Origin of the sequence: Peribacillus sp. FSL E2-0218, assembly GCF_037992945.1 — a bacterium.
Classification (GTDB): Bacteria; Bacillota; Bacilli; order Bacillales; family DSM-1321; genus Peribacillus; species Peribacillus simplex_B.
The window spans coordinates 3,432,798-3,490,468 of the sequence record NZ_CP150304.1 but is presented as its reverse complement, the minus strand read 5'-3'; the positions used below and the strand labels follow the sequence as shown (position 1 = coordinate 3,490,468).

At 37.9% G+C, this 57,671-nt stretch carries 43 protein-coding genes, 1 other RNA gene, 1 pseudogene, 1 riboswitch and 1 other annotated feature; of the genes and pseudogenes, 41 read left to right on the top strand and 4 right to left on the bottom strand.

Annotated elements, in window-relative coordinates:
• Positions 1-89 precede the first annotated feature (89 nt).
• Both MHI53_RS16785 and dtd read left to right on the top strand, forming a co-directional pair.
• Positions 90-2,288 carry a bifunctional (p)ppGpp synthetase/guanosine-3',5'-bis(diphosphate) 3'-pyrophosphohydrolase gene (locus tag MHI53_RS16785; protein ID WP_061143711.1) on the top strand — a complete coding sequence of 733 codons (2,199 nt, stop codon included), beginning with the start codon at positions 90-92 and terminating at the stop codon, positions 2,286-2,288.
• Positions 2,289-2,302: 14 nt separating this feature from the next.
• Positions 2,303-2,746, top strand: coding sequence for a D-aminoacyl-tRNA deacylase (dtd, locus tag MHI53_RS16780; protein WP_061143710.1), 444 nt, complete (start codon positions 2,303-2,305; stop codon positions 2,744-2,746).
• Between the two features lie 49 nt (positions 2,747-2,795).
• Here dtd and MHI53_RS16775 read toward each other — a convergent pair whose 3' ends face one another.
• Positions 2,796-4,559, bottom strand: a complete 1,764-nt coding sequence (locus tag MHI53_RS16775; RefSeq protein ID WP_340371783.1) for an SH3 domain-containing protein — start codon at positions 4,557-4,559, stop codon at positions 2,796-2,798.
• Positions 4,560-4,687: 128 nt separating this feature from the next.
• Between MHI53_RS16775 and MHI53_RS16770 the strand changes: the two genes are divergently transcribed.
• The 13 genes from MHI53_RS16770 to MHI53_RS16710 all read left to right on the top strand — a co-directional run bounded on the left by MHI53_RS16770 (position 4,688) and on the right by MHI53_RS16710 (position 21,433).
• Positions 4,688-4,861 (top strand): hypothetical protein, encoded by a 174-nt coding sequence (locus MHI53_RS16770; RefSeq protein WP_053535815.1) that lies wholly within the window; start codon positions 4,688-4,690, stop codon positions 4,859-4,861.
• Between the two features lie 79 nt (positions 4,862-4,940).
• Positions 4,941-5,180 (top strand) — a binding site (T-box leader).
• A gap of 97 nt (positions 5,181-5,277) precedes the next feature.
• Positions 5,278-6,549, top strand: coding sequence for a histidine--tRNA ligase (gene hisS, locus MHI53_RS16765; RefSeq protein ID WP_061143708.1), 1,272 nt, complete (start codon positions 5,278-5,280; stop codon positions 6,547-6,549).
• A 12-nt stretch (positions 6,550-6,561) separates the two neighbouring features.
• Complete coding sequence (aspS, locus tag MHI53_RS16760) at positions 6,562-8,331, top strand: aspartate--tRNA ligase (RefSeq protein WP_061143707.1); 1,770 nt, start codon at positions 6,562-6,564, stop codon at positions 8,329-8,331.
• Between the two features lie 85 nt (positions 8,332-8,416).
• Positions 8,417-8,603: non-coding RNA, 6S RNA (ssrS, locus tag MHI53_RS16755), on the top strand.
• A gap of 332 nt (positions 8,604-8,935) precedes the next feature.
• Positions 8,936-10,084 carry a M20 family metallopeptidase gene (locus tag MHI53_RS16750; RefSeq protein WP_340371782.1) on the top strand — a complete coding sequence of 383 codons (1,149 nt, stop codon included), beginning with the start codon at positions 8,936-8,938 and terminating at the stop codon, positions 10,082-10,084.
• A 111-nt stretch (positions 10,085-10,195) separates the two neighbouring features.
• The gene (locus tag MHI53_RS16745) at positions 10,196-10,957 is read left to right on the top strand and encodes a tRNA threonylcarbamoyladenosine dehydratase (protein ID WP_061143705.1); all 762 of its coding nucleotides are present in this window, start codon (positions 10,196-10,198) and stop codon (positions 10,955-10,957) included.
• Positions 10,958-11,148: 191 nt separating this feature from the next.
• Entirely contained in the window at positions 11,149-12,333 is a 1,185-nt protein-coding gene (locus tag MHI53_RS16740) for an ABC transporter substrate-binding protein (RefSeq protein WP_340371781.1), read from the top strand.
• A 636-nt stretch (positions 12,334-12,969) separates the two neighbouring features.
• Positions 12,970-14,148 carry an ABC transporter substrate-binding protein gene (locus tag MHI53_RS16735; RefSeq protein WP_061143703.1) on the top strand — a complete coding sequence of 393 codons (1,179 nt, stop codon included), beginning with the start codon at positions 12,970-12,972 and terminating at the stop codon, positions 14,146-14,148.
• Between the two features lie 159 nt (positions 14,149-14,307).
• Positions 14,308-15,186, top strand: coding sequence for a branched-chain amino acid ABC transporter permease (locus MHI53_RS16730; RefSeq protein ID WP_061143702.1), 879 nt, complete (start codon positions 14,308-14,310; stop codon positions 15,184-15,186).
• A gap of 13 nt (positions 15,187-15,199) precedes the next feature.
• The gene (locus tag MHI53_RS16725) at positions 15,200-16,162 is read left to right on the top strand and encodes a branched-chain amino acid ABC transporter permease (protein WP_061143701.1); all 963 of its coding nucleotides are present in this window, start codon (positions 15,200-15,202) and stop codon (positions 16,160-16,162) included.
• Positions 16,137-16,916 carry an ABC transporter ATP-binding protein gene (locus tag MHI53_RS16720; protein WP_061143700.1) on the top strand — a complete coding sequence of 260 codons (780 nt, stop codon included), beginning with the start codon at positions 16,137-16,139 and terminating at the stop codon, positions 16,914-16,916. Before MHI53_RS16725 ends, MHI53_RS16720 begins: the two co-directional genes overlap by 26 nt.
• Positions 16,916-17,623, top strand: a complete 708-nt coding sequence (locus MHI53_RS16715) for an ABC transporter ATP-binding protein (protein WP_061143699.1) — start codon at positions 16,916-16,918, stop codon at positions 17,621-17,623. The genes MHI53_RS16720 and MHI53_RS16715 overlap by 1 nt, the downstream gene beginning before the upstream one ends.
• Positions 17,624-19,549: 1,926 nt before the next feature.
• A complete protein-coding gene (locus MHI53_RS16710; protein ID WP_340371780.1) occupies positions 19,550-21,433 on the top strand; it encodes a S8 family serine peptidase in 1,884 nt (627 codons plus the stop codon).
• A gap of 52 nt (positions 21,434-21,485) precedes the next feature.
• Here MHI53_RS16710 and MHI53_RS16705 read toward each other — a convergent pair whose 3' ends face one another.
• Complete coding sequence (locus tag MHI53_RS16705; protein ID WP_340371779.1) at positions 21,486-21,959, bottom strand: VOC family protein; 474 nt, start codon at positions 21,957-21,959, stop codon at positions 21,486-21,488.
• Between the two features lie 125 nt (positions 21,960-22,084).
• Positions 22,085-22,276, bottom strand: coding sequence for a hypothetical protein (locus tag MHI53_RS16700; RefSeq protein WP_061143697.1), 192 nt, complete (start codon positions 22,274-22,276; stop codon positions 22,085-22,087).
• Between the two features lie 273 nt (positions 22,277-22,549).
• On the opposite strand from MHI53_RS16700, the gene MHI53_RS16695 reads away from it, so the two are divergent.
• The gene (locus tag MHI53_RS16695; protein ID WP_340371778.1) at positions 22,550-23,398 is read left to right on the top strand and encodes an SGNH/GDSL hydrolase family protein; all 849 of its coding nucleotides are present in this window, start codon (positions 22,550-22,552) and stop codon (positions 23,396-23,398) included.
• Between the two features lie 87 nt (positions 23,399-23,485).
• Here MHI53_RS16695 and MHI53_RS16690 read toward each other — a convergent pair whose 3' ends face one another.
• Positions 23,486-23,785, bottom strand: coding sequence for a helix-turn-helix domain-containing protein (locus MHI53_RS16690; protein WP_340373698.1), 300 nt, complete (start codon positions 23,783-23,785; stop codon positions 23,486-23,488).
• Positions 23,786-24,231: 446 nt separating this feature from the next.
• Here MHI53_RS16690 and MHI53_RS16685 point away from each other — a divergent pair, with 446 nt between their 5' ends.
• From MHI53_RS16685 to galE, 25 genes and pseudogenes are all read left to right on the top strand, one after another.
• A complete protein-coding gene (locus tag MHI53_RS16685; RefSeq protein ID WP_340371777.1) occupies positions 24,232-24,921 on the top strand; it encodes a Wzz/FepE/Etk N-terminal domain-containing protein in 690 nt (229 codons plus the stop codon).
• 24 nt (positions 24,922-24,945) lie between these two features.
• The gene (locus tag MHI53_RS16680; RefSeq protein ID WP_340371776.1) at positions 24,946-25,623 is read left to right on the top strand and encodes a CpsD/CapB family tyrosine-protein kinase; all 678 of its coding nucleotides are present in this window, start codon (positions 24,946-24,948) and stop codon (positions 25,621-25,623) included.
• Between the two features lie 129 nt (positions 25,624-25,752).
• On the top strand, positions 25,753-26,523 hold the full coding sequence (locus tag MHI53_RS16675; protein WP_340371775.1) for a CpsB/CapC family capsule biosynthesis tyrosine phosphatase: 771 nt from the start codon (positions 25,753-25,755) through the stop codon (positions 26,521-26,523).
• Between the two features lie 107 nt (positions 26,524-26,630).
• A pseudogene (locus MHI53_RS16670) lies at positions 26,631-26,844 on the top strand (sugar phosphate nucleotidyltransferase); the annotation flags it as partial.
• Positions 26,845-26,967: 123 nt separating this feature from the next.
• Entirely contained in the window at positions 26,968-27,618 is a 651-nt protein-coding gene (locus tag MHI53_RS16665; RefSeq protein ID WP_340371774.1) for a sugar transferase, read from the top strand.
• Positions 27,619-27,762: 144 nt separating this feature from the next.
• Positions 27,763-28,704 carry a glycosyltransferase family 2 protein gene (locus MHI53_RS16660; RefSeq protein ID WP_340371773.1) on the top strand — a complete coding sequence of 314 codons (942 nt, stop codon included), beginning with the start codon at positions 27,763-27,765 and terminating at the stop codon, positions 28,702-28,704.
• A 55-nt stretch (positions 28,705-28,759) separates the two neighbouring features.
• On the top strand, positions 28,760-29,965 hold the full coding sequence (locus MHI53_RS16655; RefSeq protein WP_340371772.1) for a glycosyltransferase family 4 protein: 1,206 nt from the start codon (positions 28,760-28,762) through the stop codon (positions 29,963-29,965).
• A gap of 54 nt (positions 29,966-30,019) precedes the next feature.
• Positions 30,020-31,126: a glycosyltransferase gene (locus MHI53_RS16650; RefSeq protein ID WP_340371771.1), complete on the top strand. Its 1,107-nt coding sequence runs from the start codon at positions 30,020-30,022 to the stop codon at positions 31,124-31,126.
• Complete coding sequence (locus tag MHI53_RS16645) at positions 31,119-32,060, top strand: D-glucuronyl C5-epimerase family protein (RefSeq protein WP_340371770.1); 942 nt, start codon at positions 31,119-31,121, stop codon at positions 32,058-32,060. The genes MHI53_RS16650 and MHI53_RS16645 overlap by 8 nt, the downstream gene beginning before the upstream one ends.
• Positions 32,061-32,230: 170 nt before the next feature.
• Positions 32,231-33,211, top strand: a complete 981-nt coding sequence (locus MHI53_RS16640; protein ID WP_340371769.1) for a glycosyltransferase family 2 protein — start codon at positions 32,231-32,233, stop codon at positions 33,209-33,211.
• A gap of 4 nt (positions 33,212-33,215) precedes the next feature.
• Positions 33,216-34,337, top strand: coding sequence for an EpsG family protein (locus MHI53_RS16635; RefSeq protein ID WP_340371768.1), 1,122 nt, complete (start codon positions 33,216-33,218; stop codon positions 34,335-34,337).
• Positions 34,338-34,401: 64 nt separating this feature from the next.
• Complete coding sequence (locus tag MHI53_RS16630) at positions 34,402-35,535, top strand: glycosyltransferase (RefSeq protein WP_340371767.1); 1,134 nt, start codon at positions 34,402-34,404, stop codon at positions 35,533-35,535.
• An 18-nt stretch (positions 35,536-35,553) separates the two neighbouring features.
• Positions 35,554-36,987, top strand: a complete 1,434-nt coding sequence (locus MHI53_RS16625) for a flippase (RefSeq protein ID WP_340371766.1) — start codon at positions 35,554-35,556, stop codon at positions 36,985-36,987.
• A 370-nt stretch (positions 36,988-37,357) separates the two neighbouring features.
• Positions 37,358-38,680 carry a UDP-glucose/GDP-mannose dehydrogenase family protein gene (locus MHI53_RS16620; RefSeq protein ID WP_340371765.1) on the top strand — a complete coding sequence of 441 codons (1,323 nt, stop codon included), beginning with the start codon at positions 37,358-37,360 and terminating at the stop codon, positions 38,678-38,680.
• 210 nt (positions 38,681-38,890) lie between these two features.
• A complete protein-coding gene (locus tag MHI53_RS16615; protein ID WP_340371764.1) occupies positions 38,891-40,525 on the top strand; it encodes a hypothetical protein in 1,635 nt (544 codons plus the stop codon).
• 1,692 nt (positions 40,526-42,217) lie between these two features.
• Positions 42,218-43,471: a nucleotidyltransferase family protein gene (locus MHI53_RS16610; RefSeq protein WP_340371763.1), complete on the top strand. Its 1,254-nt coding sequence runs from the start codon at positions 42,218-42,220 to the stop codon at positions 43,469-43,471.
• Positions 43,472-46,253: 2,782 nt separating this feature from the next.
• Positions 46,254-47,687 carry a hypothetical protein gene (locus tag MHI53_RS16605; RefSeq protein ID WP_340371762.1) on the top strand — a complete coding sequence of 478 codons (1,434 nt, stop codon included), beginning with the start codon at positions 46,254-46,256 and terminating at the stop codon, positions 47,685-47,687.
• 469 nt (positions 47,688-48,156) lie between these two features.
• Positions 48,157-48,306, top strand: coding sequence for a hypothetical protein (locus MHI53_RS16600; RefSeq protein ID WP_340371761.1), 150 nt, complete (start codon positions 48,157-48,159; stop codon positions 48,304-48,306).
• Between the two features lie 1,385 nt (positions 48,307-49,691).
• The gene (locus MHI53_RS16595) at positions 49,692-51,632 is read left to right on the top strand and encodes a lasso peptide isopeptide bond-forming cyclase (protein ID WP_340371760.1); all 1,941 of its coding nucleotides are present in this window, start codon (positions 49,692-49,694) and stop codon (positions 51,630-51,632) included.
• 15 nt (positions 51,633-51,647) lie between these two features.
• The gene (locus MHI53_RS16590; RefSeq protein ID WP_340371759.1) at positions 51,648-51,779 is read left to right on the top strand and encodes a paeninodin family lasso peptide; all 132 of its coding nucleotides are present in this window, start codon (positions 51,648-51,650) and stop codon (positions 51,777-51,779) included.
• Positions 51,780-51,904: 125 nt separating this feature from the next.
• Positions 51,905-52,840 carry an aldolase gene (locus tag MHI53_RS16585; RefSeq protein WP_340371758.1) on the top strand — a complete coding sequence of 312 codons (936 nt, stop codon included), beginning with the start codon at positions 51,905-51,907 and terminating at the stop codon, positions 52,838-52,840.
• Positions 52,837-53,127 carry a lasso peptide biosynthesis PqqD family chaperone gene (locus MHI53_RS16580; RefSeq protein WP_340371757.1) on the top strand — a complete coding sequence of 97 codons (291 nt, stop codon included), beginning with the start codon at positions 52,837-52,839 and terminating at the stop codon, positions 53,125-53,127. Before MHI53_RS16585 ends, MHI53_RS16580 begins: the two co-directional genes overlap by 4 nt.
• Before the next feature lie 34 nt (positions 53,128-53,161).
• Positions 53,162-53,644: a lasso peptide biosynthesis B2 protein gene (locus tag MHI53_RS16575; protein WP_340371756.1), complete on the top strand. Its 483-nt coding sequence runs from the start codon at positions 53,162-53,164 to the stop codon at positions 53,642-53,644.
• Positions 53,645-53,869: 225 nt separating this feature from the next.
• The gene (locus tag MHI53_RS16570; protein ID WP_340371755.1) at positions 53,870-55,669 is read left to right on the top strand and encodes an ABC transporter ATP-binding protein; all 1,800 of its coding nucleotides are present in this window, start codon (positions 53,870-53,872) and stop codon (positions 55,667-55,669) included.
• A 400-nt stretch (positions 55,670-56,069) separates the two neighbouring features.
• Positions 56,070-56,151, top strand: a riboswitch (cyclic di-GMP riboswitch).
• A gap of 308 nt (positions 56,152-56,459) precedes the next feature.
• The gene (galE, locus tag MHI53_RS16565; protein WP_340371754.1) at positions 56,460-57,470 is read left to right on the top strand and encodes a UDP-glucose 4-epimerase GalE; all 1,011 of its coding nucleotides are present in this window, start codon (positions 56,460-56,462) and stop codon (positions 57,468-57,470) included.
• Positions 57,471-57,671 lie beyond the last annotated feature (201 nt).

The window sequence follows — 57,671 nt, the reverse complement described above, 5'->3', positions numbered from 1 at the left end:
CACGTTTTGCAGAATAAAGGGAAGTGCTACCAATCATACTCAATCCGGATCATATCCGGTGGCAGTTAAAGTGGGGTTAAGGTGATTAAATGGCAAATGATCAAATATTGACTGCCGAGCAGGTTGTGGAACGGGCCAGCTTATATCTTCAGCCGGAAGAAGCTGAATTTATTCATAGAGCGTTTAAGTATGCAGAGTTTGCTCACCGAGAACAATTCCGTAAATCGGGAGAGCCGTATATCATTCATCCAATTCAAGTCGCGGGCATTCTCGCTGATCTTGAGATGGATCCGGCAACCATTGCGGCAGGTTTTTTACATGATGTTGTTGAAGACACGGAGGTCACCCTGAAGGATATCGAGGAAAATTTCAGTCCTGAAGTTGCCATGCTCGTGGATGGCGTGACCAAGTTAGGGAAAATCAAGTATAAATCACAGCAAGAGCAGCAGGCGGAGAACCATCGGAAAATGTTCGTGGCGATGGCCCAGGATATTCGCGTCATTTTGATCAAGCTTGCGGACAGGCTGCATAATATGCGGACATTGAAGCATCTGCCGCAGGAAAAGCAAAGACGGATCTCGAACGAGACGTTGGAAATCTTTGCGCCACTCGCGCATCGTCTTGGTATCAGTACGATTAAATGGGAACTGGAAGATACGGCCTTAAGATATTTGAACCCTCAGCAATATTACCGAATCGTCAACCTGATGAAGAAAAAGCGGGCAGAACGTGAAATGTACCTGGAAGAAGTCATTGATGAAGTGCGTAAAAACGTGGAGGAAGTCCATATCAAGGCTGACCTTTCCGGCAGGCCGAAACATATATACAGCATCTATCGCAAAATGGCCTTGCAAAACAAGCAGTTCAGCGAAATTTACGATTTGCTGGCTGTTCGGATCGTCGTCCACAGCATAAAGGATTGCTATGCCGTCCTAGGAATCATCCATACGTGCTGGAAGCCGATGCCTGGCCGGTTCAAGGACTATATCGCCATGCCTAAGCCGAATATGTACCAATCGCTTCACACGACCGTGATCGGACCGAAAGGCGATCCGTTGGAAGTCCAGATCCGCACATCGGATATGCATCGCATTGCCGAATTCGGGGTTGCAGCGCATTGGGCCTATAAAGAAGGCAAAGATGTGGGTGAACAGCCTTCACTAGAAGAGAAATTAACATGGTTCAGGGAAATACTCGAGTTCCAAGATGACGCGACCAATGCCGAGGAATTCATGGAATCCCTTAAGATTGACCTTTTTTCCGATATGGTATTCATTTTCACGCCAAAGGGCGATGTTATCGAACTGCCAGCCGGATCGAACCCGATCGACTTTGCATACCGGATCCACTCCGAAATCGGAAACAAAACGATTGGTGCCAAGGTGAACGGGAAAATGGTGCCGTTGGATTATAAACTCAAGACGGGCGACATCATTGAAATCTTAACGTCCAAGCATTCATATGGTCCAAGTCAGGACTGGCTAAAACTTACCCAAACATCTCAAGCGAAAAACAAGATCCGCCAGTTTTTCAAAAAACAGCGCCGCGAAGAAAATATCGAAAAAGGCAAAGAGCTTGTTGAAAAAGAGATCAAGGATATGGAGTTCGAACTTAAGGAAATCCTGACTCCCGAAAACATTAAGCGTGTTGCTGATAAATTCAACTTCCTGAATGAGGAAGATATGTATGCAGCAGTAGGGTATAACGGAATCACTGCCCTTCAAGTAGTCAACCGCCTCACCGAAAAGTGGCGGAAGCAGAAAATGGTCGAGCAGGAGGCGGATATTTCAGAGGCAGTGGCCGATCTGAAAACATTCTCCAATTCCTCTAAAAAACGCGACTCGGGTGTACAGGTACCGGGGATCGATAACCTGCTTATCCGCTTATCCCGCTGCTGCAATCCAGTTCCTGGTGATGAGATCGTCGGTTATATCACCAAAGGCCGGGGTGTCTCGGTCCATAGGCAGGACTGTCCGAACCTGGAAAGCGGGGATTCCGATCATCGCCTCGTCCCAGTTGAATGGGAAAGCACGATCAACGAGCGGAAGGAATATATCGTCGAAATTGAAATCAGCGGATATGACCGCCGCGGATTATTGAACGAAGTGCTGCAGGCGGTCAATGAAACGAAGACGAACATTTCAGCGGTTTCCGGTAAATCGGACAGAAATAAAGTGGCGACCATTCATATGTCGATTTACATCCATAACATTGCCCACCTGCAGAAGGTCGTCGACCGTATAAAACAAATCTCGGATGTCTATTCCGTTAGAAGGATCATGAACTAAGGAGTTTTCATGCCATGCGTGTAGTTTTACAACGTGCCAAAGCGGCGAAAGTCGTTGTGGCAGACCAAATAATCGGTCAAATTGACAGCGGGCTCGTCCTGTTGGTTGGCATCACCCATGATGATACCATCGAGGATGCCGCCTATTTGGCCGATAAGATTGTCCATCTTCGCATATTCGAAGACGAAAATGAAAAGATGAACCATTCCTTATTGGATGTGGGAGGTTCGATTTTATCCGTTTCTCAATTCACCTTGTATGGCGATTGCCGTAAAGGCCGCCGCCCGAACTTCATGGATGCCGCCCGTCCAGAAGCGGCGAATGAATTATATGAAGCATTTAACGGGATGCTCCGTAAAAAAGGCGTCCATACGGAAACCGGTCAATTTGGTGCCATGATGGATGTCCAGCTTACGAATGATGGACCCGTAACATTAATATTGGAAAGTAAAAAATAACCTGCCGCGGCAGGTTATTTTTGTTTGGGGCAGAAAACTGTCATGGAGCTCATTTGAAATACCGCGCCAATCCATTATAGATGGCGGAGGTGATTCCTTCTTGGTATTCATTCGAAGTTATTGTCAATTCTTCGACTGGATTGCTTAGGTAGCCTAATTCAATCAGCGTTGCCACTCGTTTGTTCTCACGGATGACATGATAATTTCCGTATCTTGATCCGCGATTGTTCACCTGCATGGTTGAACCGAATGAATGGGCCAGTGCAGAGGCCAAGCCCTGCTGATAGTCATGATAATAATATGTGGTGATGCCGCTTGTGATTTGGTCCATGGTGCTATCGTAATGGAGGCTGATGAAGGCATCCGCGTCATGGATATGTGAAGTGCCCACCCGGGAAGACAGTGGCACATAGGTATTCCCGCTTCTCGTCAGGATCACTTTAGCGCCAGCCGCCTGAAGTTTGTCCCGCAGCAGCTCGGCCGTCCGTATCGTCAGGTTTTTCTCAAGCGTGCCTCCGACCCCGATCGTACCGCTATCCCTTCCGCCATGACCTGGATCGATCACGATCGTTTTACCCTTTATATATGTTTCGACGCCCGGTCGTTGAATCTGTTCGGAATTACCCTCAAGCGTCACGATCCAGCCGGCAACATACGCTGTTTTCCCACCCTTTACTTTAATGGAGTACCAGTCGCCCTCCATGCCGATGACAGGGAATGTTTCCCCTGCATTGGCCTGTCTGACTATCCCTGCGTTCCCATTGGGAGAAGACCTCAATATGGTTCCATCATGGATGATGGTAATCTTGTTTCCCTCTATATGGAGCTTCTTTTTCTTTGGTTCTTCCACATGCTCTTTTTCTAAGTACCAGCTCACGACCCAGCCCTTTTGGCCATTGGAAAGCTGGATCTGTGTCATTTTTCCTTTGGTTTTCAATATGGAATAGGTTTCATCCTTGTTCACCGAGCCGATGATCTTAGCGCTGAGGGAGGCATCCTTCCTTACATGCAAACGGGAAGCGGTCACCCTGGCTGTGTCTGCAGCCGGAGCCATTGCCGTTTTCGCTTTATCCTCGCTCATCTGTAGGTAAGATAACGCCACCCAGCCCTGACCGCCTTGAAAATCGATTTCCGCCCAATCATTTTTGATCCGGTGAACGGTCACGGAGGTGTTTTTATTCAGCTTTCCAAGTGTTGAGCCGCTTTTCGAAGGCTCGGAACGGACATTAAGCCGGTCGACCAGGGTGACTCCGGTTTTAACGGATTCCTTGGCTGATTCCTGTTTATTGCTATCATCGTTCTTCACGGTACTTCCGGATGCAGCTTCGATCTTAAGGTAGTCAGAAGAAACCCAGCCATCAAAATCCGCGGTTTTGATCTTTATCCAATTTTGGTTCTTTTCGATAATGTCGACTGCGGTTCCCCTCGTTAAGGAACCGACCGTTTGAAACGTTGTGCCAGGTCCTGTACGGACACGGACGGAGCTGCCCGTTATCGTTCCTTGTCCGGAACCTTTTTTTGCAAAGGCGGTTCCCGATTTCCTTTCCACTAACCAATTGGCAACCCAACCCGTTTCATTCGAGTCGATCCGGATTTCAAACCAGTCACCTTCCTCTTTAATGATGGGGTATGATTCCCCTTTTGCCAGTTTTTTGACGATGGGGAAACTGAGACCAGCTCCTTCCCGGACATTGACCACTTTACTCGTCACGGTTATTTCCCCTTCTTCTTTTCCGAATGCGTGATTGACGGGTACTATCGCTGCCATGATCAACAAAAGGATCAGGCTGAATAAACCCGGTTTCTTCTTCATAAGTTGTCTCTCCCTTTTCATGTCCTTATGTATGTATTCTCGTCCAATAAAAATTTCCCTCTTTCCCAGTGCAAAAAACATTTTTTTTAGGAAAGAATAAACCCTATAGAGATATAGGAGGGAACCAAATGAAATTCAGCGAAAAAGATCAAACGAGTTTGAGCGGAGGCAATCAAGTGTTAGGTGTCGATTTCCACGATTTTATCCAGAAGGAACAAAGTGCGAACCTGGTTGAATTGGCATCCGAGTTTGGAGTCAATGTCCGGACGGTCAAAAACCTGAAAAAACGTTTGAATCAATAAAATGCGATGAAATCCTAAAGCCTGCCTTGACATTTGTAGTTAACGTCCGTATGATTATAAAATATCAGACTTATAACTGCAACAACCAATGATGGAGAAGAGTAATTAAGAAACACATGAAAAGAGAGGAAATGCCTTGGCTGAAAGCATTCCGCATGATGACTTAACGAAAGAACCCTCCGTAGGCTTCACTCCGAACGGATTTTCTTAATAGGAGCTGGACGTATAACAGGCGTTAACTGTTTTTAAGCGGAGGCACTGATTTTTTTAGTGCTTCAACTAGGGTGGCACCACGGGATATCCAACTCTCGTCCCTTGTAACGGAACAGTTACAAGGGGCGGGAGTTTTTTGTTTGGAAAAAATCGGTATAGCGCCAGATCAGGGAGGGCGTTTTGCTTTTAAGGAGGAAACATATATGTCTATTCAGATTCCTAGAGGTACACAGGATTTATTGCCAGGACAAACGGAAATTTGGCAGTATATCGAAAAGACAGCGCGTGAGATTTGTCACCGCTATCAATATAAAGAAATCCGCACACCGATTTTCGAGCACACAGAATTGTTTTTACGCGGTGTCGGCGATACGACCGATATCGTCCAAAAAGAGATGTATTCATTTCAAGACCGAGGCGAGAGGAATTTGACCCTTCGTCCCGAAGGCACTGCATCGGTTGTCCGTTCATACATCGAAAACAAGATGTTTGGATGGGCGAATCAACCGGTCAAGCTTTATTATATCGGGCCGATGTTCCGTTATGAACGTCCGCAGGCAGGTCGATTCCGCCAGTTCGTCCAATTCGGGATCGAAGCTTTAGGCAGTAAAGATCCAGGCATCGATGCAGAGGTGCTATCTCTTGCGATGAGCCTCTACAAGGAGCTTGGGTTGAAAAAGCTGAAACTTGTGATCAACAGCCTTGGAGATAAGGAAAGCCGGATTGCCCACCGAAATGCGTTAATCCAACATTTTCAACCTCGCATTGGCGAGTTTTGCGGTGACTGTCAAAGCCGTCTGGAAAAAAATCCATTAAGGATCCTGGATTGTAAAAAAGACCATGATCACGAATTGATGAAGACGGCGCCATCCATCATTGACTATTTGAATGATGAATCCCGTATTTATTTTGAAAAAGTGAAACAGCACTTGACGGATTTGGAAATCGACTTCGTCGAAGATCCGACACTGGTTCGCGGCTTGGATTATTATAACCATACCGCGTTTGAAATCATGAGTGATGCAGAAGGCTTTGGCGCCATTACAACACTTTGTGGAGGCGGCCGGTATAATGGGCTGTCTGAAGAACTTGGCGGGCCGGAAACTCCGGGAATCGGCTTTGCACTCAGCATCGAACGCCTGATTGCAGCCTTACAAGCAGAAAACATCGAACTGCCGATCAAAAAGGGAATTGATTGTTATCTTGTTTCATTGGGTGAATCAGCCAAAGATTATACCGTCAAGCTTGCCCATCAATTGCGCAGTGCCGGTTTCACTGTTGAAAAGGACTATCAAGACCGTAAAGTGAAAGCTCAATTTAAATCGGCCGACCGCCTGGAAGCGAGATATGTGGCGACACTCGGTGATGATGAATTGGCCAATAATAAAATCAATGTAAAGTTCATGGAAACGGGAGAACAAGTCCAGGTGGATCTTGCCACATTCGTTGAACAATTCAAAAAGCTACAGGCTTAAGGGGGAAATACCATGTTTGGCAGAACATACTTCAATGGAGAAGTAACAGAAGCAGCTATTGGTGAAAAAGTAACATTAAAGGGTTGGGTACAAAAACGACGCGATTTGGGCGGAGTCATCTTCATCGACCTTCGTGACAGAAGCGGTGTCGTGCAAGTCGTTTTCAATCCTGATATTTCGGCAGCAGCCTTGGCCACTGCGGAAAAAATCCGTAATGAATATGTCCTTGATATCCAAGGCACAGTCATCAAGCGTGATGAAGCCAACATCAACCCGAATGTAACAACCGGGACCGTCGAAGTTCAAGCCGAAAGCGTAACGATATTAAATGAAGCAAAAACCCCTCCTTTCATCATTGATGAGAGAACGGATGTTTCAGAAGATATCCGCTTGAAATACCGTTATTTGGACCTGCGTCGTCCGGCCATGTTCGAAACGTTGAAAATGCGTAACCAAACAACAAAGGCGATCCGCGATTATTTGGACGGCGAAGGCTTCCTTGATATCGAAACACCTATCTTAACGAAAAGCACACCGGAAGGGGCACGCGATTATTTAGTGCCTAGCCGTGTACACGAAGGCGAATTCTATGCACTTCCACAGTCACCGCAAATCTTCAAGCAGCTATTGATGGTATCCGGCTTCGAACGTTATTATCAAATTGCCCGCTGCTTCCGTGATGAAGATTTACGTGCTGACAGACAGCCCGAATTCACCCAAATCGATATCGAAACAAGCTTCATGAGCCAAGAAGATATCATTAACACGGCAGAAAACATGATGGCGAAAGTGATGAAGGATGTAAAAGGACTGGACGTGGCCCTGCCATTCCCTAGAATGACCTACAATGAAGCGATGGGCCGTTATGGTTCCGACAAACCGGATACACGTTTCGGGATGGAACTTAAAGACGTATCCGAAATCGTCAAAGACAGCGACTTTAAAGTATTCACTGGCGCCGTTGCAAGCGGCGGGCAAGTTAAAGCGATCGTCGTCAAGGACGGAAACGCCGACTATTCACGTAAAGATATCGATGCATTGGCTGAATTTGCCGCCATCTACGGCGCAAAAGGCTTGGCCTGGCTGAAAGTGGAAGCAGACGGCGTAAAAGGACCCATCGCCAAATTCTTCGCTGAAGACCAGCAGCAATTAGTTTCTGCATTGGAAGCGGAAGTGGGCGATTTAATCTTATTCGTCGCAGACAAGAAGGGAATCGTCGCCGATGCACTTGGAGCGCTTCGCAACAAGCTCGGCAAAGAAAGAGGCTTGATCGATCAAAGCAAATTCAACTTCCTTTGGGTAACCGATTGGCCACTATTCGAATATGACGAAGAAGAAGGACGCTACTATGCCGCACACCATCCATTCACGATGCCATTCCGCGAAGACATGGACAAACTGGAATCAGATCCGGCAAGCGTCCGTGCCCAAGCATATGACCTCGTCTTGAACGGCTATGAGCTTGGCGGTGGATCACTGCGTATCTTCGAACGTGACGTCCAGGAAAAAATGTTCAAAGTGCTTGGGTTCACAGAAGAAGAAGCGAACGCACAATTCGGCTTCCTGATGGATGCCTTCGAATACGGCACGCCTCCGCATGGCGGAATCGCCCTTGGACTGGACCGCATGGTCATGCTGCTTGCAGGCCGCACGAATCTGCGTGACACCATCGCGTTCCCGAAAACCGCAAGCGCAAGCGACCTGCTCGTTGACGCCCCGAGTGCCGTAAGCGACAAGCAACTGGCAGAACTAAGCCTAAGACTGGCCGCCTTAAAGAAATAAAAGGCTGGGAAAAATATGAAAAAATACCTAGATGCTTTCTCTTGAAACGGAACAAAGCATTATGATATGATGTTTTCAACAAGTAAGAGTCCTGATGTGTTCGTTCTTTAACCTATAAGTTTTGACCGAACACTTATAGTTACCGGGAGCACTAGTTTCCTGGCCGCGTACATGCCTCCCCTCGAGGAGGACTTACAAACGCGAGGAACCGAGCACCCACCTGCGGAGAGCGGGTTCAAAACAAAGGCGTAAACGGCACAATTGGGACTCTTATACATCACAAAGCAACTCATGTTCATAACATGGGTTTTTTTGTGCGCTCAAAAACGAACAAACAGCCGCAATTCACGAATAAATGGCATCAATTCGCGAGTAAATCCCGAAAATCACGAATAAAGTCGCCAAAGTCACGAATAAAATCCCGAAATTCTCAAGCAAAACCCACCAAACTCACGAGTAATTCGCCGTTTTCGTCCAAGAGCGTTGCAGCGGTCACCAAAAAGCTGGAATTATCGTTAAATATGCCCCATTTAAGTAACATTCCATCCTATAATTTCGTAAATTATAGTAAGGTTGAAAAATCATAAGCCATGGAAGGAAAGTTGTGAGGGCTTTGAGAGACTTATTGAATGCTAAGCGGAAAGAGATGCTGCAGCTAGTGGAGCAGCTGGTGAATATCGATAGCGGATCTTATACAAAAAAGGGCATAGATGAAATTGGCTTGATATTGAAGGCGAAGTTTGAAGGTTTGGATTTTATTGTGGATATCGTGAAGCAAAAGGATTATGGGAATCAGCTGGTCATTCAGCATCGTGAAGCGGTTCAGCCTCATATTTTGGTTGTCGCGCATATGGATACGGTTTTTCCTGAGGGGACGGCGCTGAAGCGTCCTTTCAAAGTAAAGGGAAATCGGGCTTTTGGGCCTGGTGTGGCTGATATGAAGGCGAGCTTGGTCGCGATCTTTTATGCGATCCTTTGCTTGAAGCAGACGGGGCAGACAGGCTATAAGCATGTTCAAATCATTTTGAACAGTGATGAGGAGATTGGTTCTCCGTCGTCATCTTCCCTCATAGCTGAAAAGGCGGCGAAAAAGAAGTATGCGTTGGTTCTCGAACCGGCAAGGGTGGATGGGTCTTTGGTCACGGCGAGACGAGGCTGCGGCCAATTCAAGTTAGATATAGCCGGAGTGGCGGCCCATTCGGGGATCGAGCCTGAAAAGGGAAGAAGTGCCATTGAGGAATTGGCGCATAAGATCATTGACTTACATCAATTGAATGATCGGAAGAAGGGGATCAGCGTCAATGTCGGCATGATCGAGGGGGGCTCTGCGGTGAATACCATCGCTTCTCATGCGGCCGGTTTTGTCGATGTACGGATCACGGAAAAAAGGCAGGAAGATGTCATTCTTAAGCAAATGAAAAAAATTTGTGCCAAGTCATACATTCCAGGAACGAAAACGACATTGACCGGGAAAATGGATCGGTCTCCGATGGAAAAGACCGAGAAAACGAATATGCTTTTGGAGACCATTCGCCAAGCGGGGAAGGAGATCGGCATCCATATCACCGATACGGCCACGGGCGGCGGTTCGGATGCTTCCTTTACGGCCGAGTTGGGTATCCCGACAGTGGATGGGCTGGGACCGATTGGCGGGAACGCTCACAGTGAAGAAGAATATCTGGAAATACCGAGCCTGGCAGAACGGACTTTGCTGCTGGCGACCGTCATTCAAAAATTATCAAAAATGAACTAGAAAACTAATTCCGATTGGACTGCTCATATTTCGCTTGTCATTAATGATGTTTATGATATATTGTTAATTGGGAAGCTAAATAAGAACAGAATTTATTGGAGTTGAATATATATGCTGCATCAGTTTTCACGTAATGAATTAGCAATTGGCAAGGAAGGCATTGATTTACTGAAAAACACGACCGTGGCTGTCCTAGGGGTAGGCGGTGTAGGGTCTTTTTCAGCTGAAGCATTGGCCCGTACCGGGATCGGCCGTATCATTCTAGTGGATAAGGACGATGTCGACATCACCAATGTAAACAGGCAGATTCATGCTCTTTTATCTACAGTCGGCCAACCGAAGGCGGAATTGATGAAAAATCGCATTCAAGACATCAATCCAGACTGCGAAGTGATCGCCCTGAAAATGTTTTATACAGAAGAAACGTTTGAAGAGTTTTTCAGTTATGGCCTCGATTATGTCATTGATGCCTCCGATACGGTGATATATAAGATGCATGTGATGAAGGAGTGCCTGAAGCGGAATATCAAGGTGATTTCAAGCATGGGGGCCGCTAACAAAATGGACCCGACACGTTTTCAAATTGCCGATATTTCCAAAACGCATACCGACCCGCTTGCGAAGGTCATCCGTACAAGATTGCGTAAAGAGGGCATCACAAAGGGAATTCCGGTTGTTTTCTCCGACGAAAGTCCGATCGTCATTCGTGAGGATGTTCGCAAAGAAGTCGGCAATGACGAAGCAAAAATCCGTAAAGCCCAAATGCCGCCGTCCTCGAATGCATTCGTGCCATCCGTAGCTGGATTGATTGCAGCCAGCTGGGTGATCAATGATCTACTAAAAGAAGTGGACGTCCGACGTGTAAACGATTGATGAGCTTCAAAACTGACTCTAGCAGAGTCAGTTTTTTTGTGCATGGAAATAGTAGATATTCCCTTTAAATAACTTTTTTATCCAGATCATATAGACGGGGTCGAAAGAATGAGATAAACTGTTTTCAGAATATTATTTTTATTCAGATATTCTAATGATCTGAAAGAACATACCAAACAAGGGGGTTTCAAATGAAGAAGAAGAAGCTAGCAGGAGTGTTTCTATCACTTTCATTGGTTGCTGGGGTGCTCGCAGGTTGCGGCGACTCGAAAACCAGCAGTTCAAGCGGAGGTTCATCCAATTCGGGTGACACGATTAAAATCGGAGCCAACCTTGAGCTGTCAGGAGGTACGGCATCATTCGGCCAATCGGCTGCAGATGGTTTGAAACTGGCCATCGCTGAAATTAATAAAGAGGGCATCAACGGAAAAAAACTGAAAATCGTCAAGGTTGATAATAAATCCGATGCGGCAGAAGCGACAAGCGGCTCGATTAAACTGGTCAGTCAGGACAAGGTAGTGGCTGTGGTCGGTTCGGCTACAAGCACGAACACATTGGCACAGGTTCAGGTCGCGCAGGATAATAAGGTTCCTTTAATCACACCGACGGCAACAAACCCCGACATCACCAATAAAGCTGGAAAAGTAAATGATTATGTGTTCAGGACGTGCTTCATCGATCCGTTTCAAGGAACGGTTGCAGCCAATTTCGCTTCTGACGAAGTAGGGGCGAAGACAGCTGCGATCTATGTGGATAGCGCAAGTGACTATTCCAAAGGGTTGGCCGCTGCCTTTAAAGAGGCGTTCACTGCCAAAGGTGGCAAAATCGTAGCGGAAGAGGCCTATGTCACAAAAGATACGGATTTCCGCTCGACATTGACACGTATTAAATCGGCCAAGCCAGAGTTCGTCTTCCTTCCTGGTTATTATGAAGAAGTCGGATTGATCTTGAAGCAGGCCCGGGAAAATGGCATAGACCTTCCTTTCATGGGCGGAGATGGCTGGGATTCACCGAAGGTCGTTGAAATTGCCGGCGCCGACGCTTTGAAAAATACGTATATCACCAATCACTATTCACCAGAAGATGAAGATGCAAAAATCCAGGATTTCGTTGCCGCCTTCAAAAAGGAGTACAATAAAACACCGGATGCCTTTGCCGCGCTTGGCTATGATACTGGATACTATCTGGCGGATGCCATCAAAAGGTCTGGCGATGCATCATCAGAAAAAATCAGGAAAGCATTGGAAGATGTCAAGGATCTTCAATTAGTTTCAGGTACACTGAACCTCGATAAAAATCATGATCCCATCAAATCGGCCACCATCCTGGAATACGTGGATGGCAAACAAACATTCAAGACAAAAATCAATCCATAATCTACTTGGATAGGGGGACAGGCTCCCCCTATTTTATATTCACTTAAACTACACTAACCAGTGAAGAGAGGACACTGAACCGCCAGAGGGCGGTTTTTTTGCGGGATTTTTTCTAGAATGTATATGCAAAATCTATAAGGCGGCTAAAAGAAGATTAGAAGTTTCATGCAGTATTTTATACATCCAAGATAGTATAATTCAATTTTGAAATAGGAATTAAGACAAAATTGGAAGGGATATACTGGGTTTAATTCCCTATCGACGTGCAATTATATTGGGAAAAATGTAAGTAAAAGGGAGAAAATGATAGGGGGATGAATAAAATATTTTGGGTAAAAAAGGCAGAAATTACGATATTAATATAACTTAATTATCTGTTTTTTCTGATAAATATAAGAATTTTCTTAATATTTTAAATATAGGGATATAAAATCGACACCTTATGGTCTATGAAAAATATCCTATTTAACGAAATTTTCTCACTATTATTGTATAGACGGAATGAAAATTATGCGGTAAACTATTTTTCGAAATATTAATTTAATTTTAAACATTTCATCTAATCAAAAATTTCTGAGGCGTCATGAATAATTATTCATGCATCAGAGCTCTGATTACAAAATGGGGGGATTATTTATGAAGAAGAAAAAACTAGCAGGTGCATTTCTTTCTCTAACACTTGCGGCAGGCATGCTAGCGGGTTGCGGCGGCTCTGGTTCATCAGATAAATCGAGCGGGGACGGTGATACGATCAAGATCGGTGTCAACCTTGAATTATCAGGCGGTGTAGCCTCTTATGGCCAATCGATTGCCGAAGGCCTTGAGCTGGCGACAGAGGAAATCAATAAAGAAGGCATTGACGGTAAAAAAATCAAACTTATCAAAGTCGATAATAAATCCGAAGCATCCGAAGCAACAAGCGGGGCAATCAAGCTTACCTCACAAGATAAGGTGGCGGCGATCGTAGGTGCGGCGACAAGCACGAACTCGATTGCACAGGTGCAAATTGCACAGGATAATAAAGTCCCGGTCATCTCGCCTTCAGGTACAAGCCCGGAAATCACTTTCAGCAAAGATAAATTGAACGACTACATCTTCAGGACAAGCTTCATCGATCCGTTCCAAGGAACGGTTGCTGCGAATTTCGCGTCCAAAGAAATCAAAGCGAAAAGTGCAGCCATCTATATCGACAGCGCAAGCGATTATTCAAAAGGATTAGCGGCAGCCTTTAAAGAGCAATTCGAAAAAAATGGCGGAAAGATCGTCGCAGAGGAAGCCTACATTGCAAAGGATACCGATTTCCGCTCCACATTGACTCGCCTGAAATCAGCGAAACCGGATTTCATCTTCCTTCCTGGTTACTATGAGGAAGCTGGCTTGATCGTGAAACAGGCACGGGAAACTGGACTGGATGTTCCGTTCATGGGCGGCGACGGCTGGGATTCCCCTAAGCTAGTGGAAATTGCCGGTGCAAAGGCGTTGAATAAAACGTACATCACGAACCACTATTCTTCAGGAGATCCTGATGAGAAAATTCAGAATTTTGTGTCTGCATTCAAGGCGAAATACAAAGATAAATCTCCGGATGCCTTTAACGCACTTGGCTATGACACAGGATATTTCCTAGCGGATGCAATCAAGCGTGCTGGTTCAGCGGAACCGACAAAGATCAAAGAAGCGCTGGAAAAAACGAAAAATCTTCAGCTTGTAACTGGTACCTTTACATTGGATGAAAAACATAATCCGATCAAATCAGCTACCATCCTTGAATTCAAAGACGGAAAACAAGTATTCAACACAAAGATCAATCCTTAATACCGAAAAAAAGTCCAACCCTTCGCCGGCCCTTCTTCCATAAGAAGGCGCTGGCGAATTCTCATTTTTCCAGAATACCAGGTTGCTGAAACTTCCATGAGTGGAATGAAAGAGTCTGGACGATCATTATAAAATTAGATTTTTCAAGGAGAGTCGAACATGGAATTGATACAGCAGTTAATAAACGGGGTTTCATTAGGAAGCATTTATGCCCTTATCGCTCTCGGTTATACGATGGTTTACGGGATTGTAAAATTGATTAACTTTGCACATGGTGATGTCTTCATGGTTGGTTCATTCGTAGGGTTTTATTCGATAACGGTTCTGGATCTGTCATTCGTGCCGGCTTTGTTAATTGCGATGACGGTCTGTGCACTCTTTGGAGTATTGATCGAGCGCATTGCCTACAAGCCATTGCGTAACGCAACACGGATCGCCGCACTCATCACGGCAATCGGGGTTTCCCTGTTGATCGAATATGGCTTCATCTATGTCCGCGGCGCACAACCGGAAGCCTATCCGAATGATGTATTGCCGACTGATAAGTTCGATATTTTTGGAGTATCGATCAATAGCCAATCGATATTGATCTTTGGAGTCGCTGTCGTTTTAATGATCATTCTTCAAATCATCGTCCATAAAACCAAAATCGGCAAGGCGATGCGTGCCGTTTCCTTCGATGCGGATGCTGCCAAGCTGATGGGGATAAATGTTAATAACACGATCTCTGCCACCTTTGCAATCGGTTCCGCATTAGCGGGGGCAGCTGGTGTCATTTTCGGGATTTATTATATTAAGATCGAGCCGCTTATGGGTGTGCTTCCTGGACTTAAGGCTTTTGTCGCCGCCGTACTTGGCGGGATCGGGATCATTCCGGGTGCGATGGTCGGGGGATTATTGCTTGGTGTCATCGAGGCCTTGGTCAGTGCCGCAGGTTACTCATTATGGCGTGATGCGGTAGCTTTCGTCGTACTGATTCTTATCTTGATTTTCATGCCACAAGGCTTATTCGGTAAAAACAAAAAAGAAAAAGTATAGGGGAGACAAAGCAATGACTACAATTAAGCGAGCAAAAGGTTTTTGGCTCTCGATTTCATTATCATTGATCTTTTTCGCCATCATACAGGTGTTGATCGGCGGCGGATCGCTCAATCCTTTTTATCAAAATACGCTCATGTTCATCGGGATCAATATCATTCTGGCAGCAAGCCTGCACTTGATCATCGGGATAACGGGGCAGTTTTCCATCGGGCATGCAGGATTCCTTGCAGTCGGGGCATACGCTTCAGCCGTCATGACGATGAAGTTGAACATGCCATTCACGCTAGCGTTGATAGTCGGCGGTTTGACAGCGGCGCTTGCCGGCCTGATCATCGGAATCCCAAGCTTGCGTCTAAAAGGTGACTACCTGGCGATAGCGACCCTCGGCTTTGGTGAAATCGTCCGGATCGTGCTTTTGAACATCGATTATGTTGGCGGTGCGAGCGGCATGCAGGTTTCCCATTTGACGACTTGGCCGTGGGTATTCGCTTCCGTCCTTGTGACGGTCATCGTCATCAGGAACTTCACGAGCTCGACACATGGAAGGGCTTGCATATCGATCCGTGAGGACGAGACGGCCGCCGACTCGATGGGGATCAATACGACCTATTACAAAGTTGTCGCGTTTGCGATCGGTGCATTTTTCGCCGGCATCGCCGGAGCGCTTTATGCCCATAACTTCTATATCATCCAGCCATCGAACTTCGGGTTCCTGAAGTCATTCGATATCTTGATCCTAGTCGTGCTTGGCGGACTTGGAAGCTTGTCAGGAGCAGTGTTGGCTGCCGTATTACTTACTGTGGTCACGACATTCCTCCAAGATTATCCGGAAACGCGGATGATCATTTACAGTCTTGTGCTTATCGTCATGATGATTTATCGTCCGCAAGGTTTAATGGGGACGAAAGAAATAACTTCCATGTTCAAACGTAAAGGAGGCAGCAGCCATGAAAACAAAAACACCGCTGCTTAAGGTCGATTCGGTCGGTATTCAATTCGGGGGGCTTAAGGCCGTTTCCGATGTAAACGTCGAGCTATACCCAGGTGAATTGGTTGGATTGATCGGACCGAATGGTGCTGGGAAAACCACTTTCTTCAACCTGTTGACAGGGGTTTACGTCCCGACCGAAGGAACGATTTCCTTGGAAGGGGAGGACTTGAAAAAACGGCCGCCCTATAAAATCACACAAAAGGGTATCAGCAGGACCTTTCAAAACATTCGCTTGTTCAGTGAGCTATCCGTCATCGATAATGTAAAGGTTGCCTATCATTCCCTTTCGAAGCATAGCATTTTAAGCTCGATTCTCCGCATGCCGATCCATTTTAAAGGGGAGAAGGAGATGGATGAGAAGGCGATTGAGTTCCTGAAAATCTTCAACCTTGATCAATATAAAGACGAGAAGGCGAAGAACCTGCCATATGGCAAACAAAGACGATTGGAAATCGCACGAGCGCTTGCCGCCAATCCGAAACTGCTTTTGCTCGATGAACCGGCAGCGGGCATGAACCCTCAAGAAACGCATGAGCTGATGAACTTGATCGCCCTCATCCGTGAGAAATTCGATTTGACCGTCTTATTGATCGAGCATGATATGCCGCTTGTCATGGGAGTTTGCGAACGCATATACGTACTGGATCATGGACAGCTGATCGCTCAAGGGCGGCCTGAGGAAATCCGCAACAACCCGAAAGTCATCGAGGCCTATCTGGGCGAGGAGGTTTCATAATGCTGAATATCGAGGACATTAACGTCTATTACGGAAACATTCAAGCCTTGAAGGGAGTCTCGCTTTCCATCAACGAAGGTGAAATCGTGACGTTGATCGGTGCGAACGGTGCCGGCAAGAGTACGATGCTGAAAACCGTTTCCGGATTATTAAAACCAAAGCAAGGCAAGATCTTATATGAAGGGCAGTCGATCGGCGGAAAGGCTGCGCAATCGATCGTGAAAATGGGCATCTCCCATGTTCCCGAAGGCCGCCGTGTCTTTGCTAACATGTCCGTTGAAGAAAATCTTCAGCTTGGCGCCTATTTACGCAAGGATAAGGCAGGCATCAAGCAGGATATGGAGAAGGTTTATGAATTATTCCCGCGTTTACTTGAACGCCTGAAGCAGCAATCCGGAACGCTTTCCGGAGGGGAACAGCAAATGCTCGCAATGGGCAGGGCGCTGATGGCCAAGCCCCGGCTGCTTCTATTGGACGAGCCATCGATGGGACTTGCTCCATTATTGGTGAAACAAATCTTTCATATAATAGAAGAAATCAATAAGACGGGAACGACGATCCTGCTTGTCGAGCAAAATGCCAACTTGGCCCTATCCATCGCTGACAGAGCCTATGTGGTCGAAACGGGGCGGATTGTCCTATCTGGTAAATCAGAGGAACTGACAGCAAGTGAAGAAATCAAGAATGCCTATTTAGGCGGACATTAAACCGCTCATGGCGGTCTCATACTGTAGGTAAACTCGATAGGTTATGGAGTTTACCTACAGTTTTTTTGATGTTTTGTTCTGTGAGCGTTGCATCACACTTTGTGTAAGAACAAAGATGGAGTTTCCATTGCCTATAGATTTGAAGATTTTTACCATGACCGTTGCATTACACTGCAGGCACTCATCTTTCCAGAGGCGGTCCGTGAGCCTCCTTGGCCTTCAGCCTGCGGTGTCTGACGTAGACACGCAATTCCCGCAGGAGTGTCGTTGCCTTCCGTTACATTTCACTTTGCGTGATAATGAAGATAGAATTCAATTTACATATAGTTTTAGGTATGTCCAACGAGCGTTGCATTCCTCTGCAGGCACTCCCTTTCCGCGGGCGGTCCGTGAGCCTCCTCGGCCTTCAGCCTGCGGTGTCTCACGTAGACGCGCAATTCCCGCAGGAGTGTCGTTGCCTTCCGTTGCATTCCACTCTGCGTGAAAATGAAGATAGAATTCAGATTACATATAGTTTTAAGTATGTTCATCAAACTTTGCATTCCACTTTGCGTGAAAAAAGATAGATCCTCATATCCTACAGTTTTGACTAACTGGACTTCCAGTGTTTCATTGCACTGCAGGCACTCCCTTTCCGCGGGCGGTCCGTGGGCCTCCTTGGCTTTCAGCCTGTGGTGTCTCACGTAGACGCGCAATTCCTAAGCGGTAGTGTCGTTGCCTTCCGTTGCATTCCACTCTGCGTGAAAATGAAAATAGAATTCAGATTACATATAGTTTTAAGTATGTACATCAAACTTTGCATTCCACTTTGCGTGAAAAAAGATAGATTCTCATATCCTACAGTTTTGACTAACTGGACTTCCAGTGTTGCATTCCTCTGCAGGCACTCCCTTTCCGCGGGCGGTCCGTGAGCCTCCTCGGCCTTCAGCCTGCGGTGTCTCACGTAGACGCGCAATTCCTAAGCGGTAGTGTCGTTGCCTTCCGTTTCATTCCACTCTGCGTGAAAATGAAAATAGAATTCAGATTACATATAGTTTTAAGTATGTACATCAAACTTTGCATTCCACTTTGCGTGAAAAAAGATAGATTCTCATATCCTACAGTTTTGACTAACTGGACTTCCAGTGTTTCATTCCACTGCAGGCACTCATCTTTCCGCGGGCGGTCCGTGAGCCTCCTCGGCCTTCAGCCTGCGGTGTCTCACGTAGACGCGAATTCCCGCAGGAGTGTCGTTGCCTTCCGTTTCATTCCACTTTGTGTGAAAATGAAGAATGAATTCCGTTTTCCATAGTATTGGAGAAGTTGTACGGCGACCGTTTCATTCCACTGCAGGCACTCCCTCTTTCCGCGGGCGGTCCGTGAGCCTCCTCGGCCTTCAGCCTGCGGTGTCTCACGTAGACGCGCAATTCCCGCAAACGTGTCGTTGCCTTCCGTTGCATTCCACTCTGCGTGAAAATGAAGATAGAATTCAGATTACATATAGTTTTAAGTATGTACATCAAACTTTGCATTCCACTTTGCTTGAAAAAAGATAGATCCTCATATCCTACAGTTTTGACTAACTGGACTTCCAGTGTTTCATTCCACTGCAGGCACTCATCTTTCCAGAGGAGGTCCGTGAGCCTCCTCTGCTTTCAGCCTGTGGTGTCTCACGTAGACGCGAATTCCCGCAGGAGTGTCGTTGCCTTCCATTGTCCTCTAAGACTGGTCAATAAGACGACCATTTTTATCTATTTATACATCTTCAGTTTTCGAGATTTCACAAGGGGAAATAAGGATGATTCCAAAACAAGTTGTTTACTGGATAAAAAGGTTAGTAAAACGATATCTTCCGGTATACAATCTAGTTAGGGATAATGGTAGAGTGAGATCTTGAGTGACCGACATCGATATTTATTCTTAATCATATTTTTTTGGAGTGATTTCATGTACAAATTTATTCAGGCGGTATTGCCAGTTGCCTTGCTGTTCATGTTCCTGCCACATTATCAGCAAGAGGCTGCAGCTGCAGAGGTGGCTCCGAAAGCGGATGGTGTCATTGTCAAATATAAAGAGACGGATGATGAGCCGATTAATGAGCTGATCGAGAAGGTCGAGGTTCCAAAAGGACAAACGACCGACAAGCTGATCGAAAAGCTTGAGAAACGGAAGAATGTCGAGTATGCCGAACCGAACTATCTGTTCAAGAAGATGGAAATACCGAACGATCCAGCTTACATAGACCAGTGGCATCACAAACATCTTGGAACGGAAGCGGCCTGGGTAAAATCGATGGGCTCGAAGGAGATGATCGTGGCGATCATCGACGATGGAATCGACCGCAAACATCCGGATTTGACAGGGAAAATCGTCAACGCCTATGATACGGTCCGTAACCGGAAGAATATCTTGCCGGAAGGGCAGCACGGGACACATATCGCCGGGATCATTGCTGGAAGTGCAAACAATAACATCGGCGGAGCGGGTGTTGCACCTAATGTAAAGCTGATGCCAATCAACGTTTTTGAAGGTGATTATGCCGATACGGCCGATATCATCAAGGCGATACATTATGCGATTGAGAAAAAAGCGAAGATTATCAATATGAGTCTTGGAGTCAACATGTATTCGGAGGCGTTGAATAAAGCCGTACAGGAAGCAGCGAAAAAAGGCATCTTGATTGCCGCGGCTGCCGGCAATGAAGGCGATATGGGGAAAAAGGTGCAGCGGGTATACCCAGCTGCATACAGTAACGTCATTTCCGTTGCGGCCACGGACGAAAAGGACAAGCGCCCCTATTATTCCAATTACGATTCAACCGTGGATATTGCAGCCCCTGGAGATGAGATCCTTTCAACCTTGCCACATGGAAAATATGGCTGGATGAGCGGAACATCGATGGCCACGCCCATGGTGGCGGGGGTAGCGGCCCTCATTTGGTCAAATGAGCCTAAGCTCAACAAAACGGAGGTTGAATATCGCCTCTATGATTCAGCGAAGGATCTTGGCACGAAAGGGAAGGACATCTACTATGGAAACGGGAGGGTCAATGCCAAAAAGGCTCTTGAGATGAAGACGCTGACCAGGCCGAGCGTCAAAAAGATTTCCGATAAGGACATCAAGATCACTGGGAGCATCCCAGCCGATTTCCATACGGGAACCGTCTCGATTTATACCGATAAGAAACAGCTGGCCACATTGAAAATCAATGGCGAGAAGGTATTCACGGCGCCGATTGCCAAACAAACAGCCGGGACCGTGATCTCTACGAGGGTCACCGATCCCTCGGGAAATAAAAGTGTGCCCGTTTCATTCAAAGTCGAAGATAAAACGGCACCAATTAAACCGTCAGTCAATACGGTAGGTGACAATACGGTAAAAGTAACAGGCAAAGCCGAAGCGGGCTCTTCCGTCACGGTCAAAAACCGGAGCACTGCCCTCGGCAAAGCAAATGCCAACAGCGGAGGCACCTTCACCGTAACGCTGTCAAAAAAACAAAAAGCCGGTACCGTCCTCACGATTGCTGCAACGGATAAAGCTGGCAATACAAGCCCGGTCAAAACCATGACCGTCGCAGACAAAACCGCACCTGGTAAACCGACGGTCGACAAGGTCACGACAAAAACGACGATCGTCACAGGCAAAGCCGAAGCCAATTCCACTGTATCCATCAAGGTATCAGGGAAAGTGATCGGCTCGGCAACCGCAACGAATAAAGGCACCTTCTCGGTGAGGATCCCGAAACAAAAAGCAGGGAAGAACCTCTATGTTTCCGCTAAAGACAAAGCGAGAAATGTAAGTGAAGCAAGAAAAGTCACGGTTAAAAAGTAAGGCAAATACAGAAAACAGCCTCCCAATCTACAATGTGGGGGCTGTTTTTGCATCAATCCTTATTGCCATACATCAATTCCGTGCTCCGGCTGTATAACTCAATGATATTGCCAAAAGGATCTTCACAATACATTAAATGGTACGGCTTGTTCTTCCAAGTATTCCACAGATCGCTTCGCCTTTTACCGCCGGATTGCGCAATCTCATCGGCGAGTCTTTCAATATCATCCGAAATTAAGCAAATATGAAAAAAGCCCTGATACTCATCACGTTTACTCGGCGGCATCCTCGGCTCCTGGAATTCAAAAAGCTCGATTCCCACCTGATTATCCGCCATCAAATGAGCATTGCGCATTTTTTTGACATGATTGCCAAGAAGATCGTTCGTCATATTCGGCTTGTCCTCGGCACTGGCATCAAACGAATACGGACCCGCCAATAACTTGAATCCCAACACCTGTTCATACCACGAAATCGCAGCATCCAAATCAGGCACAGCCAAACCGATGTGCGTAATTGCTGTCATATCCATCACCTCTGGTAATAAAATACCCTTTTAAGCCGGGAGACAAACGGTACTTTAGGCAACAAAAAAAGAAGCAATAGCCAATACTGCTTCTTTGATAACATATATCGACCTCACGAAATCGTTTAAATTTCACCCTCTTCAAGCCTCCTATTATACTCCACTTTACTGATTAACCCTTTTGCATTACAGGTAAGGCAATCCGTATAAATATCGTAGGCACCTGTACCTGCACAAACATGGCATTTCACATGAGTTTCCGGAATATCCTTATGCATGAATGAAAAAACCTTTTCAATATACTGCAGAATAATCATATCCAAAACTCCTTTTTTTTCTATCATACTACGAAAAAGCGAGAAGGAAGCCGGGTATACGATAACATTACGGAAACTTCATTTAGGCATTACATTGTTTACATAGTGTTAAAGAATGATTCCTATTCATGGGATTTGTCGAGGGATGTCAGAATTCATTGGAAAAACATTCTTTATAACGTATTATATGTAAGTTATAATGAACAAGAGAAAATAAGAGAAAAGTATGGGATCGTATCCCATGTCAATTCTAGTGCATAAACGGAGGTAAAGATGAGGAAGTATGGGTTAATCATTATCGCGATCATTTGCTTAGCCGTACTGGCTTTTGGTCAAATGCATTGGAAAAACAAAAGCCAGGCAGCAGGGGTGGAGGCTAGAGAAGCGGAAGCAAAACTTAAACAAAAGGAAAAAGAAGAAAGAGAAGCTTTGATACAGAGTTTAAAACCGGAAAATAATCAACAGCAGCCGTTATTGGATTATTTACGGTATCGGTCGCTTACGCAAGATAAGCTCATTGTCTCCTTAGTGGGCAGTAACGGGACTGCAGGAACTGGAGCAAGTATCTCTGCCAAAACCTGGACAGCGCGTCTGGAGAAGAGTCTGCGTGCCGATCTTGATGAGGCTAAAACATTGCGTTTTATGAATCATGGTCATGAAGGGTATTCAACAGAGGATTTGCTGGAAGGAAAGAAAATCGAAGAGGTCATAAAAGATGATCCTGATTTGGTTATTTTTGAAACCTCGCTGATTAACAATCATTATCAATCAATTAGCCTGCAACAGACGGAAAAAGATCTGGAAAACATCATGGCAAAATGGCAAAAAGAACTGCCAAATGCAAAGATTTTAATGCTTTCCCCGAACCCGGTCGCAAGTAGTGAAATGAAAAATAGCTTAGGGTTGAGTTATCTGGATTATATGAAGGCTTCCGAGAATGTCATCGAAAAGAATCGATGGACGTATTTGAATAGCAAGACAGGTATGGAAAAGAAGCTAGAGGAACAGAATCTGAGATTGGCTGATATGTTAACCAATGATAACATCCATCCGAATGACAGAGGGCATCAGATATGGTTCGAGGTGTTGCAGGACTATTTTAAGCAAAAACAGGACATGTAGTGTAAAAGGGGGGAAAGTGGCTTAAGCTACTTCCCCCCTTTTCACTGAGCTTACAAAAGAAAGTGATACCAAGAATGCATAAACCAATCATTTGCGATCCTGTATAAATTCGCGCATTTCCTCTTTCGATATTCCACAACCCATAATTTCCTGCATGATTTGCATCCACTCTTCATCCATATTTTTGTCTCCTTGTTCATACAGTAAAGCATCAACCTTAATGCCTAGAATTTTTGCTATTTTTTCCAAAACTAAAATAGTGGGGTTTGTTTGAAGGTTTCTTTCCAGAGAGCTTATATAGGATTTGGCAACGCCCGATTTTGTGGAGAGTTCACTAATTGACATTTTCCTTTCTTCCCTAAGCGACTTGACTCGGTAACCTATCATATTGACCACACCTAACCATTTCTATGAATATAAACTATTACTTTCAGTTTACACAGTTTGTCTCCATTAATAATGATAACTAGGCCCTAAAAACTTGACGCAATTTAGTCGATAAATGCTTTTTCTTCGTTTCATGGGCATTTAGTTTTAGGTGGATTCATCCAATGTCGGTGAAGAAGCACAGCAAGTATTGGGTAAATAGGTATAATTTATATAAATAGAAACCCTTTTACCATGCGGGTTTTACAGCTGTTATGGCTTTGTAAGGGCGTAATTAGAAAAAAATTCCTTTGAATTGAGGATATTTTTAGGTTAGAATCATCTAAGCGCTAGAAAAGTATTCATTCATTGTAAGATTCATGAAAATTTCCTTGATAATACATAAAAATAGGTAATATTATGTGTTATAATGCAATAGGTCATTTTTAACATATTAGGAGGATGAAATGGAAGAAACGATTAGTATTGCAGATATTTTCAAGACATTAAAGAAGCGTTGGAAGCTAATCATGCTGCTGACATTAATTGCGGCGTTAATTAGTGGAGCAATATCTTATTTCTTATTAACACCCGTCTACCAGTCTTCGACACAGATTCTCGTTAATCAGAAGCAATCCGAGAATCAATTGGACTCGAATCAAATACGATCCAATATCGACATGATCAATACATATAGTGTGATCATAAAAAGCCCTGCGATATTGGAGAAGGTCATTGATGACCTTGAGCTGGACCAAAGCGTAGAGCAACTTAGTGAAAAAATCACCATCAACAGCCAAGAAAATTCGCAAGTGTTTTCGTTAACGGTTCAGGATGGCAATCCATCGCAAGCAGTTGAGATTGCCAATACGGTTTCTGAAACTTTTCAAAAGGAAATTAAGGACATCATGAATGTTGACAATGTTAGCGTACTTGCGAAGGCTGAAATCAGCGATAATCCTTCGCCTGTCAAACCTAATCCTGTGTTGAATATTGCTATTGCCTTGGTGGTCGGCTTGATGGCTGGTGTTGGCTTGGCCTTCTTATTGGAGTATATGGACAATACGATCAAGGATGAAAAGGATATCGAGACACTCCTAGAATTGCCTCTACTTGGCTCGATTCAGAAGATTTCAAACGTACATAATAAAGGCTAAGCTGGATGAAAGGAAGCGGCATTTTTGAGAAGTAAAGATAAAAAACAGGTGAACTTGATTGCACAAAATAATCCGAAATCACCGATCACTGAGCAATATCGATTAATTCGAACGAATATTCAATTTGCCTCCGTGGATGAAGACATCCAAACCATTGTGGTAACCTCAGCTGAGCCTAATGATGGGAAATCCACGACATCCGCGAACCTCGCGATTGTGCTTGCTCAAGAGGAGAAAAAAGTCCTGCTTGTGGATGCCGACTTAAGAAAACCGTCCGTCCATTATGCGTTCAGTCTTAGTAACATACAGGGACTTACAAGTGTATTAACGAAGAAAATGAGCATCGAAAAAGCGGTCATGAAGACGGATGTGCCTAATCTAGAAATATTGACAAGCGGACCCATTCCCCCAAACCCTTCGGAATTATTGAATTCCAGAGCGATAGAATCAACCATTCATGAACTGAAAGAAATGTATGATTATATCATTTTTGATACACCGCCGGTTCTGGTCGTACCTGATTCGCAAATTGTCGCCAATAAATGTGATGGCGTCATCATGGTCGTCTCAAGCGGGAAGACGAACAAACAAAGTGCCGTGAAGGCGAAGGAGCTTTTAACGAAAGCTAATACAACCGTGCTTGGTGTCGTCTTGAATGGCGTGGAAACAGATAACAGCAATTATTATTACTATCAATCTTGATTAATTAAGCCAAAATTCGACAAATTAACACCCTGTTTAATAGCCGGTATCTATGCTACTATTAATCAGGGTAATAATTACTATTTTCACAAACTAGGTATATAGACCTGTTCGTTATAAAGGAAGTGTTTGCAGTTGATTGATATACATTGTCACATTCTCCCAGGCGTTGATGATGGATCCACAGACGTGGAGGCAAGCATGAGCATGGCAAAGATAGCGGTGGAATCAGGAATCACCGATTTGTATGCCACACCGCACCATTTAAATGAGAAATATGTGAATGTGAAGAGTGCCATCATCGCTAGAGTCGTGAAATTAAATGAGAGTTTACAACAGGCTAATATTCCCCTTTCGATTCATCTCGGACAGGAAGTAAGAATACACCGAGATCTGTTCAATTCATTTGAAAAGGAAGAAATCCTGACACTGGACGACAAGGGAAGGCATATGCTGCTGGAGCTTCCGTCGGGACGTGTTCCTACATACACACAAGATGTGATTTATGAGCTGCTGCTGAAAGGGATAACCCCGATCATCGTACACCCGGAACGAAATAAGGAATTGATTGAAAATCCTAAATTATTATTTGAATTGGTTCAAGAGGGCGCCTTAACGCAAATCACCTCTGGAAGCATGATCGGGAACTTCGGGAAGAGCATTCAATCGTTTTCTAAGAAAATCATTGAACATAATCTGGCTCATTTTATCGCAACCGATGCCCATAATATAGGCTCAAGGGGCTTCACATTACAAGAGGCATACGAAACCATCTCAAAAATGCATGGAACCGAACGGACCTTTTATTTTAAAGAAAACGCTCAACTGCTCATGAAGGGACTAAGTCCAGCTGTTGAAAAACCACTGACTTTCAAAAAGAAAATTTTAGGTATTTTTTAGAATGATAGTTATTTAGGGAGCGCTTTCATTATTATATTATAATTTAATTTTTGTTTATGTAAAACTAACTAAATATATATTTTTTCTGAATAAAAGAGTAGAAAGAGTTGTAACCAGTAGCAGGGTTAGGAACCAAGTTCTTACCGGCTACTAAAGCCACGCCAAAAGAAACGCTTCCAATAGTCGACGATTCAATACATTATTGAAGAGGTTGTATCATCTGGAATCGAAGACATTAATATTGTTACAGGAAAAGGCAAGTGGACTATTGAGTATCATTTAAATTTGTCATCAGTGTACAGACAGTTCCTAAAGAAGAAACGCACCGTTACGGAATTGTCGATCCAAGTAATCAAAATGACCTAGGACTATCTATAAAATATCTGGTGGAAATAGTCAATATAACAAAAATAAGAAATACTTAGATAAAAGGAGTAGGTTTTTATGGAGGTAAAAGAAGAAAAACAGTATTATTCAGATGTTGTCATTAGGAGTGAATTTACCTCTTCAAAACGTCGTTTATATTTTACACTAAAAAAAATCATTGATTTTGTTTTAGCATTAATTGGTCTTTTAATTACTTTACCTATATTATTATTTTTTTGTCTAGCTATTATAATAGAATCCAAAGGATCTGCTTTCTTTTTCCAAGAACGCGTAGGCTTAAATGGGGAATTATTTTACATAATTAAACTTAGGTCAATGTATATAAATGCTGAAAAAAATGGAGCACAATGGGCATTGAAAGATGATCCTAGGGTTACGAAGGTAGGTTCATTCATTAGAAAGACTAGAATTGATGAATTACCACAGCTGATAAATGTATTAAAGGGAGAAATGAGCTTAATAGGTCCACGACCAGAAAGACCAGTGTTTACTCAACAATTTAATGAAGAAATTTCTGGATTTGAAAAACGCTTAATAGTTAAACCTGGGATTACTGGATGGGCACAAGTTAACGGAGGATATGACATTTCTCCTGAAGAGAAGTTGAGTTTGGATATATATTATATACGAAATTTAAGTATTTTAACAGATATAAAAATTATATTTAAAACCGTAAAAGTTGTAATTACAGGAGATGGAGCTAGATAATTTTTAGATTCATTATATTAATTAAAAAGGGATTTTTATAACCGTATTGAATCCGTTGGTATAAAATTTAACTTCTGAAAAAAAATTAATACTCTGAGACAGCTTCATAAAATCAAATTGAATAAAATAGGTGAGAAAATATTTATGGATAAAAAAGTGAGCGTAATAATACCAACGTTTAAAAGAAGTAACTTCCTCCCAAGAGCCATTGATTCTGTTTTAAAACAGACTTATCCCAATATAGAAATAATCGTTGTGGACGATAATGCTCCTGATTCTGTTTTTAGGTTAGAAACCCAGGAGAAAATGTATAAATATAAAAATAATAACAAAGTGTTATATATTAAAAATACTAAGAATCTGGGAGGAGCCCTTGCTAGAAATCAAGGTATAAAGAAAGCTACGGGTGAATATATAACTTTCCTTGATGATGACGATATATATCTTCCAGAAAAGATTAACACTCAAATTGAGTTTATGATAAATATTAAATTAGATATGTCCTTCACAAATGTACGTATTCACAATGCAGAAGATAAGCTTGTAGATTTCAGGGAACATAAATATGTAAAAAGTATTTTAAATGATGACCTACTAAAACAACATTTACTACATCATTTAACTCCTACTTCAACATATATGTATAAAAAAGAATCATTGTTAGATATCGGTGGTTTTGATGATGCGAAAATTGGACAGGAATTCATGTTAATGATTAAGTCAATTGAGAGTGGTATGAAAATTGGTTATACTCCACATGCCAATATAATTCAATATTTGCATGACGGTGAACGGATTTCTGTTGGCCACAATAAAATTGAAGGCGAGAAAGAACTATATACCTTTAAGAAAAGGTATTTTAATCTTCTTAGTCTGAGCCAAAGAAATTATGTTAGGTTTAGACATCATGCAGTAATGATGGTTGTAGGAAAAAGGAGTAAAAAATATTCTGTTTTGATAAAACATTTAATATTAGCATTGTTTGCATCACCAAAAGATTTTATACTAGAACCGATAAATCACATTTTTAAGTTAAAAAGGTTCAAAAAAAATAAACTTGAAAAGAAAACAAGCCTACAACAATAACAATAATAAATGGTAGAGGTAAGACTAAAATAGATTTTATTAAAGAAGGGTAAATATGAATAAAGAGCCATTAGTATACATTATAACCAATTCCTATCCCGAAAAAAAAGTTATGTTTAGTACATATGAGTTTGAATCCGTACTGGATAAATATAAAAATTTTAGAATCATAAGTTTTTCCGGATATAAAAATAAAAACGATAAAAATAATATTATTTATTTAGAGTTAAAAGAGGGGATTAAAGAGTTATTTTTCCCTACAAAAATCAAAAGTATTGCAGTCCATTTTAGACAATTTAAACATATTAAAAGTATAAGATTAATGGAATTCAGTAAGAATATATATTCATATTTAATGGCGCTCAGTATATTGAGGAAGGTAGATATAAAAACTGATGATCTATTGTTCAGTTATTGGTTAACAAGATCTTCTCTTATTGCTTTCTATTTGAATAAGTTAATAGAAAATGAATATATATGTCAAGGACATGGATCTGACATATATATTTATCCTCCAGGAAAAATAAAAGATATTTTAGATAGCTCAAAAAAAATTATTACAGTTGCTGATAATAATTGCAATTTCATATGTAATAAATACAGAATTTCTAAAGAAAAAGTAAAAGTTTTTAGATTAGGTGTAAGTCAAGAATTTTATAATGAAATATTAGAACATAAAAAGGTTCAAAAGGATAATAAAAAATTGAAGTTTTTAACAGTTGCCAGATATGAATCTGTAAAAGGAATTGATATCTTATTAGAAGCTATAAATCTTTTAGTTAAAACAAAAAAAATCAAATTTAATATAGAGTTTAATATATATGGAGATGGAAGCAAATATAATGATTATAAAGATTTTATCGAAAGAAATAATTTGGAAAAATATATAAATTTAAACAAATGGATAAATAGAAAGACACTAGCCCTAGAATTAAGTCAATCTAATTGTTATATACTTCCAAGTAGGAGTGAAGGTTTACCTGTAGCATTAATGGAAGCTTGTGCAGCATCAATGCCAATAATAGCAACAAATGTAGGGAGTGTAAGAGAGATTGCAATAAATAACTATAATGCCATAATATGTGATGATGTTAATGCAGTTTCGATATGTGAAAGTATAAACAAATTTTTAAATTTTGATAGGAAAAAGGTCGAAAATTTATCAATCAGTTCCTCAAAAGTTTTTCAAAAGAACTATATTTTAGAAAAAAACTTAAAAGAAAAATATGAATATATACAAAAGGTTGTTAATGGAAATTAATATTATTAACAACATTTTTTGAAAAGCTGAAAACGATAGTAGAAGGTGTAAATAATGAAAAAAATTAAAATTCTACACATAATTCCGGATTTTGGAACTGGTGGAGCTGAAAAATTAGTACTAGATTTATTATCAAACTATGATAAAAGTAAATTCACAATGGCAGTTTTAAGTTTATATAATAAGTCGGATACAATTTATGAAAAACAATTAGAAAAAATTGGAGTGGAGGTATTCTATTTAGGGAAAAAACCTGGAGTTGATATTTCCATGATTTATAAGATTTTTAAATTATTTAAAAAATACAAGCCGAATGTTATACATACACATAGGTACGTGGTCAGATACACCCTTATTCCTAGTGTCTTACAGTGTGTACCCATCAGAATTCATACTGTTCACAATGTTGCCGAAAAAGAGTTAGATCAAATAGGAATAAAAATCCAGAATATAGCTTACAGATTTTTTAGTTATATTCCTGTTGCTATTTCAAAATCTGTAAGGAAATCAATTACCGAACTATATAAGATAAACAGTGACATTCCTTTAATCAATAACGGAATTGATATTCAAAAATATAGCTTTAAAGGTATAAAGAAAGATAGGGATAGTATCAATTTAATACATATTGGCAGGTTTTCTCCTCAAAAGAATCACGACTTTTTAATTAATGTATTCAGTCGTGTAGCTACAGAAAAATCTAATGTGAGACTGAGACTAGTCGGGGATGGAGAATTAAGAAAACAAATTGAAGATAAAGTAATACTTATGGGTATAGTTGACCGAGTAGAGTTTTTAGGGATAAGAGAGGACATACCCAATCTATTAGCGGAAAGTGATATCTTCTTAATGTCATCGAATTGGGAAGGATTACCTTTAACCATTTTAGAAGCAATGGCTTCAGGTTTACCAATTATTGCTACAGAAGTTGGTGGGATTCCTGATGTCGCTAAGCATAATTCGAATGCTATTTTAGTTCCAAGGGAAAATAAAGATTTATTTTATAAAGCTGTTGTCAGCCTTATTGATGATATTAATTTAAGAAATTCTATGAGCGAAAAGAGTTTTCTCTTATCTAGAGAATTCGATATTAGGGTTGCAGAAAAACAATATGAAGAACTTTATGTAAAAAAATGCGAGGAGATGAATCTAATTGAATAAAAGGATTCAAATGTTTAAAAAATGGTTAAGTATGTTACTAGGGAAAAATGTATTAGCTGTTCAACAGGGGATAGGAAAAAAATATTCTAAAACAAATATTAATGGATATTATAATGATTTGACCAATAAAGTTCTTTTTACCACTAACTTAGATGAAAATGGAATCCCAGTCAATTTAAGTTACAACGGAAAAAAGGTCTATTTTCCTACAGCGATTGTTCAATATGGACTAGGTGCTTATGATTTATATTTGTTAACAAGCGATAAATCATATTATGACAAATTTATTAATATCACTAATTGGCTATTAAATGATCAAGAAAGAAATGGTGGGTGGGATGCTTTTGAACGAATAGGGCAAACAGATTGTAATAAGTATAGTGCTATGACACAAGGGGAATGTGCATCTATTCTGATTAGAGCTTATCTTCATACTAATGATTCTAGATATCATGATGCAGCTATAAAAGCAATTGATTTTATGCTAAAGCCCGTTCATGAAGGAGGGACAACAAGGTATATAAAAGAAAAGATATATTTTGAGGAATATGTTAAAAGTAGACCGGATTTAGTTTTAAATGGATGGATATTTGCAATTTTTGGTTTATTAGATGTTTGTAAATTAACTAATGAAGTTAAGTATAAAAAAGCTTTACAAAGTAGCATTTATTCTTTGAAAACAGAACTTTCCAAGTATGATACAGGATATTGGTCTTTTTACGATCAAGGTGGAAAAATAGGGAGTCCATTTTATCATGATTTACATATTGCTCAGTTAAAAGTATTGTATGACTTGTTTGAAATAGATGAATTTAACTACTATGCAATAAAATGGTCAAAATATCAAAAAAATATATTCAAAAAATCTTTTGCTATATCTAAAAAGGCTTTCCAGAAAATAATTACGCCAGGTCAAACTATTATAATTAAATAAAAGATTTTATAAATGCTAAGAAGTCGTAGGGTAAACTTGTTGCTATAACAGATTTCTTTTGATTTGAACTGATATTATTTAAATTCATGATTATAGAAATACTAAAGTTCTTTTTTATTATTCTTTCGCTAATTCATGAATCTTAATTTAAGGAGAAAAAAATGTGCTATTTGAGTATTATTGTTCCAGTTTATAATGTGGAAAAGTATATAGATAAATGCTTATATAGTCTGGCAAATCAAACTCTTGATAATATTGAAATTATTATTGTAAATGATGGTTCCACTGATAACTCTCAGAATGTAATAGATAAATATGTGAGTGAAAATGGAGATAAAATGATAAGTTTCAAAAAAGAGAATGGTGGTTTATCTGATGCTAGAAACTTCGGTTTAAAATATGCGAAGGGGGAGTACATTGGATTTGTAGACCCGGATGATTGGGTAGATCATGAAATGTATGAAAAACTATATGATTATGCTAAGGAAAGAAATGCAGATATTGTAATATCCGATTTTATTTATGAACCAGAAAGTTATATAACTAAATCAGCTTTGATCAATAATATAGACTTAAGCCTAAAGAATAATCCAGAAATGTTACTAATAGAACCGAGTGTTTGTAATAAATTATTTAAAAAAAGTCTTTTTGAAGTCCATGCCATTGATTTTCCTAAAGGGTTATTACATGAAGATAGAGTAACTATAGCTAAACTTTTTTATTATAGTGAAAAGACAGTTTATATAGGAGAGGCCTTCTATCACTATTTGAAACAGAGAGAAGAATCTATTACAACATCGCGAAATATAAAAAAATTCTCAGATATTATAATAGTTTTAAATAAGATGGAACAATTCTTTATTCAAAAAAACTTTATTACTTTCGTACAGCAATCACTGGAGACGTTAATAATTAATTCATATTTTTCTTTTTGTGTACGAGCTGTAAATGAACTTAATAACGAGTCAATGAGATATGCTTTTATGGATGAGTTTAGAGATTTTATTTTGGAAAGATATAACAAATTGTTCAATAGTGAAAGTTTTAAAAATAGTAATTTAAATAAAAAAATTGTACTATATCTCCTTATAAAAAGAAGGTATACATTAATTAAATTGTTAGTTCAAATAAAAAATAAAGTAAGAGGGTAGAATAATGATATATGTTTTTGCCTTATTAATAAGCATTTATTTTGCCTTGGTTACAACTTATACAATCGATAGAAAAAAAGTATTTAATAAAATATCGAAATCGTTTTTTGTCTATTTATCCTTGGCTCCATTATTTATATTATATGCATTTCGTGCCGACGTTGGTATAGATCACTATTCTTATTTGGAAATATTTAATAGAGTAAAATATTCTGAGTTATGGGAGTTGCCTAATCTATCCCAAGAAATTGAAAAAGAAAACTTTTTTTTATTTATTAATCTTATTGGAAATAAGCTTGGATTGGGCCTGAATTTTGTTTATTTTTTTTGTTCAGTTATTACATTTCACTTTTTTTATAGAGCATTAACGTATTATGATATAAACAGAAATTACCTTATTATTTCTATTATTATTTTTTATTCGCAAGTGTTTTTTTCCGGACTTGATGCTGTAAGACAAATTGTTGCGGTTTCAATATACTTCTATTCTACAAAATTTATTTATGAACGGAAACTTTTTAAATTTATAATTTGGTTGTTTGTGGGTTCTGCATTCCATACCTCTGCTCTATTGTTAATTCCCACGTATTTCATTTTAAATAAGAGAATAAAACCCTTGTTATATACTTTACTCTGTTTACTTTTTTTGTTGCTAAGTACGATATTTTCTCCTATTGTTCTTTTTGACTTAATAGAACGTTTATTTCCAGAGTGGAAGTACTTAAGAGATTTATCACATGATGTTACTTATGGAGGAACGGTTGGTTTTGTTTATTTTATACATCTAATAACATGTATAGCTATAACGTTTTTTCAAAAGGAGAAGTATAACGATGGAAAAAAGATAATTCCAATTCAGATGTACTTATTATTTACCATGTTATTTCCGATAGCGAGTCCTTACCTTTCTACCAAAAGATTACTTTCTTATTTATGCATTGGAATGACTTTGGGAATCCCATTTGGGCTAGAAAGAATAATGAAATATAATTTAGAAAAATATAAATTACCGTTATTAGTTATTTATAGCCTGTTTTTTATATTATTGTTTTTATCCTCTGTAAGATCAGGATACTTAAATCCTCATTGGTTGCATGAACCATATAAATTCATTTTTTTAGAATGAAGGTGAAATTAAAGGGGGTTAAATTTTGTACTAAAAGTAAACTAGCTTAAAGGGGATAGAAAGAATGACTAAAAAAGTGTTGTTTTGCATTGATTCTCTTAATGGAGGAGGAGCAGAAAAAGTATTAATAGACATCTTAAATAAAATAAACAATAAATATGATATCACCTTGTTTTTAATATATAATAATGGGGTTTATTTAGATAATTTGCCCAAAAACGTGAGGGTAAGTTATATGGTTAACACTAAAAATCTTTTTTTATTAAAAAATAAATTCTTAATAAAATTCCTTGAAAAAATGATTGATATTTTCTTTCGAAAAATACCTTCTAAGCTATTATATAAATTACTTATCAGAAATAAGTTTGAAGTTGAGATAGCTTTCTTGGAAGGAAAGTCAACGAAGTTGATATCCGGGTCTAAGCAAACTTCAAAAAAAATTGCTTGGGTTCATACGAATCTTAAAAGCCACCATTGGACTAAATCTTTATATAAAAGTATAAATGATGAAAAAATGCATTATAATTACTTTAATGATGTTATTTTTGTAAGTAAGGATTCTATGGAAGGGTACTTAGATATTTTTAATATGGAGAAAAATAATAAATTAAAAGTTATTTATAATCCAATAGATGATAAAAATATTAAAGATAAGGCAATAAAAGGTGAAAAAAAGTATAAAAATTTTACAATTTGTTCTGTTGGAAGATTAGGTCATGAAAAAGGTTTTGATCGTCTGATAAAAGCACATGCTAGACTTATCTCTGATGGTATATTTCATAATCTTATAATTATTGGGGATGGTGTAGAAAAAAATAGCTTAATTAAACTATGCCAGGAATTGGGAGTTAGGAAAACAGTTCAATTATTGGGTTTTAAAAAGAATCCATATAAATATACAAAAAATGCAAATTTATTTGTTTGTAGCTCCCGGGCAGAAGGATATTCATTAGCTTTAGCTGAAGCAATGATATTAGGATTACCTGTATTAAGTACTTCTTGTGGTGGAACTAAAGAAATTTTAGCTGCGGGGAAATATGGTTTCTTAGTAGGTAATTCAGAAGATGACATATACAATGGGATCAAAACTTTACTTCTTAATGGACAAAAGTTGGAGTACTTAAAAAAAATGTCGGTTTTAAGGAGTCAGGATTTTAAAATAGAAAGTGCTTTAGGTCAAATTGAAAAGTTAATATAAACAATGATGGAGTGAAAAATGAATAGTTTTTCCAGAAATACTATGTACAGTCTTTTAAATCAATTTATTACTGTTTCAATTCCTTTGATTACTTTTCCATATATTTCACGAGTTTTGGGACCCGAAAATTATGGAGCTGTAAATTTCGCTATAAGCATAGTTACTTTGTTTGCAATTTTTGGAGGAATTGGATTAGTTGGCTATGCTACTAGAGAAATAGCAAAATATAGAGATAATATTGAAAAGTTAAGTAAGACCTTTTTGGAATTATTTCTAATTCAACTATTACTTACTATATGTGTTTTTGTAATTTATTTGTTCTTTATTTTCTTTAGTAAAGAGGTAAATACCAATTTAAATCTTTTCTTAATTGTGGGTTTTACCTTATTTACAAATTTATTTACCTTTCATTGGTTTTTTATGGGGATAGAAGATTTTAAATATATAACTACACGAGATGCATTTGTTAAGGTTTTTTTCGTTATTTTAATATTTTCTTTTATTAACGATAAAAATGACAATGTGTTATATGTTTTTTTGAATTTAACAAGCTTAATATTATCAGCACTATTAAATTGTGGGTTTTTAATTAAAAAAATTAAAATAAAACCATATAATTTAGTTTTTAGACATCACTTAAAACCAGTAACGCTTGCTTTAATAATGTCTTTTATAAGTACCCTCACTATTCAATTAAATTCAGTACTATTGGGAAGTATTGCTGCGAAGGAAAACTTAGGTTATTATAACGTAGGGCTAAAGTTGGCAACAATGATAGTAAATATTATATCAAGTGGTTTACTGGTAATGCTACCACGTCTCAGTTATTTGAATAGTATAGATGATACAAACGGTCAGGTTAATATAATGAAAAAGACAAGTAGTGTTTTAATGTTTTTTTCTATACCTGCTTCCATTGGGCTGTTTTTATATTCAAAACAAATAATATTATTACTATTCGGTGAAAATTATATAAGCGCTATTATTGTTTCTCAAATTACAGCTATTTGTTTAATTATTATGCCACTGACAGGAATTCTTTATAATTATATTTATTCTAATAATAAAGAACATCTTGCTATAATTACTATGATTATCTCTCTAATAGTTAGTATTTTAATTAATTTCTTATTAGTACCTCAATTTTTGTTTATAGGTGCTGCTATATCCTTTGTAGTAGTAGAATTAGTAAAACTAATAATATATATTTTTTTCATTAAAAGGTTAAAGAAAGAAATGTCAATATATTCACATAGGTATATAAAATATATAGTAATATCTACATTTACTTTAGTTGTTCCATATTTAGTTATTAATCCTTCCAATGTTCTGATGACAACTATTTCCATGGCTCTGAGTGTTTGTTCCTACTGTTTATTATTTCTTATTTTGAGAGACCCATTGTGCCTAGCTTTATTTAATGGTTTAAAGACAAAACTAAGTAAGGGATGAACAATAAAGTATTATTTAAAGTATAGTGACCCAGAATCCTTTAAGAAAACTTTACAATTGATGGGAAAATTATGAAAGAAATTTACTGATAATCCATATTCAATCTAGTGTTTGGTATGAAGATGATTCTAAAGAGAATTTATTAGATTTATTGATGTTATAATTTGTGATTTAATGTTGTTAATAAGTACAGAAAACAGTTTCTTAATCGATTATTAACTCAAATTAAATGTATTGGTTATTATTGGTAATTATTATTTGGTAATCTATCTACAAGCTCTTATTATATGATGAAATATACCTATTAATTTATTATTAGAAGTTTCTTTAGGAATTGGTGTTAAAGTAAACAACGAAAGAGGAAATCAAAGTGAAAATTGCTGTAGCGGGAACTGGATATGTGGGTTTAGTAACTGGTGTTTGTCTTGCGGAAAATGGATATAATGTATCTTGTGTTGACATAGATAACGAAAAAGTAGAATTAATGAACTCAGGAATATCTCCAATTTATGAACCTGGACTTGAAGAGTTGATGGTAAGGAATTTGGAGAAATTGTTCTTTACTACAAATTATTACGATGCGTATAGAGACGCTGATGTCATCTTTATTGGTGTTGGTACCCCTGAAAAATTAGATGGTTCAGCAGACTTAAATTATGTATATTCCGTTGCCTTGCAAATTGCTGAAAGCATTGAAAAAGATTGTGTAGTGGTTATTAAGTCAACAGTTCCAATTGGAACAAATGAGAAAGTAGAAAGAATAATAAGAAATAATCTTAAGAAAAATGTTAGTTTAAGTGTTGCTTCAAATCCTGAGTTTTTAGCACAGGGAACTGCAGTTCATGATACATTGTACCCATCTAGGATAGTAATCGGTGTTGAAGAGGAAACTACAGGGCTGATTTTAAAAGAAGTCTATCAAAATTTTGAAGCTCCTATTTTGATAACAAATCGTCGCAGTGCTGAAATGATAAAGTATGCTTCAAATGATTTTCTTGCGCTCAAGATATCGTTTATTAATGAGATTGCCAACCTATGTGAGATTATTGGAGCTGATATAGAGGATGTTGCCTTGGGGATGGGCTATGATAGCAGAATAGGAAGTAAATTTCTGAATTCAGGAATAGGCTACGGTGGATCTTGTTTTCCAAAAGATACAAAAGCCCTACACTGGTTAGCAAATTTTCATGATTATGAGTTGAAAACTATCAAGGCTACTATTGATGTTAATGAAAATCAAAAATTAAAATTGATGAAGAAATCTCGAAAATATTTCGGTAGTTTAAATGGTTTAACTGTAGCTATTTTGGGTTTAACCTTTAAACCGGGAACAGATGATTTAAGAGAAGCACCTTCTTTGGTTAATATTCCAATTATGTTGGAAGACGGAGCTAAAATTAAAGCATGGGATTCAGCAGGTGTAAATAACTTTAAGAAATTCTTTCCAAACGAAATTACTTATTGTAATACCATTGAGGACACATTAACTGATGCGGATATATGTTTTATCTTTACTGAATGGGAAGAGGTAAGAAACTTTAACGTTTCAAACTTTAGTAAGTTAATGAAAACCCCAATAGTTCTTGATGGAAGAAACTGTTATAAACTCATGAGTGTTCAAAAGTCAACTATTTTATATGATTCTATAGGAAGAGAAACGATAAATAATTTGGAGTTTTCTATTATTCGATAAAACGGTATTCTCTTTGTTTTATTTGCGTTCTATTAATTTTAATTAAGTGAGTACTTCTCGGTACTCACTTTTCTAATGAATTGACTATGCTTAAGGAATCTATTACTTTATCGTTAAAACCAATGGCTTTCTAAATGACTGTTAAAAATTCCTGGTTTTTATCACCATTATTAGGAAGTATAGTTTAGTTAGAAATGGGAGGAATGATTAATGAGACGAAGAAACTTCTTAAGGGATATTTTTCTTTTTATTTTTGCGCTCATTTTTGGCTATATAGTAAAAAAAGATGCTGGAAATATAATCTTGAAACAAGTCAATTCAACTATGGGAAACGGTAGGGAGGGAATGCCGCTTGCTGATGAAATTAATGCTCTAAAGGAACAATTGGCAGAGAAAGTTAATAAATCTGAAATTGAAGACAAATTAACAAAAATAACACCTTTTCGATTTGGTGTGGTGGGAAATGCAAATTATTTTAATAAATCAGATAAGAAGTGGTATACAGACACAACGTGTATTAAACTAGCAAATGATGACACAGGAGGTATTAAGGAATTTTTAAACTATCTTAAAATAAATGCACCGTATGATCAAGTGATTTTCCCTAGGAAAAATTACTTGATAACAAGTTCAATTATTATACCTCAAGAGTGCAGAAATATTGATTTCCAATATTCAACTTTTCAATTTATAGGTGCTAATGATACATATTGTGTTACAAGTGGAGCTATAACGGGAAATACAGAAGAGGAAGGGGTCTCTGGTGGATACATTTATGCGGATTGGAAAAACTTATTTATACAGTGCGATCCATTAGGGGGTAGTAAGTGTAATGGTGTCGATTTCACGAGATTAAGGAATAGTAGTATAACAAATTTTACTGTAAATGATGCTAATATTGCAATGAAAATGAATGAAACATGGGCATCTTCATTAAATAATTGCAAGGCATTTTATTGTAATATCGGGATTTCCACAGGGCGTTCATGTAATGGAACTAATATATCTAAAGCAAATATAGAGGCCTGTAAAATAGGAATACAAATCGGAAATCCTGGTAAAATTGGCGATACATGGGGAACAAATGGTTTGACGATAGACAATGCAACATTGATACAATCATGTGATACTGCTATTGAACTCCACTATATAAAGCAAGCTTCGGTAGTAAATAGTTACTTTGAAGCTAATAACCGTGTGATTGATATACCATTAATGACGTCTAATGATACTGTACACAACTTCATTTTCGATAGCAATATGATTGACACAGCAGCTAAGAAGGAATGTTTTTTAAGGCTAAGGGATAACTCCAGAAAAGTTTCAATGAGTATCACGAGAAACACTTTTACGGGGATTAAACCAATTAACACCTTTTTTTATAGGGATAAAGGTGTTCTGGGGGTAATTGGGAAAATGGAGGTTAGTGGGAATTGGTTTAGTGATAAAGTAGATTTTGTTGATATTTTTCCTTCTACATGGAAGATGGATGCGGTAAAAACAGATATACTATACACTCCTAAGATCAATACGAATGATTGGGGTATCAATCAAAGTGTACAAATTACCTGTTTGGGGAATTCCACGTTTGAATTAACGGGGGTTATTAAAAGAAAATCAGGGTCGAGCACAGACCTTTTAATAAAAAGTATGCCTTATTACTTTACCTCCGAAACATTAAGTTATAATTATTTAATTTCTCAAACTGATGAAGGAGCGAGCGGAACTAAAAAAGCATCTCGTTTGGAAGTGCAAAATTTACAGAATATAAGGATCTATACGGATGATATTACAGATTTAAATCCTATCAATTTAAATGGAGTTAGATGGTGTACCAGAGTATAGGGGGATCATTGCTACACGATGAATGAGAAAAATTTAATATGACATAATCGATAGTAAAGCAAAGTATTAGCATAAGGTTAAGCAAGGGTTTGAGTCAATATTTTGGACACAAAAAAGTTAAATCTTAAGCTGTTTTATAATTCGTTCTTCAACGGCATGTGTGGTTTGATAACCCCAGCTAATGTGAATTCTTTTTTTGTAATACCATCCTCTAATAAATTAAAAAATTATGCGCTTGATTCAATACAGGCATTATCGTATGGGCAACCATTCTGACTAAAGGATTGATTAATATGATGGTTTTGAATATTGTAGGGAAAACGGATTACTTGTATATTGTTAGCCAAAATCCGTATGGAGAAATAAGCTCTACGAGGACTTTTGTGAAAAGTGAGCGTTATTGAAGGTTGTATAACCAGTTTTGTTGTCATTGAACAGAAAATGAATGCTCTACTATTTTCTTAGATCCAATACCGTTGTACCGATGCTAACTAACACCCTCCGTCTTATAACGTGTGGATATACGTAATATCTATAACCCATTTCTTATTAATAGTCTGAGTAGTGAAATCTCGTTTTAGCAAATTATCAAATTGAATCACCTTTTCATTAGATGGATAAGTACGGTATTTTTTCTTCGTAATAGAACGAATTCTCGCCTTGTTTAGACTGAGGGGAAACCCTTTGGTTAATAAGCTTTCATGAATCTTTGGAGGCCGTTTTCGTTTCTTGCTTTCCAGGTATTTGAGATGAATTTCTTTTGTGAGTTCTTGGTTTTCCTGTTTGCGATTGGAAACGACTTTTTCAGGGGATTGATAATTACTGCTTCTTGGGGTTGCTTGTATATCAGACATCTCTTTACAGGATATAGTTTCTTGTGTTCCTTAATAAATTCGGAAATCTCTTTTTCGGTTACTTTTTCGCGAATATGGTAATAGCCTTTTTTAAGATTTCAACTTCTTGCTGTAACCGGAGGTTTTCCTTCTGATTAGCGGCTATTACCTTTGGAGTCACGGACTCTTCTCCTAAACCGATTGGTGTAAATTCTTTAACCAATTATAAATGGTCACTTCTGAAACGTCATATTCACCGCTTAATTCTTTGCCCCAATTACCCGTATAATGAAGATTACAATCGTCTTCTTGAATTCATTGTTATATTTTTTACCTGTATTCTTGCGTTCCAAGACGGACACATCCTCTCCAAAATTAATGTGAGGAATTAACTAAAATGTGTCATAAAACTATACTAACCACAAAATGAAGTTATTTTGGGGAACAAGTTATGTTTAGTTAAAGGCGATGAAGGGTAAAAACAAGGTTGCGTCAAACCGTGATTGTATTTTTAAATAAACCCCTTATGGTAAAGTCAGGTAGATTTGAGTGAAGATATTAATAAATGCTTCTTATGGATTTTGTAGGGTATGAAGTCGAGGATCATTTTTTGACCGAATTCGATTGGGAAATATATATTTAAACCTCTAATGAGCTATCACATTAAGAAAAAATGAATAAATACCTTCTTCATAAAAAGTAAATATAATTTTTGCTCTCAAGATGACGAATTATCTGTCTATAGAATGCCGTTTCTTTATAAATTACTAAAAATTAAATATAGAAATAATTCTATATTTTAGATAGGTCTTATCTTTTGATAAGATTAATCCCAATAAAAATAATGAAGGTGAAAAATATGGAGAATAATAACTTCCTTGATTTGTCTCTCGTTCCAAAAGAATTAAAATTAATTCTTTTAATTATAAACACAGAAAATAATGAAAATTTAAGATTAAACAAAAATAATATATTTAAAGATATCGATTGGGATTATTTCCTTCACTTAGTTATTCATCATCGTGTTTTTCCAATAATTTATACAAAGTTAAAAACTATTCAAGGAAAAGTAATACCACCTTATGTTATGAAAACCCTATCCTATGAATATAAAAGCAATACAATTAAAATGCTTCAATTTAGCGGTGAGATGGTACAAATTAGTGAATTATTTACTAAAAACAAGATTCGACTGCTATTTTTAAAAGGTCCGGTAATAGCCGCGGATATTTACGGTGATATTTCCCTCAGGACTTCAAAGGATCTAGATATTCTAATTCCAAGCACTGATATTCAAAAAGCAGAAGAAATACTTTATATTTCAGGCTATGTTAGAGAAGAGGAACCTGATTATAATGATTGGAAATGGAGGAATCACCATGTAACATTTAATCATCCTCAAAAGAATATCCAAATTGAAATTCATTGGAGATTGCATCCACGTCCTAAGAAAGTGCCAAGTTTTAATGAATTATGGGAACGAAAAAGAGAAAGTAACCTCACGAGGCATCCAGTCTTTTTTTTGGGAAAAGAGGATTTGTTTTTATATCTTATTGCTCATGGTTCCAAGCATGGGTGGTTCCGTCTTAGGTGGTTAGTAGATATTGATTTATTAGTGAAAAAATTTTTCAGTCTAGAGAAAAGTAATATACAAATAAAAAAATATCAACAGCAACATTTAGGTGGACAAGCAAATCTCTTTATAGGACAATCACTTATTCTAGCTTCCCAGCTATTAAATACACCTATTAATAAAGAGATGCAGGCTTATACAGAAAAAAAACATTCTAAAAGAGTTGCGAAAATGTCTGTTTATTACATAAAGGAAATGGCACATAACAATATTCCCATAACAAAGGAAAAATTAGCTAAAAAACATATGGATTTTTTCCTTACTATAAAATCAAATTTGAGTAAGTCTTACTCGATTAATAGTTATCGATTTGCTTCAAAATCAAACTTGGAGAAGTTATTATTTATAATAAGATTATTTTATCCCAGAAAGGCAGATAAAATGGCTCTGAATTTGCCAAGACCTTTTCACTTTTTATACTTTCCATTACGTCCTTTTTTCTGGGTGTGGAGAAAAACGAGGAAATCTAATAAAGAGTAAAATTTTCAGCTGAAATAACTCTGATGTTTCATGCAACTTTAGTGTATGTTTCTCAAGTTGAAGGATTAAATCATCTGATGAACAGAGGGGGAATTATAATGATTTTTACCTTAGAAATTTCTTTATTGTATAGTACTGGTTAATAACGAGGGAGAAAAAATCAAAATTTACTCAACCAATAAGGTTATAACGTTCTACCTATAAAAAAAGTTTTGCAAATGTTTTGATTATCAACACTAAATCAAATAACTTTTTTATATTCTAGAGGAGTTAAGTAGCCAAGAGTTCCATGAATTCTTAGCTTATTAAACTCACGTAGTTTCCAAATTCGAGAGTAAGCTGGATAAGCTCGGAAATGTTTTTTAATGAACTCAGTCTTAATTAATCATTTTAAAAGTCGCTTCCGTGATAGCATATATCATAGGAACAATTTTTCATTTTAAGTGAACGACCAATTTTAAAACAACATTAATGTTTCATCAATTAGCTTGTTTTTAGATTAATCCCCCCAAACTGTATGGAAGTGCTGAATATCATGAAGGTTTCCTTTGATGGATGAAAAGGTGCGTGCCAAAAGTTGGTACTCCTTATTGGTCCCGTACTTAAGCCAATAATTTCACGAATAAAGAGATTGCCAAAGACACATATGTAATACCATTTTTTTGTCGCTGACGATTACTTTCTTCTCATCTTCTTGAAGTTCCCGATTTGATTAGTTAGCCAGAACTGATTCGTTACATGAGGATTGCTGCGGTTTGTATGTATAGGATACAAGCCCTTGTTCTTTCATAATCCGGCCAATCTGGCGTCTGGAGACCATTGGGTCGAGCTTCTTTACTCTACTTTATTCTTACGTGTTCCATATACCTTAATGTTCATTTCAAATATTTCTAAAATAGCGTTTGTGACATAATCTTCTGAGTTTCGTTCTTTTGATTCGTAGTAATAGGGCTCCGAAATTGTTCTAGGACTTTACACATGATTGATACTGTGTATTTGTCTATGTTTCGCGTAATAACAATTGCTTTCGTCCTGGTATCAGCGCTGCTTGGTTTGAAATATCATTCTCCATCTGTAACTGTTTCAATTCTTTTCATAGTTTGATAAGCTCTTTCCTTCGAGAAATCGGTTTTCTTTCTCCTAAAGGAACTTATGTTTTCACTCTGTTGAATCCACGGATCTAAGAAGAAGGAGTAAGTTCAGATTCTTCAATAAGAGCTTTTAGTGTTTTTCTGCTTCGATTGAGTTGAACCATCTGTTTTTTAAAATTGTAAGTTAATGTACGGCGTTCTCTTTCTTCATTTTGAGTGCTTCCTTATTTGTATTTAGTTAAGTGTAGACAATCCTTTATCAAGGCCACGAAGCGAAAGCGTGTTGACGGAGTATCAACTATACTAACTATTTTAGAAGGGTGATTCGTATAAAGTAAAGAAAGGATGAACATTTATTTTAACAAAGCATATAATATATTAATATAAAAGATACCTTAGGCAATAAACTATATAATCAAATTCACAAATAGGATCTAATGGTCAAAGTAAAAGCTTAATTTTTATGTAAGCTTGATTGCCAACACTAAATCAATCAACTTTATTAAGGGATAATTTTGGCTAGGGGGCTTATGAATCAATTTTACGTAGTCTCTAAATTTAAGAGTTAGATGGGATAAGTTCGCAAATGTTTTTTGATGGCAAACTCAGTCTTAATGATATTAAAGGTCGCTTCCGCGATAAAATTATCATATGAAAAACATTTCATACTAAGTGAACTACCAATTTTAAACGTAATTAACATTTAGTTAATTAGCTTGTTTTTAGATTCATTCCCTCGATCTGTATGGAAGAGCTGAATATCATAAAGGATACCTTTGATGGATGCAAATGTGCTTACCAGAAGCTGGAAGCCTTATTAGTTCCGTACTAATGACAATAATTTCACGAATAAAGAGATCGACAAATACACATATGTAATCCATTATTTTTGACTTTGACATATATTAAATTGCTGACCGCTACTTTTATTCTTCTTCATACCTGATTTAATTCGTTAGCCTGGGGCTGATTCGTTACATGAGGATTGTTGCGGTTTGTATTGTGCGACTGTACAAGATAATACAAGCTCTTGTTCTTTCATAATCCGGCCAATCCGGTTCCTAGAGACCGTTAGGGTGAGCTTCAATAACTCTACTTTAATCTTCCATGTACCTTAAAACTTACTTTTTTTACGAACAATCCTATAATGCCGTGTGTGACATCGTCTTTTGAGATTCGTTCTTTTGATTCGTAGTAATAGGTGTTCCGCAATAGCTCCAAGTCTTTACACATGACTGATACTGAGTAAATGTCTTTGTTTCTTTCGCTTAATAACATTTACTTTCGTCCTAGTATCAACGCTGTTCTCTTTAATATATCATTGTCCATCTATAACTGTATTAATTCATTTCGTAGTTTTATAAGATCCTATTTCTCGGGAGAAGGGTTATCTTTTTCCTTAAAGGAATGTGTGACTTCAATCTGTTGAATCCACCGATCTAAAGAAGAATGATAAGTTTATATTCTTCAATAAGATCATTTCGTGTTTTTCCGCTTTAATAGAGTTGAATCATCTGTTTTTTTTTCGTAAGTGAATGTACGTCGTTCTCTTTTTGTCATTTTGAGTGCTCCCTTATCTGTAGTTAAGAGTAGACGATTCATTGTAAAAGGAAGTATTAAAATAGGGAATTTTAAATTAAAGGTTTCAGAGGTAGAGTTATATAAAAAAATCTTGAAAGGAGACTACAGAGGTGGAAGAAAAGCTAACAAATATTACTCCTTTTGGTTTTGGTGTAGTAGGTAATGCTAATTTTTTTAATAAAGTGGACGGTAAATGGTATGCAGATTCTTCGTATAGTACCCTTGCCAATGATGATACAGCAGGAATGAGAGCTTTTTTAAATTATCTTAAAATAAATACACCTTATGATCAAATTGTTTTTCCAAGAAAGAACTATTTAATAACAAGTTCTATCATTATTCCCCAAGAGTGTAGAAATATTGAATTTAATTATTCATCATTTCGTTATATGGGAGGTAATGGAAGTTTTTGTATAACAGGGGGGGCTATAACAGGATCTACACCAGAAGAAGGTCTTACTGGTGGCTATATTTATGCAGATTGGAGAAACTTATTTATATGGTGTGACCCATCTGGGAGAAAGACTGGAAACGGTGTTGATTTTACAAGGTTAAGGAATAGTAGTCTTACTAATATAACTGTAAATGAAGCGAATATTGGTATTAAAATGAATGATTCGTGGGCATCTTCATTAACCAGATGCAAAGCGTTTTATTGTAATATTGGAATTGCTACTGGCCGCTCTTGTAATGGGACTAATATTTCTAAGTCTGATATTGAGTCTTGTAATATTGGAATACAAATAGGAAATCCTGGTGACGTAGGTGATACTTGGGGCACAAACGGTTTGACAATTGACAATGCAACATTAGTACAAGCCTGTAATACAGGTATTGAACTATATTCTATCAAACATGTCTCTGTTGTAAACAGTTATTTTGAAGCTAATAATCGTGTTATTGATATTCCTTTGATGTCCCCAAATGATACAATCCATAATTTCATATTTGATAGTAACATGGTTGACATAGCAAATAACAAGGAGTGTTTTTTGAGATTAAGGGACAATGCAAGAAGAGTTTCTATGAGTATTACAAAAAACACATTTGCTGGTTATAAGCCCATTAAAACTTTTTTTCATAGAGATTCAGGAGTGGTGGGGTTTATTGGGAAAATGGAAGTTAGTAATAATTCATTTGCTAATAGCGTAAGCTTTAGTGATATATTTCCTGATACTTGGAAATTCACATTTCTAAAAACAGACATTCCTTACATTCCTGTTATAAATACAGAGGATTGGGATATTTACCAAAGTGTCCAGATTTTTTGCCAAGGTAATTCTATGTTTGAAATAAGTGGATCTGTGAAGAGGAAATTAGGTTCTACCTCTAATTTACTGTTAACAGGAATGCCATACTACTTCACATCTGAAACTTTAAGAGCAAACTATTTGGTTACACAAACAATGGACGGTGCCCGAGGAGCCAAGAAAATTGCAAGAGTAGAAGTCAGCAATCTACAAGAAATAAGGGTATACACAGATGATATGGCAGATATAAATCCAATAAATTTAAACGGTGTTAAATGGTGTACAAGAAAATGAAAAAATGAGTCATACTTGTTTATGTCTATTCCATATTTATAAGTTTATCTGAAATTATAAATTGGAGTGGGATAATAACTAAGGCTCCTATTATGAAACTAGTCCTTAGTGGGGTTATTCTTTATTTTAATATAGGGTTAAAAATAATTAGTTGTATTTAGGTAGAAACAAATAGGGTGAAAAAGTGATGTTTCATTAGCTTCAACAATTAAATGACTTTCTCGGTATGATTTTCTCGGCTAAGATAGTGGTTGAAAGTGGTTAGATTGAAGGTGCAAAAGTACATTCGTTTAGTAGTAATTTTTGATAATTCTTTTTCCCTTGTTCCTTTCGTTAAATCAACTGTTAAGTAAAAGAGTGGGTATGATTTGCACTATCCCTCGGATAAGGGACAAACATAAAAAAGTGACCCTTAACCGGGTTTTTTTTATGTTTAAATAGGTGTAATGAGTATTGACGGAGGGTTTCTATGAGTAAGAATATGTATACTGAATTTCTGAATAAAAAACTTGAAAAGAATTTAAATATCATAAGTGCTTCAGATCGTTCTATTTCCTATAATCCTGAATTTAAAACAAAAGCTGTTAAGGCATATAAAAAGGGGATATCTCCTTCGTGAATTTTTATAGAACATGGATTTAATCTTGAAATAATTAGTGAAAAATCCGAAGCGTTTTCGACTGCGCTGGGTGATACCTTTGAAAGGTTTGTTGAGGAAGGCATCCTTATTACGGAACGCCATGGAAAAGGAAGTACAGGACGCCCTTCTTCCAAGCCACAGTCTGTAGAGGATCAACTTAGGAAAGCCGAAGCGAGATGAAATTCCTTGAAGCGCCCCCTAGATCAAAATGGTTATGGAAAATGATTATTCAGCCATCATAACTCATAAGAAAATCAGACGTTTTATGGTAAAATATCATCTCTTCGCAAAAAAACAGAAGAGCCAATCCGTATTGAAGGATGGCTAGAGCAACCAAGGAGCACCTTACTTGTCCAAACTATCTTAATCGTGAATTCAAACAAAAGGATCTAGGGAAAATTTTATTTACAGACATTACTTATCTTTATTATATGAAAGGTCAAAATGCCTATTTGTCATGAGTAAAAGGTGCGGACACGAAAGAAATAGTTGCTTATCATTTATTCACGTCATTGGATATGAATATCGTTATGAAACATTCTATAAGCTAAGGCAGGATGTGAAACACTAATTTTATCCAAGTGCAATTCTGCATTCTGACCAAGGATTCCATTACACCCACCCACCATCTATTTCAACACAAAGTGAAAGAACTTGGGCTAACCCAATCCATGTCGCGTAGGGAAACTGTTGGGATATTGCCCGATGGAAATCTTTTTTTGACACTTTAAAGATTTAGTAGAAAATAAAACATGTACTAAACTAATGGATGTGAAAGTAGAAGTGAATCTAGTTATTGAAGAATACAATGAGTGTCCTCATATGTCTTTTTATACTGTACGTAAAATGGGGTACAGTGTAATTTTCTTGAAAGTCATTTAGTATGAAAAGAGTTATTGACATAGAAATAAATAGATGGTAATTTTAGTTTATAATATTCGTTATAAAGAACGATATATTCTTTAAAAAGTGCAAACTCTAATCTCATTAGTGTGCTAATTTTCATTAGAACGAATAATTATGAATTACTATTTATGCGAGAAAATCGAATACTTTCAATAATAAAATAAGAAGAATAAATTTCAATAAAAGATTTAAAAAAGATTATAAAAACAGCGGCAATTAAGAAAGGATGATTTTATAATGCCTCTATTTCTAATGAAAGAAATATGGACACCATTAAAATTAGTTGGGGTGAAATTTTTTAAATCAGATGATAGAAGTATTTTCATCAAGGTAATGAACCAACGGAGGAGAAAGATTAAGTAATAGTGCTCTATTGTCTCCTGAAAATTTTCCTATTTAGTTGATCTAAAAAGATTATAAATCAACAATTAAACATAACAATACAATCGGGGGAAAACATGAGTGCTATAGCCGGTATGTATCATTTTAATGAAGAGACTCTAAATCTTCAACATTGCCATAATTTGATGACGGCTTTGCAAAAGTACCCTGCTGATTCTGTCCAAATATGGCATTCAGAAAAGATTTTTCTCGGCTGCCATGCCCAATGGATCACGCCTGAATCTGTTGGTGAACAGAATCCGTTTTATGATTTTGAAAGAAGTTGTGCAATCGCTGCTGATGCGATTATTGATAATCGTGAAGAGCTATTCCAGAGGTTACAAGTTAAGCCATTCAATCAAAAAGGCATGACCGATAGTGAATTGATTCTCCTTTCCTACTATAAGTGGGGCGAAGAAGCCCCGAAGTTTTTGGTAGGAGATTTTGCTTTTGTCATATGGGATGAAAAGGAACAGAAGCTATTTGGAGCTAGAGATTTTTCGGGAAGCAGAACTCTTTATTACCATCAAAATTTGCAGAAATTTGCTTTTTGCACGACTATGGATCCGCTTTTATCTTTACCTTTTGTTGAAAGAAAGTTGAATGAGCGGTGGCTTGCTGAGTATTTGGCCGTATCGGGAATGATTGATGCAGTAGATTCTTCCATAACACCCTATACATCCATAAATCAAATACCACCCTCCCATAGCATAACAATCGAGAATAATAGGATTATTTTAAAACGCTATTCTTATTTAAGTCAGGGAGATAAGTTAAAACTTAAATCTACTGAAGAATACATTGAAGCGTTTCAAAGTGTTTTCCAGGAGGCTGTTACATCTAGATTAAGGACACATCGGAAAGTTGGAGCTCAGTTGAGTGGCGGTTTGGATTCCGGAGCGGTTGTGGGCTTTGCTGTGAATAAGCTGCAGCGTGAAAGCAATCCATTACATACATATAGTTATATTCCTCCCGAAGATTTTAAAGATTTTACGCCTAAGTACTTATTGGCGGATGAGCGGCCTTTCATCAAATCGACGGTAGGACATGTTGGTGGAATCATTGATCATTACTGTGACTTTAAAGGAAAAGATTCGTATTCTGAAATTGAGGATTTTCTTGACATCATGGAAATGCCTTATAAGTTTTTTGAAAATTCCTTTTGGTTGAAGGGGATGTTTGAAAAAGCGAGAGAAGACGATATAGGTGTTTTGCTTAATGGAGATAGAGGAAACTTTTCAATTTCCTGGGGTTTCCCCTTAGAGTATTATTCCCTGCTATTGAAACGGTTGAAGTGGGTACGACTGTATCAAGAGTTGGAACAATATAGAAGGAATGTTGGTGGATCTAGATTGCGAAAGGTGAAAGCTATTGCAAGAATTGGTTTTCCAATCATAGATCGGCTGTTTCCGGAAGGTGCTTCATATAAAATTCCGACTTTAATTAACTCAGGATTTGCTGAAAGATCAGGTGTCTATGATAAATTCAAAGAATTTGGCATGGACCAAACAGGCTGGTATTCAAATTCTGATATTTTCAATGAAAGAAAAAAGCACTTTGAAGATATCTTTCAGTGGAATGCCGGGAATACGCTTTCCACAAAACTCTCCTTACGATACAAGTTGTGGAAACGAGATCCCACTAATGATATCCGTGTTATTCGTTTTTGTTTATCACTCCCAGAAAGTCAATATGTACAGAAGGGAATGGATCGTGCCCTGATTCGGAATGCTACAGTGAACGTCTTACCTGATAAAGTAAGGCTAAACCAGCGGTTCAGGGGTGTGCAAGGAGCTGATTGGGTCCACCGTATGATTCCTAAATGGGGTGAATTCATAAAAGAGATTGAGGAACTGAGCACAGATGACAAAGCACTAGAATTCCTGGATGGTCAAGCGATAAAGAATGCTTTAGTAACGGTTAAAAAAGGAACTGGCCCCGAACTTGCTACAAATCCTGACCATAAATTCCTCATGCGGAGTTTAATCGTGTCTCGATTTTTAAAACAATTCAATTAAAAGGAGGTGAATACTTTGAAAAAAGAATGGAAAAAACCTGAATTGGAAATCCTTGATGTTAATCAAACGATGCTTGGAGTCGATGGGAACTTTACAGATGCTGCTTTCCCATCAAATACACCTAAAGGTGACATAACTTTTAGTTAAACTTTTTTACGCTATCAAGTCTGTTAGGATTCCCATAAGCCCCTATTTACCAGTTAATAGGGGTATGACGTATACATTAGAGCTAGTTTAATTAAGAGATGTTATTTATGTGCGGGGGTATTTAGATGATTGGTAGTAAAGCAGGAACTGTTTATGAAGCATATGGTTTAACTATTTCAAGTGATATACCTCTGGCGGAATTGCTTCCTATTAATCTAGTTGAGGGTAAAGCGGATATCGTTATCGAAAAGGCTGATCTACACGCATTATGGTCTGAGCATTCAGATCCCAATGATGATTTTGTCATAAAGAAAGACTGGATCTTGTTCCAAGTTTCCGGGACCGCTATTTTCTTGATTGAAAGCGGAAGTAGAATTAGATTTGCTCCAATTGATGAGGCAGAGGAAGATGAGATTCGTCTTTATATCCTTGGAACATGTATGGGAGCTCTTTTGATGCAAAGGAACATCCTTCCTATCCACGGAAGTGCGGTGGCCATTAATGGTAAGGCATATGCAATTGTTGGTGATTCTGGTGCTGGGAAATCCACTCTTGCTTCAGCTTTTTTAAAAAAGGGCTATAAGCTCTTGAGTGATGATGTCATCCCGGTGACGCTAAATAATGAAAATATCCCAATTGTCACACCTTCCTATCCACAACAAAAATTATGGCTGGAAAGTTTAAATCATTTTGATATGGATTCAACAAACTATCAGCCACTCATCGTGAGAGAAGATAAATTCGCTGTTCCTGTTCAAGACCAGTTTATTACCCAACAACTCCCACTCGCTGGTGTATTTGAATTGATTAAGGGAGAAGGTACCGAGATCAATATTAAGCCCATACAATCTCTTCAAAGGTTTTATAAATTGTATCAACATACATATCGTAATTTTTTCTTGGAAAAATCCGGATTGATGGATTGGCATTTTAATACTTCAGCTAAATTGCTTCAGAAAATTGAGTTTTTCCAATTGCAGAGACCGATAAATCGCTTCACTGCACCAGAATTAGCGGAAATGATTTTACATGTATTAAAAAGGGAGGAAAGTGTATCATGATCAGTAATCAACTCAATTCAAAGAATTTATATAGCCAAAGTCCAGGAAACATAGTAAGTGATATGGATGGGGAAAAAGTCATGTTAAGTGTTTCTAACGGTAAGTATTATAATCTGGGCGAATTAGGCGGGGAAATATGGGAATTGATGAAGCAACCCGTTACGGTTCAAGAACTAGTGACAACATTACAATCGCAATATCATGTCGAACAATCCGATTGTACGGCACATGTCACTGACTTTATAAGTCAATTGTTGGAACAAGGATTAGTTAGTATCCATTCCTAGTATTATGAATCTTTAGCTCTAGGAGGTTTGAACAATGATTATCATGAAGAAAGCTCAGACTTTTCTTCGTTTAGATTTCAAGACAAAGGTGCTGTATATAGAGACTTTTTTTCATTTGGGCAGGGCCCGTTATCTTAAAAGTCGCTCATTTTCAAAAGTGGCGCCCACACTGGGTGAACAGATGGTAGAGTCATCATTTGAAGTGATTGCAGAGGATAAAGAGATCCTAGCAAACGTATCGCGAGCCATAACTATCATGAGTCGCTACACCATTTGGGAAAGTCAATGCCTGGTAAAGGCAATGGCGGCTATGAAAATGCTGGAAAGAAGAAATATTGATAGCACACTTTACTTAGGTACAGCTAAAGATGAAAATGGCGGACTGATTGCACATGCTTGGCTTCGCAGTGGTCCTTTTTACATTACAGGTTATGAAGTGATGGATCGATTCACTGTTGTTTCTAAGTTCTCTAAAAAGAACAAAAGTGGTGGGTTAAAAGAACAAAGGTCTAGTTAACAATGTGATATAGGCAGTTCTCAAATGAAAACATATTATTGAAACTTAATATACCTCTTGGTTATCAAGGAGTCCACGCGTCACCACCCCACCAATTTACCATCATGTTATGAATAAACATTCTTAGAAAAGTGGATAATCAATGCCTTTCCTTCCATTTTCGCGCATGATCACCAGTAACATGGAGGAAACGATTAAATTGCCCAGCGAATGGAGGATATGGTTATGAAGCATCTTTTCCTTTTTACGAAACAAGTACATGACTATTCAGGGAAGATATTATATATCAATCTAATTTGTATGATTTTAATAGGCTTTTTAGAAGGTGTAGGCATTTTCTTATTGATCCCACTGATTGGATTGACTGGTGTGATGGATATTAAAACTGATGAAGTTCCTTTCTTAGGCTGGGTGAATGGATTATTCGTTGGAATGCCAGAAACGCTCAGTCTTTTATTCATACTTGGGGTATACGCGATCTTAATGGTGGGGCAGAGTATCTTTAAGCGAAATCAAACCATCTTAGGCGTGAAAATCCAACAAGGATTTGTTAGGAAGTTACGGGATGAGACGTATGGCGGCCTGCTTCAAGTCAATTGGGGATTTTATTTAAAAAAGAGGAAATCCGATATTATTAACATCATGACAAATGAAACTTTCAATGTAAGTGCAGGGATCAATTTATTTTTACAATTTATAGCCTCCCTTATCTTTACTTTCATTCAAATTGCCATAGCCTTTTATTTATCTGTTCCCATGACGAGTTTTATCATAGCCTTTGGGATCATCCTCATTTTTCTATCCCGGAATTTTGTGAAAAATTCTCAGTCTGTAGGAAAAGAAACCTTTCAGCTAACACAAACCTATTTAGCGGGTATGACAGATCACCTTAACGGAATGAAGGATATTAAAAGTAATTCATTAGAGGATTCCCATTTGAATTGGTTCCTTTCTTTAAGTGAGAGAATGGAGAAAAATAGAATTAAGTTAACGACTTTGAATACGACGTCCCAAATGATTTTTAAAATTGTTTCTTCCTTCTTAATTGCCATTTTTGTTTTTATATCGATAAAGATGTTCATGGCCCAGCCAGCACAGTTAATGCTGATAATGGTCATTTTTTCTAGGCTATGGCCAAGATTTACAAGCATACAATCCAACTTAGAACAAATAGGAACTACGCTTCCATCTTTTAAAGCTTTGTCGGATTTACAAAATGAATGTAGGGATGCGAGAGAATTATATGAATCCGATTATAAAAATATTTTGCCGATTGATATTAAACAAGGATTGGATTGCCGTAATGTTTATTTTAGTTATGATCAAAATGAGAGCACCTATGCCCTTAAAAATATAAACATCCACATTCCTTCTAACCGTATGACGGCTATTGTAGGACGATCTGGTGCCGGAAAAAGCACCTTAATAGATATATTAATGGGGTTGAATCAACCTATTAGGGGAGAAGTCAGAATAGATGATATTCCCCTTACTAATGACCGTCTATTATCGCATCGGAGATCGATTAGTTATATACCTCAAGATCCTTTTCTCTTTAATGCAACGATACGGGAAAATTTGCTGCTCATTGACCCTGACGCAAGTGATGTATTAATATGGGAGTCTTTAGAATTCGCGGCAGCTGCCGATTTTGTCAGTAAGCTCCCGCAAGGTCTAGATACACTTATCGGTGATCGAGGTATCCGACTATCGGGAGGAGAAAGGCAGCGCTTGGTGTTAGCCCGAGCGATTTTACGCAAACCGGCCATCCTTGTTTTGGATGAAGCAACAAGTGCATTGGATACAGAGAACGAAGCGAAGATTCAATTCGCTATAGAAAAATTAAAAGGAAAAATGACGATTATCGTAATAGCCCATCGCTTATCAACGATACGACATGCAGATCAAGTGCTTGTTATGGATCAGGGAGAAATTATACAGGTGGGTGAATATAACCAGTTAGCGAAGGAAAAGAGAGGAATGTTCAGCCATTTATTAGGCATTCAAATGGAATCCAGTGTATAAGGTTTAAAAACATATATAAAATGAAAGGAAAGTCAGGGCACAGCCATAAAAATGGATTGTGATACTGGCTTTTTTTAGGTGGGATTATTGAATTACTAGATAATAAGTAAAATTAATTAGTGTGAAAAATATTTTTTTGAAATAGTAAAATGAGCAAATTATAGCTGATTAACTCTCTATTTTGGATGAAAATTTTATAACGAAGGCTTATTTATCTAGTATTTTATAAAAAAATGTCGTTATTTGAGGAAAAATGACGAAAAAAAACGAATAGTATTTTGGACTATTATTATGCTTTTAGGTATATAATTAATATTACAAAAGTATTAATAAAGCGTGGTTATCTAATAGGTATAATAGATTAGTGTTGGTATTAAATAGTTAAATTAAGAAAGTAAAAATAAGAGAAAGGCAAACCTATTGAAAAGTATGGACGCAAAATTACAGGTCTAAGGCTCTGCTAAGACGGCTGAGTTACCGCAAGTTGGGTGGAATTTGTTATCGAAGCTAACAATGAACTTGAGGAATGGGTTAATTTAATTCTAGAGGCTAAAAATGCAGGGTTATCTATTGAAGAAGTAAGAGAATTTCTTAGAGATTGCAGATTTCTAGATAAGGAGGAAGTAAATTTATAACAGGCTATTGTTTTTAAAATGGATTTATTGTACTATATACAATCTTTTTTTATAGATTTATTTTTATTAATGAGTTGTTATATTAAGACTGCGCCTAATGTTAAGTTAGATAAATACATGTTAGTTTATTCTAAATCGAAGTGAGGAATTTTAAAGTGTCAATACTGGTAACTGGAGGGGCGGGCTATATAGGAAGTCACGCAGCGATAGAACTTTTAAAAACAGGTTATGATATTGTAATAGTGGACAACCTGTCAAATAGCAATCTTGAATCATTAAATCGGGTGAAGGAATTAACAGGAAAGAACTTCATTTTTTATAAGTGCGATTTATTAGAACGTGATGAGTTAAATACTATTTTTGAAAATCATAGCTTTGAAGCAGTAATGCACTTTGCTGGGCTCAAAGCGGTAGGGGAATCTGTTGAAGTCCCATTAATGTATTATCATAATAATATAGCAGGCACAATTAATTTGTGTGAACTGATGGCAAAGCACGATGTTAAGAAACTCGTCTTTAGTTCATCTGCTACTGTATACGGTCACCCGGATAGCGTCCCGATTGATGAATCTTTTCCTTTGTCGGCAACTAACCCATATGGGCGTACAAAATTAATGATTGAAGAAATATTAAGAGATTTACATATTTCAGATTCCACTTGGAGAATAGCATTATTACGTTATTTTAATCCAATAGGTGCTCATGAAAGTGGAAGCATTGGGGAAAATCCGAATGGAATACCAAATAATTTAATGCCATATGTAACACAGGTTGCAATTGGAAAAAGGGAAAAACTATCTATTTTCGGAAATGATTATAACACTCATGACGGTACTGGTGTCAGGGATTTCATCCATGTCACGGACTTGGTAAAAGGGCATTTAAAAGCACTTGAATACCTTGAAAAAAATAATGGAATTGAAGCATTCAACCTTGGAACAGGTAGAGGTTATAGTGTTATGGACCTTATTAATACATTTAGCTCAATAAATAAAAAAGAAATACCTTTTCAATTTGTAGATAGACGCCCTGGCGATATAGGAAGTTGTTACGCAAATCCTACTAAAGCAGAAAAAGTCTTAAGCTGGCGTGCAGAGAAGGATTTAAAAGATATGTGTACAGACTCGTGGAAATGGCAAACTCAAAACCCAAACGGATATAATTAAGATTATAAAACTTAACATACTAAGAGAAAAATATTTATTGTATAAAATATTTCATACTTGAATTTATTTTAGATGCTAATCTACTGTAAGCATGATTTCAAGTTGAATAATTTAAATAATGGTGAATTTTTCTCTTGGTCTATCAGAAATCTATAATAAGTGATCCTTATAGGTTTCTGATATATTGAAACAATTTTAAAA

Excerpts from the sequence above, each read along its gene's own strand:
- MHI53_RS16610 (WP_340371763.1), top strand. The coding sequence starts at position 42,218 with ATGGAGAATAATAACTTCCTTGATTTGTCTCTCGTTCCAAAAGAATTA.
- MHI53_RS16735 (WP_061143703.1), top strand. The coding sequence starts at position 12,970 with ATGAAGAAGAAAAAACTAGCAGGTGCATTTCTTTCTCTAACACTTGCG.
- MHI53_RS16785 (WP_061143711.1), top strand. The coding sequence starts at position 90 with ATGGCAAATGATCAAATATTGACTGCCGAGCAGGTTGTGGAACGGGCC.
- MHI53_RS16745 (WP_061143705.1), top strand. The coding sequence starts at position 10,196 with ATGCTGCATCAGTTTTCACGTAATGAATTAGCAATTGGCAAGGAAGGC.
- MHI53_RS16770 (WP_053535815.1), top strand. The coding sequence starts at position 4,688 with ATGAAATTCAGCGAAAAAGATCAAACGAGTTTGAGCGGAGGCAATCAA.
- aspS (WP_061143707.1), top strand. The coding sequence starts at position 6,562 with ATGTTTGGCAGAACATACTTCAATGGAGAAGTAACAGAAGCAGCTATT.
- MHI53_RS16725 (WP_061143701.1), top strand. The coding sequence starts at position 15,200 with ATGACTACAATTAAGCGAGCAAAAGGTTTTTGGCTCTCGATTTCATTA.
- MHI53_RS16685 (WP_340371777.1), top strand. The coding sequence starts at position 24,232 with ATGGAAGAAACGATTAGTATTGCAGATATTTTCAAGACATTAAAGAAG.
- MHI53_RS16635 (WP_340371768.1), top strand. The coding sequence starts at position 33,216 with ATGATATATGTTTTTGCCTTATTAATAAGCATTTATTTTGCCTTGGTT.
- MHI53_RS16740 (WP_340371781.1), top strand. The coding sequence starts at position 11,149 with ATGAAGAAGAAGAAGCTAGCAGGAGTGTTTCTATCACTTTCATTGGTT.
- MHI53_RS16600 (WP_340371761.1), top strand. The coding sequence starts at position 48,157 with ATGAGTAAGAATATGTATACTGAATTTCTGAATAAAAAACTTGAAAAG.
- MHI53_RS16575 (WP_340371756.1), top strand. The coding sequence starts at position 53,162 with ATGATTATCATGAAGAAAGCTCAGACTTTTCTTCGTTTAGATTTCAAG.
- MHI53_RS16570 (WP_340371755.1), top strand. The coding sequence starts at position 53,870 with ATGAAGCATCTTTTCCTTTTTACGAAACAAGTACATGACTATTCAGGG.
- MHI53_RS16660 (WP_340371773.1), top strand. The coding sequence starts at position 27,763 with ATGGATAAAAAAGTGAGCGTAATAATACCAACGTTTAAAAGAAGTAAC.
- MHI53_RS16585 (WP_340371758.1), top strand. The coding sequence starts at position 51,905 with ATGATTGGTAGTAAAGCAGGAACTGTTTATGAAGCATATGGTTTAACT.
- MHI53_RS16580 (WP_340371757.1), top strand. The coding sequence starts at position 52,837 with ATGATCAGTAATCAACTCAATTCAAAGAATTTATATAGCCAAAGTCCA.
- MHI53_RS16705 (WP_340371779.1), bottom strand. The coding sequence starts at position 21,959 with ATGACAGCAATTACGCACATCGGTTTGGCTGTGCCTGATTTGGATGCT.
- MHI53_RS16625 (WP_340371766.1), top strand. The coding sequence starts at position 35,554 with ATGAATAGTTTTTCCAGAAATACTATGTACAGTCTTTTAAATCAATTT.
- MHI53_RS16775 (WP_340371783.1), bottom strand. The coding sequence starts at position 4,559 with ATGAAGAAGAAACCGGGTTTATTCAGCCTGATCCTTTTGTTGATCATG.
- MHI53_RS16595 (WP_340371760.1), top strand. The coding sequence starts at position 49,692 with ATGAGTGCTATAGCCGGTATGTATCATTTTAATGAAGAGACTCTAAAT.
- hisS (WP_061143708.1), top strand. The coding sequence starts at position 5,278 with ATGTCTATTCAGATTCCTAGAGGTACACAGGATTTATTGCCAGGACAA.
- MHI53_RS16650 (WP_340371771.1), top strand. The coding sequence starts at position 30,020 with ATGAAAAAAATTAAAATTCTACACATAATTCCGGATTTTGGAACTGGT.
- MHI53_RS16655 (WP_340371772.1), top strand. The coding sequence starts at position 28,760 with ATGAATAAAGAGCCATTAGTATACATTATAACCAATTCCTATCCCGAA.
- MHI53_RS16710 (WP_340371780.1), top strand. The coding sequence starts at position 19,550 with ATGTACAAATTTATTCAGGCGGTATTGCCAGTTGCCTTGCTGTTCATG.
- MHI53_RS16695 (WP_340371778.1), top strand. The coding sequence starts at position 22,550 with ATGAGGAAGTATGGGTTAATCATTATCGCGATCATTTGCTTAGCCGTA.
- dtd (WP_061143710.1), top strand. The coding sequence starts at position 2,303 with ATGCGTGTAGTTTTACAACGTGCCAAAGCGGCGAAAGTCGTTGTGGCA.
- MHI53_RS16665 (WP_340371774.1), top strand. The coding sequence starts at position 26,968 with ATGGAGGTAAAAGAAGAAAAACAGTATTATTCAGATGTTGTCATTAGG.
- MHI53_RS16615 (WP_340371764.1), top strand. The coding sequence starts at position 38,891 with ATGAGACGAAGAAACTTCTTAAGGGATATTTTTCTTTTTATTTTTGCG.
- MHI53_RS16700 (WP_061143697.1), bottom strand. The coding sequence starts at position 22,276 with ATGATTATTCTGCAGTATATTGAAAAGGTTTTTTCATTCATGCATAAG.
- MHI53_RS16720 (WP_061143700.1), top strand. The coding sequence starts at position 16,137 with ATGAAAACAAAAACACCGCTGCTTAAGGTCGATTCGGTCGGTATTCAA.
- MHI53_RS16690 (WP_340373698.1), bottom strand. The coding sequence starts at position 23,785 with ATGATAGGTTACCGAGTCAAGTCGCTTAGGGAAGAAAGGAAAATGTCA.
- MHI53_RS16715 (WP_061143699.1), top strand. The coding sequence starts at position 16,916 with ATGCTGAATATCGAGGACATTAACGTCTATTACGGAAACATTCAAGCC.
- MHI53_RS16730 (WP_061143702.1), top strand. The coding sequence starts at position 14,308 with ATGGAATTGATACAGCAGTTAATAAACGGGGTTTCATTAGGAAGCATT.
- MHI53_RS16630 (WP_340371767.1), top strand. The coding sequence starts at position 34,402 with ATGACTAAAAAAGTGTTGTTTTGCATTGATTCTCTTAATGGAGGAGGA.